Below are 50,609 nucleotides of genomic sequence, written 5' to 3'. Positions count from 1 at the left end.
TACTGATTGTAATAATCATTTTTCTATAATTTTATTTCAATATATTTATATATTATTTGCTGTAGGGGCAGACCTGCGTGTCTGCCCTAAATTCCTGCGTGTTCCACGATTTTAGGCAATTTCGGGCAGACACATAGGTCTGCCCCTACCACGATGTTCGCACCAACAATTCTTTTAATTATAAAAGCATTGATTCTAAAGAAATCTGTTTAAAATTTATCAGACGTACTGATTGTAATAATCATTTTTCTATAATTTTATTTCAATATCGAAATATTTATATATTATTTGCTGTAGGGGCAGACCTGCGTGTCTGCCCTGAATCCCTGCGTGTTCCACGTTTTTAGGCAATTTCGGGCAGACACATAGGTCTGCCCCTACCACGATGTCCGCACCTGCAATTTTTTAATTATATATGCATTGATTCTAAGAATCTGTTTAAAATTTATTAGACATACTGATTGTAATAATCATTTTTCTATAATTTTATTTCAATATCGAAATATTTATATATTATTTGCTGTAGGGGCAGACACATAGGTCTGCCCCTACCACGATGTTCGCACCAACAATTTTTTTAATTATAAAAACATTGATTCTAAAGAAATCTGTTTAAAATTTATTAAACGTACTGATTGTAATAATCATTTTTCTATAATTTTATTTCAATATATTTATATATTATTTGCTGTAGGGGCAGACCTGCGTGTCTGCCCTGAATTCCTGCGTATTCCGCGTTTTTAGGCAATTTCGGGCAGACACATAGGTCTGCCCCTACCACGATGTCCGCACCTGCAATTTTTTAATTATAAAAACATTGATTCTAAAGAAATCTGTTTAAAATTTATTAGACATACTGATTGTAATAATCATTTTTCTATAATTTTATTTCAATATATTTATATATTATTTGCTGTAGGGGCAGACCTGCGTGTCTGCCCTAAATTCCTGCGTGTCCCACGATTTCCGCACCTGCGATTTCTATTATGCAATTAAAATAATTTGGCATAATGATATTAGCATCATGGGATTATAAAAAATTTTAAAAATTCAAATTTAAGCATCTAAAAATAAGATAACTGTACATAGAAAGGTTGAATCTAAGAAACAGAATACACCTAATAAAGCCGCATATCGAAATGGTATCCCCGGCTGAATTTGAAAATCACAGGGCTTTTTCTTGACAGCCCTCATCCGGCATATCATTTTTTTTGAGCTGCTTTTGATAATAATCCACAATCATTATATCAATTTCCATACTCATAAGCAAAATAAATCCGTGAGTAAGATTGTCACAAGAAACTTCCTCGTTAAGAATCTCCTTAAGCTTGTCCATATCCTTAGTATTCATTTGAACTCATCCCCTTATTACTAATTTTACATTTATTTGTAATAATTAGTATTATATACTAATTATATGACGCAATATGTGCTCTGTCAATTTGCCAAGAAATAATTTCCCAATCTCTAAGTGCCAAAAGACATTGCAAATATGGGATGAGCTGTATGTAAAGCTTGAAATGTAAAAAGTCAATAATTAGCCAAATAAAATATTATTTTAAATATTTTTACCTGAAGCAGCGTTTTTAAGCCATTTTGCAAGCTCCTCCACGCCTTCTCCCGTACGGCAGGAAACCTCAAACAAGGGGGCTTTCTCATTAAGCGATCTCAGTCCCTTATAAAAGCTCTCACTGTCAAAATCAATATATGGTATGAGATCCGTCTTATTGAGTATAACAACATCCGCGCCCTCAAACATGGATATGTATTTATACGGCTTGTCATGCCCCTCAGGAACACTGGCGATCACCATGCGCATACCCTCTCCAAGGTCAAAGGACGATGGGCATACAAGATTTCCCACGTTTTCAATAAATATTATGGAGTCGTGACCCGGCCTTAAGTCATCAACAGCAGCCTTAATCATGTTTGCGTCAAGGTGGCAGCCCCCGCCTGTATTTATTTGCACCACAGGGATACCAAGGCCGTCTATCTTGTCGGCATCAATACTGGAGGCAATATCTCCTTCAATAACACTTATCCCGATATCGTTCCCCAAGGCTTCGATGATTTTTAGAATTATACTGGTTTTTCCCGCTCCAGGAGAAGCCATTACATTTATTGCCGTTATTTTTCTGTCCTTAAAAAAACTCCTGTTTTTCTCGGCCAGGCTGTTGTTTGCATCAAGTATATTTTTCATGACCTTTATTTCCATGGGCTACCTCCGTTATTTATATTTAATTATAAAGTGAAGTTTTCTATTCCGCCTCAATGCTTTCTATGTAAAACTCCTTACCCACGCCCGTGGGCACGCCATAGTGGCCGCATAACGGGCAGGTAAAGCCCTGCCGGGGTTTATTGAATCTATGCCCGCAGGCCTTGCAGCAAAGCTCGGCAGGAACTCTTTTAAAAATAAGTCTGGCTCCGTTGGCAATCGTTCCTTCGCTTATTATATCAAAATACATCTGCACAGACTCATCCACAATGGTAGATAAATCCCCTATAACAAGCTTTATGTCTGTAATTTTAGAGGCCCCCGCCTTGCGGGCCTCCTGAACCGCTATGCTTATGAGGCTTTTTGTAACGGCATATTCATGCATTTAATCATTCCTATCGACTAAGGTACGGGGACGCACCGTCTAAGGTACGGGGACACTCCTCTCCTGTGTCGAGGAATGTCCCCGGCTTTTGAGGAATGTCCCCGGGGTGTCCCGGGGTGTTACGCGCTTACCTTTCCGGGTTCCTCTTCAGCAGGCTTGGGCTGCTGAACAAATTTGTTCTTCCCCTTGCTGTATGCAGACGCACTGTACTGCTCATCCATAAACAGGCATTTCTTAGGGCATACCTCGGCGCATACACCGCATACCACACATTTAAAGGGATCTATCTCCCATGATTTGCTGTTTCTGTCCACTGCTATGGCATCCGAAGGACACTTTCTTGCACATATTCCGCAAAAAATACATGTGTCTATGTCAACTCCCTTAACACTGCCCCTGCTGTCCTTAAATGTCTCCCTCTTTTCAAAAGGGTATTTTCTGGTAGCGGGCTTTGAACTTAAGTTTTTAAATATATTGCTTATCATATCAAACATAATTCTACCTCCATTTGTATTACCTCTCGGTACAACTAATGCATGGATCAATTGTCAAAATCAGAACAGGCACATCCGCCAATTGGCTTCCCGGAAGCATTTGAAGCAATGCAGGAATATTGGCAAATGTCGGTGTTCTGACCCTCAGCCTATCCAGATTCTTTGTGCCGTTGCCTCTCATGTAATACAGCACCTCTCCCCTTGGCTGCTCAACTCTGGAAACAACCTCCCCTTTTGGAAAGCCCTTTACGGGAACGCTGATCTCGCCTTCCGGTATGATGGAGGCCGCCTGCTTTATAAGCTCTATCGACTGGTATACCTCCTTCAGCCTCACCATTGTCCTTGCATAGCAATCCCCGTCGGTTTCGACTATCGGCTCAAAATCAAGCTCGCCATAAGCAGCATATCCTGTCATCCTTAAATCCTGCCTTATTCCGCTGCCTCTTGCCATAGGCCCGGCAGCACCCAAAACATAAGCCTTTTCGCGCTCCAACACTCCCACACCCACAAGCCTGTGCTTTACGGTATAGTCATTAAAGAACACCGGCTCAACCCTTTTTAAGTCATCACGTATCTCATCCGCTACAGAAGATATTTTTACAAGCATTTCGGAGGATATATCCCTTCTTGTACCACCTATGGTGTTCCCCGATATAATAACCCTGCTTCCGCAGGTTTCCTCCATTATGTCCATTACCTTCTCCCTGTTCCTCCAGCACTGCATGAACAGGCTTTCAAATCCAAACGCATCCGCCAGCAGGCCCAGCCACAGCAAATGGCTGTGAATCCTGTGAAGCTCGGCCCATATAACCCTTAAAAACCTTGCTCTTGGAGGAACCTCTACCCCCATCAGGCTCTCTATTCCCTGACAATAAGTCAAGGCATGCATAAAGCTGCATATTCCGCATATTCTTTCTACTATATAAACATTTTGTGTAAATTCCTTGGTTTCAGTTAATTTCTCAAGCCCTCTATGAACATACCCTATTGCAGGGATAGCTTCTACAATGGTTTCATCCTGCATAACCAGCTTCAAATGAAGAGGCTCGGGCAAGACAGGATGCTGTGGTCCAAAGGGAATTATCGTTTTAGGCATATTATTTATCTCCCTTCCTCTCTATTGTTATCTGCTGTCTAAGCATGGGAGATTCCAGATCATCATCGGAAAGAAGCATATGCCCTCCGTAGTCAATGGCTATATTGGTTATATTTATTCCAAACAGCTCCTTCATTTCGTTTTCAACCAGCAAGGCACAAAAATAAATCTTCGATATGCTGGGTACCTCTGCTCCCTTTTGCACCCTTATCTTAAAATTTTTCATTTCAAGATCCTTGTCAAAGTGATATATAACATCCAGAGTTTCATCCCCATTGTCCACACAGGTGGCAGTAATAAATCTATAGTCGTCGAACAGCATATTGTGCGCTTCCGTCAGAAGCTGTTCCACAGAAATATCGGTTAAATTTTCTATCATGTAATCCCCCCATGCCGTTATACAGGCAAAAAGATTTTTTGTTTCTTAATCGAAGCTATGCGTTAAGCCTCATTTTGGCAGGCTTTAATGTCTGAATGAAGCTTTTTCATGTCCCGCGCCTTCTCCTCCAGCTTATCCATTGCAAGCACAATCCCGTCAATAATTGCCTCGGGCTTGGCACAGCAGCCTGCGACATATACATCTACGGGAAGCACCTTATCTACTCCCCCAAGCACATTATAGCACTCCTTGAATATTCCTCCCGTGCATGCACATGCCCCCACGGCTACAACTGCCTTAGGCTCAGGCATCTGATTATATATGTTTTTAAGCACCCTTACATTTCTCTTATTTACAGATCCGGTAACCACAAGTATATCGGCATGTTTTGGGTTTCCTACGTTAATAATTCCAAAGCGTTCAACGTCGTACATAGGCGTAAGACACGCCAAGGTTTCTATATCGCAGCCATTGCAGCTTGTACAGTCGTAATGCATTATCCAGGGCGATTTTTTTGTTGACTTACTTATAATACCCATTTGCAACACCCTCCTATACTTTCAGATAGAGCCATATTATGTTTGTAGCAGCGGCTCCTATACCTATCAGCCAGGTTGCCTTAAGCATCCATTTCCACGTCATTCTGGCGCTTATATTGTCTATGACCATTTCCAGAAAAAAGCTCCCAAGAGCTATTAATATTCCTACCCATATCGGATTTGCAAAAAACAATGCAATCATTCCCAGCAGAAGCACCAAATCATACCAGTGGGTCAATTCTATTATTGCCAGTTGAATCCCTGAAAATTCTGTAGTCAGCCCCTTTATAAGCTCCTGATGCCCATGGTGGGAGGTGGAGAAATCAAAAGGCGATTTTCTGAGCTTTATTGTAAGAACATACAGAAACGCCATAAACACGAGCGGCAGACTGTAAATCAAAGGAGTCCCGTGATCAAATATGCTCTGTATCATAAAGCTTTTTGTGGTAAGATATATGCCTACAACCATAAGCAGCAGCACCGGCTCATACGCCATCATCTGCAGTATTTCTCTCTGAGCACCTATTTTGCTGTATGGAGAGCGCACACTCATGGCTCCTATTATTAATGATATTCCCGAAAAGGCCAGTATAAATATAAGCATGAGAAGATCACTTTTTAAAACCAGCATTACAATACTGGCCACCGCAAAAAACAGATGTCCCAGTACATATACCATTTGCGTCTGATTAACCGTAATGCTTTCCTTTCCCAAGAGCTTAAAAAAATCATAAAACGGCTGCAGCAACGGAGGCCCATATCTGTTCTGCATTCTGGCACTGACTTTTCTGTCTATGCCCGTCAGAAGCCCTCCAATGACAGGCGCCGCTATTATGGCTATAACAGCCGTCAGTATACTTGCTAAGCTTATCATTTTATCACCACCCCAAACATTATGATTATAATGGCAGAGGCTACAAGATTAGTCCACAGCGTAAGATTTTTTTCTCCAAAAAAGCCTGCCATATAGTAGTTGTGCACAACAACCTCTTCCACCTTGTCTCCCGGACTGATAAACTCAAGCCCTCTTATGTCGTTATTCATGTTCTCACCGCACAGGTATGGAGGCTTAACGCTTTCAGCCTTTGTCTTCCTTAAGAAATAAGGTATTGTAACCATAAGCACAAATACTACGGCAAAAAACAATATAGAGGCAAATCCCCCTATAATGGAAGCGTCGGCTGAATGCATAATTACACCCAGTCCCCTTCCCTCAAGCTCCGGCCCGCCTGAAATACTTAATGTTGTAAGATACGGTTTTATAAGGCCGTTAAACATAGGCACTATCAGTATGCTTGCCGCCAGCACTGCCGAAATAAGGATCACCAGCGAGCCCCTTACCCATAAGGAAAGCCTCTCGACGATGTATTTGGGCTTATAGGACATTGTAAGTATAATTCCTATCCACTTAGACCAGAATACCACCGTAAATGCGCTGCCAAGTATAATCGCCAGCAAAACCAAAGGAGAATTTACAGAGGACTCAATAGCAAGCCATTTTGTTATCAAAACCCCAAACGGCGGAAGCAGCATGGATATCATCCCTATTACCGTTATTACCGTCGTAAAAGGCATTTTTTTCATCAGCCCCTGCATATCCTCTATATCCCTGCTTCCAATTCCATTTTCTATAGTACCGATGCAGAGGAACAGCAGTCCCTTTGAAACGGCATGGAATATCATAAGCATAACGGCGGCTCCTATGGCAGCGTACGACCCCATTCCGGCACAGCATATTATAAGTCCCAGATTGGCAATTGTGGAATACGCAAGCACCCTTTTACCGTTCCTCTGGCTTATTGCTATGGCTGATGCCGCAAGGAAGGTAAACCCTCCCACCATCGCTACAACGTTTGCCAGAACAGTTCCACTGTATGCGGGCGCCATCCTTACCACAAGATAAACACCTGCTTTAACCATGGTGCTTGAGTGAAGCAGTGCCGATACGGGGGTAGGAGCCACCATGGCCCCAAGCAGCCAGCTCTGAAACGGAAACTGAGCGGATTTTGTAAAGCCTGCAAAGCACAAAAGCCCTAAGCCTATAGGAAACATTCCTATAAAAGCCTCTCCCGCATTCCTTGATTGAGATATTTCTTCAATGGATAGCGTGCCCTTTGCTTTATATATGAGCACTATTGCACATATAAAGGCAAGCCCTCCCAGAGAATTTATCCACAAGGCTCTGGAAGCATTATTTACAGCCTGTTCATTACCGTCATGCGATATCAGAAGGAATGAGCAAAGCGTGGTTATCTCCCAGAATAGGTACATCCACGATAAATTGTCCGTCATAACCATGGCATTCATAGCAGCCAGAAAAATAAACAATACCAAGAAGAATCTGGGCTGTCTTGATGTCTTTAATGCTAGATGGTGCTCATGCTCCTTCATATAGCCTATTGCAAACAATGTAATTACGGGCCCTATTATACACACCAGAAGTATCATAACAAGGGACAAATAATCAATAACAAACGCAAAGTGTGGCTCCTTTACCGGGCCAAACACGTGAAACACCTCAAAAAGCAAAAAGGGTATGGCCTGCAGCGCAGAAAGCACCAATATAATGTGCTTTTTAAGTCTTATGCCCAGATACGCTATATAGCAAAGCAGAAGCATATCAATGCCCTTTATAGCCCAATTCAAGTCAATATGCATATCCTCAAGGCTTACAGCTATCCTTCCGCCACCTGCAATTAACAGCCTTGCAAGCTCTATTGCCACACCAAAAAGTATCACAGCGGAAATTGCAACTATAAATTTGCGCACTGTGTCCCTTCGCATAATGTAGCACAATACGGCACTTAAACCGGGCAGTAAAATAGCTATAGCCAACAATAAGCCTGTTTCCAAAATCATCTGCTCCTTTCAAAAATAATTATGTCTGAAATTAACTATATAGGACACGATAAAGATTTTACAAGCATAGAGGATATAATTGCTTACAGAAATTTTTAACTACAACGAAAAGACGCCTTGCGGGGAAATGTCTCACAAGTATGTCATCAGGCGCTTTTCTTAGATGTATTCCTTACGGGTCAAAAAAATTTCTTCCATCAAATTATATCCTCCATGTAAAATCTTTATCGCTACATATTATAGCGAGCTTATAAAACACAATCAAATCCCCTTTATAAAACTCAAATTACAGGCATTATCCCATATAAATTATAGTTAGCGCAATATTATAAGTCAATTTTATAAAATATATAAATTCAAGCTTAATAACTGTTTAAGCTGCTTTATCTCTTTTAATAGTATTTTATATAAGGTTTTCTCGCATTATTAAAATGACATGATGCGAAACATGCTTAAATAGGCCATTTCGGTGGATTTGCAATGAACTTTGTATACAATTTTAATCAAAAAAAAATCTTTTATTAACAATTTGTACGGGCCTTTCCGGTAACTACCCTGTTGATTCCCGAGAGATCTTTAATAATGCAAATGTCATAATAATTATTCTTCATCATTTTTTCAACCTCTTCAGCCTGTCCATACCCTACTTCAAATGCCAAAAGTCCGTCAGCCTTTAAAAAGCCGCAAGCTTCCGTAATTATTTTCCTGTAAAAATCCAGACCGTCAGCTCCTCCATAAAGAGCGGAAGCAGGCTCATAATCCCTTACCTCAGCTTGAAGCCCTTTCATTTCATGCAAGGATATATACGGTGGATTAGATACTATAATATCAAACAGCTCCTTATCTCCTGCCGGCGCACACAGACTGCCGAAAAGATCGCTGTGTATAAAGCTGATGCTGCTGTCCACTCCCGACAGCCTTGCGTTATGGGCCGCAATTTCCAGAGCCTCACAGGATATATCCACAGCTACCACAAAAGCATCTCTTATATAATACGCAAGGCTTACCGCAATGCACCCCGAGCCGGTTCCGATGTCGAGTATCCGTACTCCGGCCTTAAGACCCTTAGAATATCGGGTCACTTCTTCCACCAGTATTTCTGTGTCCTGTCTGGGTATCAAAACCTTGGGCCCCACCGTAAAGCCAAGAGACATAAATTCCTGACGGCCCGTTATATATTGAACCGGCATTCCTTTTGCCCTCAGCTCTATTTTGTCAAAATAGCGTTCGGCATCCTCCCTTGCGACAATGGCATCACCGTGAACATATAAAAAGCTTTTATCACATCCTATGACATCACAAAGTATAACCCCGGCTTCAACAGCCGGGGCCTCAATATGCGCAGCCTTCAAAATCTGAATTCCTTTTGTCAAAGCATCCTGTACATTCATAAAATCACCATTTATCCGCAGTTTTATCGGTAACCCTTACATTATTGAATGCTTCAATAGCCACTTCAATCTGAGAATCATCCGGTTCCCTTGTGGTAAATACCTGAAAAAACATCCCCGGGGCATTTATTATCTTCATTATCTTCCACTCACTGCGGCCGGCAAACTTGAGCACTTCATATGACAGCCCCGCAACAACAGGCACAAACGCAAGTCTTATCAATGCGTTAAACAGCACTCCGCCGACAGGCAGAAGAGAAAATATCAATATGCTTATAACCATGACAAGAAACATAAAGGATGTGCCGCACCGAGGATGCTTTGTAGTATACTTCCTGACGTTTTCAACAGTCAGCTCCTCCTCGTGCTCATAGCAGTGAATGGTTTTATGCTCCGCACCATGATATTGCCACACCCTTTGTATATCCTTCATAAGTGATGAAAGCGAAAGATATGCAAAAAACAGTATTATCCTTATCAGTCCTTCAAAAAGGTTATATGCCACTGAGTTTTTAGACACTACTACTAAAGTTGCGATCAAATTGGGAAGTAATATAAAAAGTCCTATGCTAAATGCAATAGACACTATAACCGCAAAGTAAATTACCGCATCCTTAAGCTTGTCTCCAAATACCCTCTCCAAAAATGCATCTATCTTTGAAGGCTTTACATCACCCTCTTCCTCTATATCAACAAATTCCGCCGAATACATCATTGCCTTCATAGTAAGCACAATTTGACGGAAAAATCCGAACACACCTCTAACTACCGGTATCTTTGTAAATATGTCCTTTTTGGGAAGCGGCCTTTTGTCAATTACAATTTCACCATCAGATTTTCTAATGGCTATAGCCGCATTTTCAGGACCTATCATCATTAATCCCTCAATTAAAGCACTACCCCCTATAGAAGTCTTTTTCATAACTATCTCCTTTTCTAAAATTTTGTAAAGAGATCTTATAATACAAAACACATAAAAAAACTAGAGGCCAAGATATCCCTTTAGCCTCTAGTTTAACATTTTTATCTTACCTTTTCAAACTTATTCTTTTAAATACTGTAGATTATTGGTTGTCAACAATCCCAAACTTCTTCTTAAACTTCTCAACACGGCCTCCGACATCAACAAGCTTCTGCTTGCCTGTATAGAAAGGGTGGCATTTTGAGCATACGTCCACACGCAGATTTTTCTTTGTTGAGCCGGTGGTAAATGATTCACCGCAGGCGCACTTTACTACCACTTCATCATATTGAGGATGAATTCCTTCTTTCATTCCTAACTCACCTTCTTTCAGTATGTAAAAACAGACATCCCATTTTTACTTGTATAATTATATAAATCAAAAATATTTTAACTATTTTTAAGACAAAGAATATTGTAGCACAAAAACACTTCCGCCGCAATAACTATTTTTCAACAAACGCAACATTTATAGTGTTGACAAAGTCGTCGTTTGTTTTTGTCTGTGTAAACCTGTTTATGAGCATCTCGGTGACCTCACCCGTGCCCATATTCCCCATAGCCTTTCTTATAGCCCAGACGCTCTCAATCTCCTTCTGGGATAACAAAAGCTCTTCTCTTCTCGTACCCGATTTATTTATGTCAATAGCGGGGAAAATACGCCTTTCCGACAGCTTCCTGTCAAGATGCAGCTCCATATTGCCTGTCCCCTTAAATTCCTCAAAAATCACATCATCCATTCTGCTCCCTGTTTCAATTAATGCAGTGGCCATAATTGTGAGGCTGCCTCCGAATTCAATATTTCTGGCTGCTCCAAAAAATCTCTTCGGCTTATGAAGCGCACCGGGGTCTAAGCCCCCCGACAATGTTCTTCCGGTAGGAGGAATGGTAAGGTTATAAGCTCTGGCAAGCCTTGTAATGCTGTCTAAGAGAATAACCACATCCCTTTTTTGCTCAACAAGCCTCTGCGCCCTCTCCAACACCATTTCAGCAACCTTTATATGGTGCTCCGGCACCTCGTCAAAGGTTGAATATATAACTTCACCCTTTATTGACCTCTGCATGTCGGTTACTTCCTCAGGCCTCTCATCTATGAGCAGGACTATAAGGTCAATATCAGGATAGTTTGCGGTTATACTGTTTGCGATTTTCTTTAAAAGAATAGTCTTTCCCGCCTTCGGAGGAGAAACAATCATTCCTCTCTGTCCCTTTCCGATTGGGGCAATTAAATCTATCAGCCTTGTAGACATCTCTCTTGGCGAGGTTTCAAGGGTTATTCTTTTATCAGGATATATAGGCGTAAGATTTTCAAAGGATATTCTTTTTGACGCTACATCCGGCAAATCTCCATTTACGGTCTGTACATATAAAAGAGCCTGAAATTTTTCGCCTTCCTTAGGTATTCTTCCCTTTCCTTTAACCTTGTCCCCTGTCCTTAAGCCAAACCGCCTTATTTGCGAGGGTGACACATAAACATCCTTCGGGCCGGACAAGTAATTGTCGCTTCTTAAAAATCCATATCCGTCGGGTAGAACTTCCAGTACGCCCTCTACGGGATCGTCGCTTTCAATTTTTTCAAAGCCGTTACTGCCGTTGCCGTTATAATTATCTCTTCTCTGCTCAAAACGCCTTTGTACGGGACGGATCTCCTGCTTTTCAATTTCTTCTTTGGGAGCTTCCGATACCTTAAGCTCAGGTGCGGGAGCGGGAATCGAAGTCTGTTCATAATTACGGACAATAGACGGCTGTACAGCAGCAATACTTCTATCAGGCACAGGAACCGGGGTAATCACCCTGTCCTTGTTTTGTGCATTGTCCTTGCCTTGTATAGTATCTTTGCCATATGCGCTGTCTTTGCTTTCTATATCTTTTTTTACTTCTTCTTGCTTTTTAATTTCTCTTTCAGCCACTATCCGCTTTCTGGGAAGGATTTTTTTCACTTCGGGCTTTATTTCGCGTTCAGGGCGGTTATGCTGTTTATCCTGTTCCATTGCCGGAGGCTCTATACTGTCATTTTGCTGTGCATCCTCAGAAATACTTCTCTGGGCCTCAGGCTGTGCTTCGGAAATACCGCTTTGTCCCTTTGACGATTTGGCAGGTCTTCCCCGCTTAGATTTTCTAAGAACAACCACTTCCTCCTCTGCACCTTGAGGCTTCTTCTCTGATTGCAGAGTCCTATTTAACATGTCTGTCATCTTTTTTTCATCGGAGGCTTCTCCCCTCCGTTTCTCTTCGTTTGCTGATTTTTTTATTTTTTTTGCCGTGCCCTCTTCATTTCCCTCAGTTATTATTTCAGCATCTCTGCTTCCATCTTCAGATGCTTTTTCTTTACCTGCCTCAATTATTTTTTTCATAAGTTCTTCTCTTTTACATCTGGATACTCCTTTAATGTTCATCATTTTAGCTATATAACGCAAGTCTTCCAGCGTTTTGCGTTCCAGATTTATTTCCTCCATACTCCACCACCTTATTAATACCTAATTATATTTATTGCCATTTTATTGGGAAATCATTCAAGTAGACACTTGCAACAAACTCCTAGGGAAGCCTATCCTATGCCTGATATGCTTTAAGCAGCTAATTTTTTCCAGCTAGCTTTTGCAAAGTGTAATTCCAAAACGGAAAACGCCAGATCTCAAACAGAACTAACAAATTTTCGGCAGCTAAAATCTGAGATTAAATATATTTTCCTATAAAACTACTTTCTATGCAAATATTTAGGAAGGACATTCGAATACTATTGGGAGAATTATAGCATTAAAGATGATATTTGTCAACCTGAAACAGCATAAATTTTTACCCAAAAAATAGTTTTATCAGCTTGTTAAGAGCATTTTGCCAATTTACAAAAACATTTTTGCGGTTACTTTCCGCATTTAAGAAGGGTTCTGATTGCCGCAATCCTTAAGCTTAGCCTTTAAAATGATCTTTTTTGCCGACAAAACATTTTTAAGATCCTCATTGGAAGAAGCCTGTATAGTTATAAAGCCTGAGCATTTTTTGCAGCTTAAGGATATTTTATCCGAAAGCAAGTTGAGCTCTATATCCTTATTTCCGCATTCACAGCCTAAGTTCCCCGATTCCGCTATGTCATGTATCAGGTTTAACGAATCGAGCATGACACGGGTATTTTCAAAATAGTCGTCATACCCCAGCTTATCTATTAAGCTGTCATATTCCCTTTCAACACTGTCAACCTTATTTCTTACAGATTCATCATTTCCTATAAAGCATATCTGTATGCCGGTATGCGGACAATAAAAAACATTTAATTTGTTTTTTAAAAGCTCTCTCCTTTTAAGCTCCAGAGCATGATCCATTCCGCATCCTATACAGCCCAGCTTTATTTTATAATTATTCTGTCCCAAATTCTCATGAGTGATTGTTATGCCTGATTTACCGCACCGACAGGCAGCATGGTAATGCCTGTCACCAAACAGCTTAAACAACGGCAGGTAAAAGAACTCAAAGCTGCCGCAGCTTGAACATCTATAAGCAATGGTTATACTTGTTTCAATCAACATATTACCCACCTCTAAAACATTATCTAACAATGTCTAAGAACTGTTAAAAAACACTGCATCCTATAATAATACAATTCGCCATGCGAGTAAAAAATCCTGCTTTAAAGCCCGGCATAAACGTTTTTTCTGTTAATCAATCTCGAAGGCTTATTTTTTCAAGCAGATAATACAATATCTTTTTTGTCCTTGTGATAACCTGCGCTTCGCAGGTCATACCCACTCTGATTTCAGCCATTTTACCCTTATAGCTGTACAGAGGTCTGTTTTCAATAGCCGCATCTACTATATAGTAGCTGACTCCGCCTGTCTGATCAATCTTTGCATCGGTGCCGATATTTTCTATAACCCCCGTCAGCTCCCCATACTCTCTGTACGGAAGTGCCGAAAGGTGGTACTTAATTTGCTGACCCTTTTGAATGTTTGCTATGTCGGAATCCTTCACATATATCTGCACCTTGTACTTTGAATCGGCCGGAGGTACAATGGCTGCCACCTCCGCTCCCGCCTGAAGTAAATCCCCTGTATTAATTTCGTCATATATATTTATTACTCCGTCTATGGGGGCTGTGATACTGCAATCTCTAATTCTCATCTCTATGCTTTCAATGCTGTCCTCCAGCTTTTCTATGCTCTTCTCAAGTAAGGCGGTATCGCTGTCTAGCTGCACCAGAGCATCTATCCTGTACTTTTGCAGATCTATTCCCCCCGTGCCGTGTTCCGTGCTTTTGATGCCTATCTCCAGCTTCTGCAGCAGCTTGGAATTTTCATCAATGTCAATGTCAATGCCCAGTAAAAACTCTCTCTTATACTTTTCCACATCCATCTCGGCACTTTTTAAAGCCTTTAAAGCATTATCAATTTCCATTCTGCTGGAAGCCCCCGATTCGTACAGAACCTCGACATTATCATAGTCTGCCCTTTTCTGTACTATAACATCCTCCAGCCTCTCGATATTCAGGAGATAGCTCTTATACTTTGTATAATATATACTATCCCTCTCGGCAAAAAGATCCCTGTTCTGCTTTACACACTCTCTAAGTGTATTGAGTCCGTTATTTTGGTCCAAAATGCCTTTTACGCTACTGCTGTCAATGTTGGCCTGCTTGGTCTGAACCTCCAGATCGGTTATGTATTTTAAATACCTGTTGTAGTAGGTCTTTTCTTCTTGCAAGTCAGGATTAAAATAGTTTTTTTCATCCACAATACTCTTCTTTAGCTTTATTGTATTCTTAAGCTCTTCCCTTGCCTTATCAAGCTCCTTTACGGCGGTATTCCTTTCCAGCTCTAAGCTCATATATTCGATTGTAAACAGGATATCCCCCTTTTTAACGCTTTTTCCCTCCTCAAGAAAATTTTTATCCACCTTTCCGTCTACCTTATTTTTTATACTGCTTATTTTTTCATTTGGCCTTATGACTCCATTTGCTTTGACATAATCGTCTATTTCTCCAAAATATGCCCATATCGCAGCCCCGACAATTATTGCTATGAAAATGTATATGAAGCCGTTCACAAAAGGATGCGGCCCAGACTCCATGAGCTCCCTGCTCTCCGTTATATCACTTATTTCCTGTATAACCGTTTTCATTGCCCATCCTCTCCCCCTTCCCTCGATGCGGCAGCCTCTCCCCTTGCAATGTCAGGAAGCTGCTCCTTCCACAGGTTGTAGTATATTCCCTTTTTATTCATAAGATAATCATGGCTTCCGCTCTCTGAAAATTCCCCCTTGTCCATAACATATATTTTATCGCAACGCATAATGGTGCTGAGCCTGTGAGCTATTATAAAGGTTGTAATTCCATCGGTAAACTCATTTATTGTCTTTTCTATGGCCTTTTCGGTAATAGAGTCCAAATTGCTGGTTGCCTCGTCCATTATGAGTATGTCAGGCTTCCTTAGTATTGCCCTGGTAATAGCCAGCCTTTGCTTCTGCCCTCCCGACAGGTTTGCACCGTTTTCTTCAAGCATTGTGTTATACCTTAGGGGAAGGTCATTTATAAAATCATGAGCCTTAGCCATTTTTGCCGCGTCTATTATCTCCTCCATAGAGACATTTTCAGTGCCCAGACAAAGGTTATCTCTTATTGTCCCGCTGAAAAGAAAGATGTCCTGAGATATGTATGCTATTCTGTCTCTTAAGCTTTCAATATTTATATCTTTAATATTATAGCCGTTTATTAATATATCTCCCTTTTCCCAGGGATAAAAATTCATTATCAGCTTGACAAGCGTGGTCTTGCCGGAGCCGCTTTCTCCCACAAGCGCGATCTTATCACCCTGCGCCACATTGAGGCTTATGTTCTTTAGGACAAGCTGCCTTGTGCCGTACCTGAAATCTACGTTTTTAAATTCGACAGCTCCCTTTAATGATGAGGGGTTGACCTTTCCGTCCTCATTCCCTGTTTTCTCAAGCTCAAGGTCAAGTATCTCCCCCAGCCTGTCGGATGCCACTATAGCAGTCTGCATCATAGGCTGAAGGTTTATAAGGTTTTGAAGAGGATCAAGAAAATAGGCCAGCAGGGCGTTAAATGTAAGGAGCTGCCCCACCGATATTTCCCCCTTCATAACATTATACGTCCCCGCCCATAGTATTATTATTCCTCCAACTGACGCAATAAAGCCGGTAAGTGAGGATTGAAAATTTCCTATCCATCCCCCCTTGAATACCGACCTCAACAGCTTGATAAATTTCTTTTCAGTGTTTATATTGACCTCACCCTCAGCATTAAACGCCTTTACCGTTTCAATTCCATTGAGGGATTCCACCAGATATGAGGTAAGCTGAGAATTATCTTCCATCTGCTCCCTGTTAATGTCTCTTATGGGCTTGTTGAAGGCAAATACGATAATGGCATACATAACCACCATAACCACGGTAATACCGAAAAGCACAGGGCTTTGCGCATATAGCATAACTCCTGCGGCAACCGCCATAAGCGTGTCTATCATGATAGTCAAGGTGGCTCCCGATATTGCTTCTCTTACTTTGGAGGCATCCATAAATCTGGAAATAATCTCTCCTACCTTTCTGGTTCCGAAAAAGCTCATGGGCAGCTCAAGCACGTGCCGGTAGTATCCAAGAATTAAGGATATGTCAAGCTTCTGGCTAAGGTACAAAAGAAGGTGCGCCCTGAAGGCATTGAGTATTATCTTAAACAGGTTTAAAGCCACTACCCCTATAGATATCACCAGCAGGCTTTTTCCCAAATTGTACGGAAGTATGTCGTCCATTAAAAACTTGAAGTAAAACGAGCCCAATATTCCAAGCACAGTATAAACCAAAGAAGCCAGAAAAATATTAAAAACCAGTTTTTTCTGGGGCCTCAGCAGCCCAAAGAATCTGGAAAATATACCCTTGGTTTCATCTCCCTTTTCAAATTGTGCGCCGGGAACCATCAAAATCAGTACTCCTGTCCACATTTTAAAGAATTCTTCAGGCGTATACCTTACCAAGCCCTTCCCCGGATCTGCAACAAGTATTTGCTTTTTATCAATCCTATGCAGCACAACATAGTGCAGAAGTGAGCCGTCAACCACCACATGTGCAATGGCAGGGAGGGGAAACTCACTGAAAAAGTTTTCCTGCGTTCCCTTTACTCCCTTGGCGGTAAAGCCCAGCTTTTGAGCGGCCTTTATCAAGCCATAGGCATTTGTGCCCATCTTATCAGTTCCCGCCACCTCGCGTATTTTGGTTATGGGAATTTTAAGCCCGTACTGCTTTGATATTGTAGCAAGGCACGCCGCCCCGCAATCGGTAATGTCATGCTGCCTGATGCAGATATATTTTTTAAATATGCCTTTAATCATTAGTACCCATCCTCCGGTGCTTTACGGAAAACTTTCAGATGAGAATTTTGCCATAAAGATAATTTTAAAAATCGCCACAATAACTGAATAAATTATCCAGCTTCATAATTTCCTACATTTTATTCTATATATTACCTGAATCATAGTCAATATAATTTTTAAGGTATAGGCTTTTTCATTGTTCTTCAAGCAGTCTGATATATTTAAGCTGCCAAAAACATTAAAACAAATGCCGCAGACCAAAAACATCTGCGGCATTTGTTTTAAATTATGCAGTTGTTGAGTTAAACATTAACACCTTGTTTGCAGGAAGCTACTCTTTGGTTACAGGCCGCTAGCCATGCTTTATGTAATAGACAAATCTTCCTATTGAGTCTCCTATTTTTAAAGCAATCAACAGCTCAATAGAAAACGCTATTACTATTAATGAAACCTTAAAAAACGGATACTCGTTTATAAATCCAATTATTGCATTCATATTATTTCGCAGCATTTCTTTTTGCCTCATTGTATCCTACTATAGCCCCTACGACAAGACCTCCGACAAATACTGCTCCTACAACTACTCCTGCAACAACCAAAGGCGCAACGCCTCCCTGCACATCTAATTGCTCGCCCTCAGTCAATTCTGAGAACCCTTTTACTTCTATTAAATTCATTGTAACAAAACCTCCTTTAAATTAAAAACTAAATGAGTAGAATAATAGATAGCTTTACTTGTGAGTAGCATAGTAAATAGCCTTACCTATGTACTCTCCACACTGGCAGCCCAGATAAAATACTCCTCCTACCGCTGCAACAGCCCCTGCCGCTGCAAGTATGGGAATTACCCCCCCGTTTACGTCGCACAGTTCTTCATCTCTAAGCTCTATAAAACCTGTCATTTTTACACCTCCTCTCTCTTTTAGATTTTTTGAAGGAAATCCTTACGCTTAATGCCTTACATAGTAAACCAATTCAGCTATAATACTGCCTATGCCTTTACCTGCCGAATAAATTAATGCAATGGAAAATATTATAATTATTACGTAAAATACCGGATACTCGTTTAAAAATTTAATAACTCCGTTCAAAAGCCTATGCACCTCTTTATATTACCTATAAATAACACCTCAAATTTCTGTATATAATTATATTTTTTGTATCGTTTTATGTTTATTATATATATTCCCCTAATTAATTTCAATGTTATTTGTTTTGTTTATATGTAAAATTATTGTAAGGCCTAGCTGTGAAAAGTACAAAAAAACGGCCTTCCTTTATATAGGTGAGGCCGTTTTTTATTTATCGTTTTATATTACATCAAGCCATCAGGTAGTTATAAATCATTACGGCTGCCTGTGCTCTTGTGAGGAGCCCCTTAGGCCCGAAATTTCCGTCGCTTCCTTTCGCTATCCCCATTCCTTCAGCTATGGCAATATACCCGATAAGATCTGCGCTTGCCTTATCAATGTCTTTAAAGCTGCTCTTGAATATTCCCTTAAGCTCTGCTACCCTGTCATATTTCATGGCCCTTATTATATACTTTACGCCATCCTCTTTGGAAACGGCAGACTTAGGAGCCTTTTCAGACTTCTTCAGCACTCCTTCCCTTATCAGGAAGCTGTACATGGCATCAATGTCGGCACTGCTGCTGTCACTGGTTACATTAGCTCCATGGTAATTCAACGTCTTGCAAAGCAGCGTCATAAAATCCAGCTGTGTAATGCTGCTGTCCGGCTTAAACTCAGGGCCCTGCAGCGACACTCCATATTCACTAAGCACCATGATTTCCTTTTTATTTGCGTGCGTATCTATATCTGTGTATTCCACAGGCTTGTTTTCCTTGAACTTTTTGCCGTCATAGTCCAGTATATCGCCGGTACGTGAATCCAGATACTGCGGCTTGCCCAGCTTAAGTGAATAAATCAGCTTAACCTCAGCGTTGGTATTCCTCGGCATGCTGCTCTTTAAATAATCTACTTCGGAGTATTGTGCCTTATACTGCAATTCAAGGCCTATATCAGCAAACAGCCTTTCATATGCCTTGTCAGTTGAAAGCACGTTGCTTACACCGGGGAAATCCGAATTTGCCCCGAACCAGCTCATATTAAATCTTGTAATTTCTCCGTTTACTGCATCATATCCCGCGCTTATGGAATTGTCCGGGATTTGAATTCCGTTTACCTTTCTTGTATAGCTAAAGCTAAATTCCTTAGCGTCATTGTCTGCTTCCTTGTACACAGGGTAATATATTTCGCTGTCCTCATTATACTCAGTCTGCTTAAATTTTTCAGGCGCAAGCTCTCCCAAAAATTTTTCCACAGCCTTCTTTGCATCATCCTTGCTGTATTTCGCTTTATCAGCTTCATTATAAGGCACATTCCTGTCAAAGCTTATTATTTCACCTGTTTTCGCATTTATCGAAGCCGACGCATAATAATACCTCTCATTGCCCTTTTCAGAATTTTTTGTAAATTTAAGGTACCATATGTATTGCTGCCTGTCTGGCCAGCTTTTAGAGAGGTTGGCATTTGTGAGCTTGTATTCGTCAGTCAGCTTTAAAGGCTTTATTCCCTTTGCCGTCTCAACCGCTTTTTCCTGACTTATAAGTCCCGACATGTCCTGCACCGCGTTAATTTCATCCGGGGTAAGCTGTACCTCCCCTGCAACCATTGCAGCTTCTTTGGTTGCTGTATCATATTCGCCTCCTCTTCCAAATGCTCCGTAATACATGTCGTTAAGCTGTATCTTCTCTCCTGTGAACGCGTCAATAGCAAAGATATCACTGTATTTAGGAGTGTATACCGAGTAAAACTTGAGCTTTTCACCCTCTGAGGTATACCTGTAGACAAGTTTTAGCCCCAGCTTATCAACGTAAGCCTTTTTAGCAGCATCCATATCTATCTTTTTGCCCGCACCGGGGAAAGCAAGCTCATCCGACCAATTGATATAATAGCTTCTTACCTCTCCCGTATCTGTATCCACACTTAAGTTTACATTATTTTGGTAAAATGGTATTCCCTTTACAGTCCTCACATAATTAAAATAATAAGAATACTCCTTAAAAGAGCTATAATTGTTTTCCTGAAGCTTAAGCTGCGAAAGTACCGAAGGGTTTACATTCTTTATAAACTCTTCCGCCTTTACCTCCGCCTCCTGCCTGCTTAGCTTGGGAAACCTCCTCTTTGAGTGATCCACAGGCACGTATTTGTCATAGCCTAAAATGGCACCATCCTCACTGACAGTTACGCTTATTCTTCCGTCTTCTCCTGTCTTGCTGCTCCAATTGAGGTTCCACACTTTTTTGCCGTTATCTATGTAGCTCTCGGGTGTAAAAATATAGTTTGCAGGAATACTGAATTTTTCTCTCGCGGCAGTAATAGCCTTCTCAAGTCCTTTATCCTCTGCTGCAAAAGCCTGTAGCGGTATCATGGCCGCAAACAGCATAATAACCGTCAATAGCAAAGCAATTTTTTTCTTCAACGTATTACACCTCTTTCTTAGTTTAATTTGGTTTGTAATTAATTAGACTTATGTTTATGCTTAAAGTTCCTCAAAAATTAACACAGTGTGAAATTTTTTCATTATTTACGCAAAAAAGCACTGTCCCTGTGTATTTCGCGGACAGTGCTTACGCTTGCGATTGTATTTTACTTTTCTGCCTAAAGGCCTCCCCGGCCTATATTCTTATATATTTCGATTCTCTGATTAATCTTGGGATATTTTTCTATCGTCTGAGCGGAAAACATACCGTTTTCCAGTGCTTCGGCAGCCGCTCTTTCATGCCCTATCAAAGCCCAGGTGGAATCTATAAGATTTTTAAATTCCTCATTTCTTAACGCACTGCATACGAACGACTGTCTGGGAGAATTAATATCCTCTCCGCTTATCTCAAAAAAGCCGAATTCTCCGCACAATTTTTTCAGCCTTTTAAGCTGAACTATGGTGTTCCTTGAAGGCATATACGTCACCGCATGGAATCCAAGCTCCTTTATAACCTTAAAAAGCAGCTCCAGGTACTCATCCTCAAACCTCTGGCTCTTTTTATCCCCCGTTACCGAATCCCCCACATCGCCAAGATATGCATATGCCGCAATTGCCCCTATTCTGTTGCACAGTGCGATTACTTCTTCCACAGGAGGGCATTCCAAAGCAGCGTCTATATAAAAGTGTGACACAAGCTCTCCCTTAAGCAGCCCCAGCAAATCATAATCATAATAAGGATTATTTCCGTCAGTCAAAAGCCCCAATATCTTAGAGCTTATTTCCAGCTTCAATTTATCCTTTAAAAAGGCCGTCAGTCTCTCACCCTTCCCAAACAGCTCTATAAGCTTTTTAGAAAGACCGAAGAGAATATGTCTTTCAGTTATGCTTCCCCCTTCGCTGCTTTTGGACAGGGGTATTATATCCTCTTCAAAGCTTAATTTAATGTCAAAGTCCCGCAGATAAGAATTAATCCTTTCAAGCATCAAAGCATTACGCTTGTTTCTCTCCCTTGCAAAGGGGGCAAAGAAATCCTTTACCACACCAATCTGTGTGTGCGGAATGCCATGAATGGCCATATATGCTATCGAGGTCTGGTCGGGGTTGTTAATCCTTCTGCCCTTTAAGGGAGTGCCGGAGAAGTCAACCCTGCACTCTGCTCCTATGGTAGTTGCCATTCCTGCAATACTTCCGGCCTCTATAAATTCCTCCGCACCGCTTATTGAATCATGATCCATAATTCCCACCGTTGTAAGCCCTGCGTTAAATGCCATCCATATTGCCTTTGAGGGAGAATATGGGGAAAAGGAATAAATTGTGTGTATATGATTATTTACATCATTTCCTTTTACAGGCCGAGGCAGTTCTCCCATATTAACGGCATCTATAAGATTTTTGAGGCTCGACAGCCTTACATTGACATTGTTATCATTCAAAAGCTCAATATCCCGCAAATATCTATCACTCATAGCGTCCTCCAAAGAATATTCCGTATGCTATCTCATTTCCTGCCCGCCTGTTACGTTAATGGCCTGCCCTGTCATATAGGAGGCCTGATCCGATGCCAGAAACACCATTGCATTGGAAATGTCCTCATACTCACAGCTTCTTCCTAACGGAACCTGACTTAAATACTTTTGCCTTACCTGTTCCTCTGTTATTCCCTGATTGGCCGCATATTGCTTGAAAAGACTGTTGGGTCCGGAATTCCAGAGAGGTGAATTTAAGAGATTTCCCGGGCAAATTGCGTTGACTCTTATTCCGTATTCCGCAAGCTCAAGCGCCAAACTCTGTGTGAGGCCTATGCCCCCGAATTTTGCCGCGGCGTATGCAGAATTTTTATACGAGCCCTTTTTGCCCGATTTGCTGTTTATCTGTATAATATTGCCCTTCTTATTGGGAATCATTGCATTGGCTGCCGCCTTTGCACAAAGGAAATATCCCACAAGGTTTACATCCATCATTTTGCGCCACTGCTCATGTGGAAACTCAACTGCCGGCTTTGCGATAAGTATTGCCGCATTTGACACAAGCAAATCAAGCCTGCCGTATTTTTGAACCGCAGCATCTGTCATTGCCTGCACCTGATCCTCGTCGCATACATCCACCCTCACGGCTGTTGCATCGCAAAGCCCGTCCGCAACTTTTTGCGCCGCATCCAGATTTATGTCAGCCACAACAACCTTGCAGCCTTCGGCATCAAGCCTCTGAGCCAGAGCCTCCCCAAGCCCCTGAGCTCCGCCTGTGACAATTGCGACCTGCCCTTTTAGCCTACCACCAGTCTGACACATATAATACCTCCTAAATATCTTGATATCTTGATATATTGATATCTTGGTAATTTGCTTTTTATTAACTGCATAAACTGCTCTGAATATTTAAACAATTTCTATCCTGAATTTCTTTGTCTCCTCCTCCAATTCAGCCGAAAGAGGCTTATCACACACCCACATGTTCAGATCCTCAAGCCCGGCATACGTAAAGGGCAGATCCTTATTAATCTTACTGCTGTCCATCAGCATTATAACCTTTTTTGCCCGCCTTACCACTTTCCTTTTGAGCTCGCATTCATAGATATTTGAAATTGTAAAGCCGCTGTCTATTGAAAAGCCCGATGCAGACATAAACGCAAGGTCGATATTTATTGTGCCCAGCAAATCCATAGCATTAGGCCCTGAAACCGACAGCGTATTCCTGTTTACCAGCCCACCAAGCGTAACCACAGAGATCCTGCTCTTTTTCACAAGCTCAAGTGAGATGTTTATACCGCTGGTCAATATGGAAAAATTGTCATCCTTAATCATTTGGGCCAGACACATAAGCGTGCTGCCAGAATCAAAATAGACAGATCTCCCCTTTTCAACCATTCCGCAGGCCTTTTCGGCAATCCTCATTTTGGCCTCCATGTTTTCAGCAGCCCTTCTTGAGTAAGCATCCTCCTCACCGCTTATTCCCGACAGCTTTTTCTTGCTGACAGCTCCCCCGTGTGTTCGAATAAGGTACCCGTCACCCTCAAGGCTTATTAAATCTCTCCTTAAGGTCATCATTGATATAGCCGGAAAGATGATCTTCAACTGCTGAAGCTGGATTTCTCCTTTGTTTTCAAGTATCTGCAATATCTGCTGCTGCCGCTCATTAACCACGCAATCACACTCCATAATATTAACCGTCTATGCCATGGGTTTATGCCGGAATAAAGGCTTTAAGGCAAGATTAAGGTCAATATAATCTAATTTATTCCATATAATATGTTAACATTACTTAACCCGAATCTCAACCTTAATATTCAAAATACGCCCGATAAGCCAAAGCAAGGCAAAAACATTTTTGGTGCGGAGTCTGTTTAAAGCATTAAGCTATATCCCTGCTTTGCTTATTCTCATCTGCTCATTTACAGTAAAATTATTTTTTGCAGTATGTCCCTTTAAAGGTACAATTTTTTCATGTATCGCGTCAATTATCCACTCTGGCTGCGGAAAGAAATGCTCCTCAAGCTCATGAGCAGGAGTAATCCAGTTTTTTGCCCCCACTACAACCGGAGGTGCGTCTAAGTGATCAAATGCCATCTCACTTATGTTTTGCGCTATGTCCTTCAAATGCGAGCCTCTTTCACACGCATCGCTGGACAGCACAATTCTTCCCGTTTTTTTCACCGACTCAATAACCTTTTCATAGTTAAAGGGCACTATTGATCTTGCGTCTATAACCTCGGCGGACATGCCGTACTTTTCCTCAAGTATCTTGGCGGCGTTCATGGCAGTGTAAAGGGTAGCGCCTATTGTAAGTATGGTAATGTCGCTGCCCTGCTTTTTAATATCAGGCTCTCCAATAGGTATCTCGTAATAGCCCTCGGGCACCCCTTCTGAGTGGAACATCTCTCCTATGTCGTAAAGCCTCTGGCTTTCAAAGAATATTACAGGGTCCGTCCCCATAAGCGCGCTGTTCATAAGCCCCTTTGCATCATACGGAGTGACGGGGAATACAACCTTCAGCCCCGGTATATGCGCGCACAGCGATGTCCAGTCCTGTGAATGCTGGGCCCCGTATTTGGAGCCTACCGAAACCCTTACGACGGCAGGCATTTTCAGCACGCCAGCGCTCATCGACTGCCATTTGGAAAGCTGGTTGAATATCTCATCTCCCGCTCTTCCCAAAAAGTCGCAGTACATCAGCTCGACAACCACTCTCCCTCCACACAGAGCATACCCTACAGCCGATCCTACAATAGCCGCCTCTGAAATGGGAGAATTAAAAAGCCTGTGATAGGGAAGCGCTTCGGTGAGCCCCCTGTATACCGCAAAGGCTCCTCCCCAGTCCCTGTTCTCCTCTCCATATGCTATCAGCGTGGGGTCTGTGTAGAACTTGTCAAGCATTGCTTCAAAAACAGCATCTCTGAACTGGTAAACCCTGTTCTTGGAAACAGGCTTTCCGTTTTCAATGCCCACCCTGATTTTTTTCTTTATCTGCTGTACCCTTGGGTTTTCTTCCTTGGAGATCAACACATCACATTCCCTGTCCTCCATTTTTTCAACACGCTGGTTTGAAAACATCAGCCCCGAAATGCTGTCCGGCCTTTTCATGAGATCCATTCTTGGAGAAACACTGTCATCCACCGCAAGCTTGCATACTTTAGTCATAAGCTCTCTTACATTTTCCCCAATGGCGTCAAATTCCTCTTTGGCCGCAACCCCTGCTTTAATGAGCTTATTCATATACTCTTCCAGAGAATCGTTCCCGGCCCACAGCTCGATTTCCTCCTTGCTCCTGTAGCTTGACGCATCCGAAGGGGAATGTCCTGTGGTTCTATAGGTGAGGGTATCCAGCATTACCGGCCCATTCTTTTCTTCCAGTATCTTTTTCTTTCTCTTTATTGCATCTATAACAGCCAGAGGGTTGTACCCGTCTATTCTTTCAGAATGCATCTGTTCCGGGTTTACTCCCGCTCCCACTCTTGCAAGCATGTTGTAGCCCATAGTCTCTCCTGTCGTCTGCCCGCCCATGCCATACTGGTTATTGAAGAAGTTCAGTATAAATGGAAGTCCTCCTTTATGCTCACCCTCCCAAAGCAGCTTATACTGGTCCATCGCAGCCATGCAAAGAGCTTCCCACACCGGCCCGCAGCCCATTGAGGCATCGCCTATGTTAGCAATTACTATTCCCTTTTTGCGGTTTACCTTCTTGTACAGCGCGGCTCCCACAGATATGTCGGCCGAGCCGCCTACTATGGCGTTGTTGGGATAAATTCCGAAGGGGGTGAAGAAGGCGTGCATAGATCCCCCCAGACCTTTATGAAAGCCCGTTTCACGTGCAAAAATTTCAGCCAGGGTACCGTATACAAGGAAATCTATCGCAAGCTCCTTTACGCTGCCCTTGTTCTTTTGTTTTCCTTCAACAACTCTTAATATTGCCCCGTCGAAAAAGCTTTCCATTATTTCAAGCAATTCTTTGTCGCTAAGCTTTTCAATGGCCGAAAGCCCCTTTGCAAGAATTTCTCCGTGGCTTCTGTGCGATCCGAATATATAATCGTCCTTGTCAAGCAAATATGCCTGTCCTACCGAAGAGGCCTCCTGCCCTGTTGATAAGTGTGCAGGCCCGGGATGGTTGTATTGAATGCCATTATATTCGTTTGTAGTTTTTATGGCGTTCAGCATGGTCTCAAATTCCCTGATAACAGCCATATCCCTGTAAATTCTTAAAAAATCCTCAGTAGAAAAATTCTCCTTTTCCTGATCTATGGTTTTTTCATACTGGTTTACGGGGATATCCTTAAATATAATCTTTCCGCTTTTCCTCACTTCACTGGGGTCAATAAACTGCGACTTTGGCATAATGAAAACCTCACTTTAATAATTATATAGTTAAAGCTCAAATATTCCTTCTCTTATAACCTCACAGACAGTCGGGTGAGGGAATACCACTTCCTTTATATCCTTCACCATCATCTCTGTTTCTATCATAATACCTGCTCCGTAAATAATTTCGGAGGCATAGCTCCCTATCATATGGACACCAATAAGCTTTTTATGCTTTTTGTCCACTATAATCTTGCATATTCCGTCTCCGCCGTCATTTTCAGCGACATACCTTCCGCTGTACATCATTGAGATTTTAGCGGCCTCGTACTCAATTCCCTTTTGCTTTGCAGTCTCCTCCGTCTCACCCACGCAGCCCACCTCGGGGTTTGTGTATATGACCGATGGAATGGCATTATATCTCATGATATCCTTTTTGCCCAGGATATTGTTTATACAAACCTCTGCCTCACGGTATGCGGTATGCGCCAGCATAGAGCGTCCGTTTACGTCCCCTGCCGCATAGACCTCGGGAATATTGGTTTTGCCCCTTTCATCGGTTTTTATGCCTCCCATTTCAAGCTCTACACCTATTGTCTCAAGCCCAAGGCCCTCGGTTACAGGCCTTCTTCCTATACTCATAAGCACCCGTTCGGCAGGGGAAGACAGCCTTTCGCCGTTGCACTCGTATACCACCGAGCCGTCCTTTACCTCAACCACCCTGCAGCCCAGCTTGAATTCAATTCCCTTCTTCTCGTAATTCTTCATGAGAATTTCGGAAATCTCCCTGTCTGTATAGCCTCCTATGCGGTCAAGCATTTCAATTATTGTTACTCGGCTTCCCGCCGAGTTGAAATAAGAGGCCATTTCCAGCCCTATTACTCCCCCTCCTACAATTACGAGAGATGATGGCACCTCGTTGATGTCCAGTATTTCTCTGTTGGTCATAACGGTGCCCTTTTCCATACCCTCCCTTACCCCCGGAATGGAAGGTATTACAGGCATGGAGCCTGTTGCAACAAGAAGCCTTTTCCCTGTGTATAATTGGTCATTCACCTTTAGCTGGTAGCCCTCGGGGCTCTTGCCGCAAATACTTCCATTTCCCTCAACAACGGTAACCTTATTCTTTTTAAGCTTGCTCTTAATTCCCGATACAAGAGTTTTTACAACCTTGTTCTTCCTTGCAATAACAGCTTCATGGTTAAAAACTACGTTTTGAGCCGTAACACCATATTTCTCGCCGTGCCTGGCATAATCCAGCACCTTCGCGGAATACAAGAGGGCCTTTGAAGGTATGCAGCCCTCGTTAAGGCACACCCCCCCCACAAATCTTTTTTCAACCAGAAGGGTATTGAGCCCCGCATGTCCGGCTCTTTCAGCCGCCAGATATCCTGCGGGGCCGCCGCCTATCACAATCAAGTCATATACCATAATATTCTCCCCTTATTTTGCAAGCAAAATGCTGAAATTTTCAAGGCCCGCCTTCAAATCCTGAAGGAACCTTGCTGCCGGTGCTCCGTCAAGCGCCCTGTGGTCAAAGGTCAGGGATAATCCCATTGCGGGATAGTATACATACTCTCCCTTTACCTCTCTCGCCCTCTGTATAATGGTGTTGATGCCTAAAATACCTGTCTGAGGTGCATTGAGCACAGGAGTGAACGACTCTATATCCATGGTTCCCAGATTCGTTATGGTAAAGCTGCCTCCCTTAAGAAGGTCGGGGTTTACAGTGCCCTTCTGGCACTCCTCGGCTATTCTTTTGACCTCTGAAGATATTTCATTCAACGATTTTAAGTTTGCATTAAACACTGTCGGAACCATAAGACCTCTCTCGGTATCAACAGCCACTCCCAAATTAACATTATTGAAATAGAGCATCCTGTCATCTAAGAAATGTGCATTCAAATCCCTGTGCCTTAAGATTGTCCTCGATACGGTATAGAGTATTATGTCATTTAAGGTTATATTTTCAAGCTTAAGCCTATCCCTGCCTTCCTTAAGCTTTTTTCTGTATGCAAGTATTTCGGTTGCGTCAAAGGAAGTATTCAAGGTTAACTGGCAGGTCGAGCTTATAGAATGGTGCATTGCCTTTGCAATCACTTTTCTTATATTAGTCAACTTTACTTCCTCATAATCAGGCCTTGCCTCACTGCTCCGCACAGGCGCTCCCGCCGCGGCATGTGCCGGAGCGCTTAAGTCTGCCGTAGTAATCCTTCCCCCCAGCCCCGTACCTGACGGAAGCTGCACTCCCTCCGTATTCATGTACTCATTTCTGGCAGCAGAGGTTAAAACAGGGCCATTTTCTCTTAGGTAAACAATATCCCTCTCAATAATCCTTCCCTGAGGGCCCGTCCCGCCGGCAAGCCTGTAGTCAACCCCCGCCCTTTGGGCCATATTTCTGGCTCTGGGAGAAATTTTCAGCTCCCTGTCCCCATTAGGTACAGCCCCAGTATTTAGGTCAGGCACTTCCTCACCCTCATACTCTTTTTTTACCTCCGCACTATCCTTCTTGTCTTCCTCCTGTCCCGGCTGTCCGGCATTTGGATTAAACTCATCAACGCTTTCTCCTTCATTTCCTATTACACATACATTAACAAGGCACGGAACATCATCGCCCTCTTCAAAAAAGAGCTCCAGCAGAGTCCCTCCTATCTTGGCCTCTTCGTCAAAGGTGGCCTTGTCTGTCTCATACGTGAACAGAATGTCTCCCGGCTGCACCTTATCACCCTTTTTTTTGTACCACTTAGCTATAATACAGCTTTCTACCGATTGCCCCTGTCTTGGCATAATTACTGGTGTTGCCATATTTACCCCCTTCTTGCGGCTGCATATTTCAATTGTTATTTTTAACAAACAACCATTTAAATATGTAGATTAGCTCTTTAAAAATGTCATAATATAAATACAGACGTTAGTTTCGTGATAAAATGTAACATTTTATAGTTAAATATTATCATTGTGTGTCTGTTATGTCAACATTAAATTAATGCCGTGCATGTAATAAGCATCATATGGCTTTTGCATTGCTCAAAAGATACTTTTCCGCTTCGGCACACCATAGCCCATTATTTCCGGCTACTATTTCATTCAAGCCCGCAAGCAGGGGGTCGCTCTTTCCTTTTTCCGCAAAATCCGCTATAGCGGTTAACGGCATATCTATGTTGGTATATATGAGCTTTTTGCCTCCGGGTATTTTAGGGAGGTTTAGCGTTGTCTCAACCACAGAATTAAGGCCCCCGATATGAGTAATCATTGACGACGGGTTAATGCTTCCCCCTGCCATCATGTCCAGCGATTCTATCATATCCTGAGTGTTTCCCCCGCTGGTACCTACAACATGGGTGGAATTGTAGTGTACATTGTAAAAATTGAACTCTGCCGAAAATGCCGTATTGCTTGGGCCTGCAAAGAAATTCAGACACCCGTCATGACCAAGTATTTTATCCCCCATTTCCACAACAGGCTTCACCGGGGCAAATACCATAACATCATCGTATCCCTTCCCTCCCGTAAGCGAAAGCAAGTACTCTTCAGGGTTATTAGAAGATACGGTATTTACATATATAAGCTCTACCCCATTCTTTTTTGCATCCTCCACGGTGTATATGGAGCCCGCCCTTTCCAGCCTGGCAGCATCAATGTCGGTTACCACAAGCAGCCCGGGCTTCCTGTCGCAGTGCAGGGCATAGTCTATTGCCCCCAGCCCCATAGGCCCCACACCCGCAAGTATGGCCATATTTCCGCCTTCCTTTATACCCATGTTATGAACATAGCTCCCCCCCGTGGTGTGGTAATTGGCATGGAAAGTACCCACTATGCATGACATAGGCTCTGATAAAGAGCCGTAAAAGTATGCATCCCCCTTATAGTTCAGCAGACATCCCAGCTCCATTACTTCATTGGGTATAACGATATAGGTAGCACTCCCTCCTATATATTTAAAAGAATATCCCGGTGCTGCGTATGGGTCATCCTTTTTATTCATGGCAGGCTGTATTGAAAACTTGTCGCCCGCCTTAAACTGTTCCTTCCACTTTGCCCCCACCTCCACAATCTCTCCGCAAAACTCATGTCCTATAATAATGGGATTGCGGTCAATATCGTTCGGAACCCTCTTGTGATCGCTTCCCTGTATAGAGGCCTTATAAGAGGACATACAAATGCTGTCGGAAATAATGTGCGCCAGTATCTCATCTTCCTTTATCGGAGGAAGCTCAAATTCCTCCAGCCTTAAATCATTTTTTCCGTATAATCTTACCGCTTTTGTTTTCATTTTTATAACTCCTCCCAAATAAACTGCCTACATTATAATGCTGATTTTATAAGTGTAGTATACTTAATAAAGATGATGTGAAAAACGTTGTGTCATATGTTCTATTATAACATATTCGCGATAGCTTTTGTCATTATTTTTATAAAATAACACAACAGATAGAGCAGAAAAAATATGGGTGAATTTTCATTGACAATTAAAAGAATACATGTAAAATTAATATAACGGGCAGAATGTGAATATACATACTAAAGGAGGCTTGAAATAAATGAAATATTTAAAGATGTCGGCCTTTATACTGCTTTATCTGGGAGTCTACTTTATACTTCAAAGCTATCTTGGAGGTATGGCAGGCTTGTTCTACAGCATAAAGGCAATTATCCAGAATCCGTTAAATATTAATCCTAACGAAATACTTGAGCCTGTACTAAAGAATACGGTATTTATACTTATCTTAGCTTCCGCGGCTTCTTTCTTTATATACTGGGGTGCATTCAAGCTCAGAAAGGAGAACTTTTTCGCATTTTGCGGCTTTTCTGGCATAAGTAAGAAAAATATATTCTATAGCTTACTGCTGGGATTGTCTCTGGTTCTTCCGGTAAATTTTTTTGTATCCTTGTTGTCTATAGATAAGCTCTCTCCTGACGTACAGAATATGTTCAAAATAATTTTTGAGGACAACTCTGCATTTATGCTTTTACTTGGAATAGGAATCGCTGGTCCTGTTATTGAGGAAATAATTTTCAGAGGACTTATCCTTAAGGAATTGTCCAAAAACATGTCCGCTGTCCCTGCTGTCATAATTCAAGCGTTGCTTTTCGGGATATACCACCTAAACCTCACTCAGGCAATATATGCGTCGGTTCTTGGAATAATACTGGGGGTGGTATGCTTATGGACCCGTTCAATATGGAGCGCGATACTTATACATGTATTCTACAACAGCTCAAGCGTTATACTGAGCAAAGTACCCGGTCTTGAAGCCTACTCGTTAGGTCATGCACTTCCCATAGTGGCAAGCTCTGTCATTGCACTGGCAGCACTTTCCACCGTATTTATAAACAGAAGAAACCCTATCACTCCTAACTCTTAATTTTTTGTTAACTATGTGTCAAGCCTTCTATATCGCCTTGACACGCAATATATATTTTGATAACATTACTGTACTGTCAAGGCACGGGAGGCCTGTCAGACTGCATGGTCTGCCAGAACAATACTTTTGTTTGATAAAGGAATTAATTTAGCTATGGGTGAATTAAAATTTTTTTTCAAGAAACATTTAAAGCTGATTTTAATGATTGTTTGCGGAGCCGTAGGAATTTTAATATTATATAAGCTGCTGCCCTATTTTGCCCCGTTTATTGCGGCACTGATTTTTTCCTTTCTCATGGAGCCGTTAATATCATTATTAATGAAGAGGCTGCGCCTAAAGAGAAAGGTGGCGGCATCCTTAAGCCTCTTGGTGATGATCGTAGGTATCGCATTCATAGTTTATGGAATTATAATAAATCTCATCAAAGAAGTAAAGGGTCTGCTCAACAGCTTGCCTGGATTGGCAAATGACCTTACAAACAATATTAATCCCCTGATAGACAGTCTTAATGAAATTCTTCTGTGGATACCTAAAGAGCTTTCTACAAACCTCTATGACATACTTAAGCAACTCACAAGCTCAATATCAGTCATGCTCGAAGCTATTGTGAAGGGCGTGTACTCCACTGCGGCATCTCTTCCGCAGATACTGATTTTTGTTATAATTACAATTCTGGCCACCTTCTTTTTTGCCAGCGATAAGGATAAAATTTCCTCGTTTATACGTTCTTTTTTACCGGGAGATTGGATAAACAAATTCATCACATTTAAAAATGATATGCTAGCCTCTGTCTTTAAGCTTTTGCAGGCTTATATAATAATTCTTCTCATTACAATGACGGAGCTGTGGATCGGCCTGTCAATCATAGGGATTAATTATTCGCTTCTGCTTGCAGTTGCAATCGGAATTATAGACATTCTCCCCGTGCTTGGCACAGGCACGGTGCTTATACCTTGGAGTATTTACTCTTTCGTGTCTGGGGATGTTCGGACGGGAGCCTCACTCATTATTCTTTACTTTATAATACTTATTGTACGCCAGATACTGGAACCCAAAATAATAGGTCAGCAAATAGGAGTACACCCTCTGGTCACTCTTATGTTTATGTATGTAGGGCTGCAGCTGGCGGGCGTTGCAGGGCTTCTTTTAGGTCCTATTGTGCTTCTCATGATTAAAATCATACTGCCCGGCATATTCACCGGCCAGAGTCTCCGGCAGGCTTTCTCTTCAAAAATAAAGCCTAAAGATGCGGAAGATTGACATACAATTCATTAATTTACTTAAGATATTCAAAGGCGGGAGAACCCAATGGGAGGAATTCTTTTTATTTCGTCATATAATACCGGCTATGGACACATAAGCATTACGGAGTCTGTTCGGGAGCAGCTCACGCTCCTCAGCCCATCTACAGAAGTACACGAGGCGGATGCTTTTATGCTCGGAGGAAGGGTTTCATACACAATGAGCAGGCTATATAACAAGGTGGCCGTCAATGCCCCGTTATTATGGAAAATATTCTATGGCTTAGGCAATATATTTCCTTCATTAGTAAAATATTTTTCCGCACAGAGCATAAAAAAGAAATTTACAGAGCTTATTAACAAAACCTCCCCCAGGCTAATAGTGGTAGTACACCCCGCATACGTCGGGTCTGTTATGGATCTTGTGGAGGATATGGGCATAAAAGCACCGGTTGTGTCCATGGTGGCGGATTTGGATAACATCTCACACCTGTGGGCCGATCGCAGGTGCTCGTACACCCTATGCCCTACAGAAGCTTCCAGAAGCACCTTGCTCAAGCTTTCAATCGCGGATGAAAAAATTAAGGTTTTTGGATTCCCTGTAAGAGACAGGTTTAACCATTTTGACCCTTCTGGCAGCTCCGAAGCTTTAAGAGGCATTTCGCACAAGGAAGGACTGACGTTTCTTATCATGAACGGAAGTCAGGGCTTAAAAAGTGTAGAGAAAATATCCAGAATTCTTCTGCGGTTCTTTACCTGCAGGGTTATTATTCTTTCGGGCAACAATGCAAAGGTCAAAAACTCTCTGGAAAAATCCCTGCTGCCTGAGTTTGGCGGCAGAATAACAATTCATGGCTTTGTTAAAAATGTAGAATACTATATGTCAATTTCGGATATTCTTATCATACGTGCAAGCCCCAATGTCCTTATGGAAGCTGTAAATTTGTGTAAGCCCGTCATCGTCACCGGTTCATTAACAGGCCAGGAGGAAAAGAACCCTGATTTTGTGGAAGACAACAACCTTGGAGTAGTATGCCGCGATATCAATACACTTCCCGACATCGTAAACGGGCTGCTTTGCAACAACGGAAGCAGGCTGAACGAAATTTACAGACACCAGATAAGCTTCAGGAAGACATGCGCCGCCAAGGATATTGCCCAATTCCTTCTAAGTATAGCTGAATAAAGCAACTCAATAGCAACCGAATGCCTTACCTCTCATTCACGGCGCAAAATTGAGTTACATTATCCATATGCTTTATAATTTGCAGTATTCGGGGTCTGTTGTACCTCTGAATTATGATATACGGCAAATTTAACACAACGGCAACCAACAGCATCGTAAAAAATGTATTAAAGTCATTAAATACCCAGAACAGAAAAGTGGAAAAAATGATTGTCCAGTGTGCCAGCTCCGACTTGCAGCATTCCGCCAGGTACCTTGACAAATATTCCTTTGAATATTCAGGTATATGCTTTTTAGGGAAAACAGACTTTATAAAGTCATTCAACTCAATCAAATATTTTTTCCAGCTCTTTACCTTCAGCAGCCGCTGATAGATCAGGCCTTTTTTTTCCCATTTTCTTTCACGCAAAAGCCAGTTCTTACAGCTATACATCTCTTTTGGGATTTTTTCGCATATATATGTTATAACAATAGACATAAGAAAAAAAATAACAATATTAGCAAAAAAATTTTTTAAATATACCCACTTAAAAATTTTCATATTTTGACTCCTATAATTTATGCTATATATTATGTATAGATACACTATATTATGAGGTATATATTTAGGACAGGTATTTTATAAGACAGCGCACGCACGTCTGTTTTTCACGCCCTTAAGTAATTTTTTTGCTTTGAAAATCTATTTCCTTTTTAATGTCATTGTACGGATCTGTCCAGCCCGCGGGTTTAATTGTCTTTCCCTGCTCATTATAGTGAGGCTTACCGTCAGGCCACAGCTTTCTCATGTTTGCACTGTGAACAATATCAAACACATTTTCAGGCTTAACTCCCATTTCAACCATCGTGCCTACCGCAAAATAAATCAAGTCAATCATTGCATCAGCCTGATCATAAATATTATCCGATTCCTTAAACTCATTTATTTCCTCAAGCATCCAGTCATATCTCTTTCCCACCCGATCCTCATTCAGCAGAACAGGCTTCTCAGAGACAGGATGTCCAAATTTCTCGTGAAACTCTCTCACCTTTATCCAAGTGTCATCCAAGCTCATTTTTCGACTCCCTATTAAATAATTTTTCATTTTTCAGCTACCTACAATGTAATCCTTAACATAGATTATATATAAAAACCGGCACTATGTCATTATTTTATTTATTGATTATTTGCTCCCGTCTTATATTTATCCGCCTGAAGGTTGAACAGATAAGCATAATGCCCCATTGTCATAAGCTCTGTAAAATTTTTGCTTGATAGAGGCTTTGGTAGTATTGCTTGTGGCCTGATATAAAAACAAAGCACCAAGAGCTTTTATTCTTGATGCTTCCAAGGCTTAAATTTAGATGTGATTTTTATGATTAACATGCCTGAAGTACAGCCTGCCTTATGCAAAATTCAACCTTCCTTTGGGGTCTGGAATTTGCCTGCCTAAAAGCTTTGCAGTTTCTATCCATTCTTCTATGACTGTTTCTATATTTCTTAAAGCTTCAAAATAGGTCCTGCCGTCGGAAGCACAGCCTGCCAATTCAGGTGCTTCAGCAATATATGCTTCATCATCTTCGCTCCAATAAATAATAATTTCATATTTATGCATCTATGGCTCCTCCCATCTTATATTTTAAAATTATATGTCGTACTTGTTTAACCTGATATGGCTTAGCCCTCGAGCCATCCGGCTGAATATTAATTATTTCAGCTATCCCGTCTTTATAAAAAATATGGTGGCTTCCCTTAGTTCTTACTTTAAACTCAAAGCTTTTCAAAACCTTGCAAAGATCATTAAAATCTATATAATTATCCTTCGTCCCACATAATATTTTTATTAATATCTTTTCAAATTGACCCATTTTGTTGAGCCTCCCACAATTATTATATCATCTATTGATAAAGTATAAAATATGATTTTGACTCTTTGCAGTAAAATTTTTATACCTATTCTCCCGAAAGCAAAAAGCCCCTCAAAACTTTTATTTTGAAGGGCTTTGGAGCTGGTGGACGGAATCGAACCCCCGACCTATTGATTACAAGTCAATTGCTCTACCTGCTGAGCTACACCAGCACAAATTCAAACTGTTAAATTATAATAAAAATTGCCTTTTTTAATAACATAAAAGCAGTTCTGCTTCCGACACTATGATAGTATAACAGGTGCCATGGGCTGTGTCAATATTTAAATTTAAGAATTGCTGCCTGATTTTATTAATTTTTTTGAGCCCTCACAGTGCATTCAAATCCAATAACAAAAATAAAGAACCCAAGGCTATATTCCTTGAGTTCTCTTGTCTATGGTGGGCACTATAGGGCTCGAACCTATGACCCCCTGCTTGTAAGGCAGGTGCTCCCCCAGCTGAGCTAAGCGCCCCCAACACAAATTTTATGTCTGGGTTATATTATAATACTTATTTCATGTACAAGTCAACTGTTTTTTTAATCAAAAATTTAACTTTGATAAAAACATATATTTTGAGAAAAATATTTTTGAAGTAAAAAATTATTATGAGGAGGTTACGTAAATGAGGTTCAAAAATATGGGTTCCAGCATCTTTACAATAGGTACGGTGATGATGGCATTGGCACTAACCGGTTGCAATATGACAGGTACAACACCTGCAAACCCCAATTCGGCAAATAGGATGGGACAGATAGCCGGTACAGACCAGCGCCCCTATAATGGCACAGGTGCTAATGGCATAGGTACTAATGGCATAGGTGCCAATAATACAGGTACTATTGGAGGCATAGGTGCCAATAGGAGGATTACTCAAACACCAGGAAACAACGCATTCATTGACACCAATCCGGGTTCAGGCATAGGCACAAGGACAGGTCTGAGAAACAACACCAACAATACGGGCCTTGGCGCAGGAATGCTCAACGGTAATACAGGCACAGGAAGAAATATGAACAATACACAAACAACCTCCTTTGATCAGGCAAAGGCTACCGGCATATGCAACCAATTGGAAAAAATGAATGGAATAAGGGATGCAAATGCAGTAGTAAATGGAGATACCGCAATTGTAAGCTGCAAGGCCAGTAATCCCTATACTGATATAAATGCCATGAGAGACACCATTGTAAATAGGGTAAAGCAATTTGACAGCAGTATAAGAAATGTAGTATTGACTGACGAAACAGACGCTGGTACAAAAATTCAGCAGCTTGCAAATGATATAACAAACAATAGGCCTGTCAACGATCTAAGGGCTAGATTCAACCAGATGATGCAGGAAATGGGCAGGGCAACAAGGTAAATCAAAAAGAGGCCGTGAGCCTTCAAGCAGGGCTGCAGGCCTCTTTTCTAATACTGTACTTCCGGTCTTTGGTTCTGTTTAAGCTCATCTTTGTTAAAAACTGTTGAAAACCCGACGCATTTGTGGTAGAATCACAGAAACAAGTATCTAAATACAATGAACGGGAATAGTAAAAGGAGTTAGGAGTTTTACAGAAAGCCGGAAATGATGAAAGCCGGTAATTCCATACCTTTGAACTCGCCCGGGAGTAGCTGCCCGACATATTTGAAAGGGTGAGCCGGATTTCCCCGTTAAAGGAATGTGCGGCATTTGTGCCGTCAGAGGTGGATTCCTTTATATAAGGGATCAAGCAGAGTGGTACCGCGGATTATCCCGTCTCTTTATCAAGAGGCGGGTTTTTAATATGCCGCAGTATTTTTTTAGATATATATTTAGCAATAAAGATTTTACATGGAGGATATAATTTGATGTAAGAAATTTTTTTGACCCGTAAGGAATACATCTAAGAAAAGCGCCTGATGGCAGACCCTAGAGACATTTCCCCGCAAGGCGTCTTGAAGACTCTTAGAGTCTTACGTTGTAGTTAAAAATTTCTGTAAGCAATTATATCCTCTATGTTTGTAAAATCTTTATTGCACCCTATATAGCAATATGTAAATCGGAAATAATTGTTTATAAATTAAAAAAGGAGTGATTATATGCCATACTCAACAGATATTGATAAAAAATGGCAGGAAAAATGGGAACAGACGGGATTATATAAATTTAACAGGGAAAATGCAGATAAAAAATTGTATTGCCTTGAAATGTTCTCCTATCCCTCGGGTGCCAACCTGCATGTAGGGCACTGGTATAATTATGGGCCGAGTGATTCCTGGGCACGGATGAAAAGGATGCAGGGCTACGAGGTATTTCAGCCTATGGGCTTTGATGCCTTCGGTCTCCCCGCCGAAAACTATGCCATAAAGACAGGAATTCATCCTCAGGACTCCACTCTGAAAAACATAGAAACCATGGAAAGACAGCTAAGTGAAATGGGCGCAACCTTTGACTGGGATTATGAGCTGAAAACCTGCACTCCCGATTATTATAAGTGGACTCAGTGGCTGTTTCTCAAGCTCTATGAATCAGGGCTTGCCTACAGAAAAAATGCTCCTGTAAACTGGTGCCCCAAATGCAAAACCGTTCTGGCAAATGAGCAGGTTGTAGAGGGCTCCTGCGAAAGATGCTCCACCGAGGTCACAAAGAGAGATTTGACACAGTGGTTCTTTAAAATAACGGCGTATGCCGAGGAATTGATAGAGAAGCTTAACGGTCTGGATTGGCCTGAAAAAACCAAAAAGATACAGATTAACTGGATTGGGAAATCAGAAGGTGCCGAGATCGAGTTTAAGCTTGCCGATTGTGATATATCCTTTAAAGTATTCACTACAAGAGCAGATACTCTTTATGGGGTAACCTATGTGGTGCTGGCACCTGAAAACCCCATTGTAGACGTGATTACCACTCCCGAGTGCAAGAAGGCCGTTGAGGAATATAAGGAAATGGCAAAAAAGCAGACCGAGATTGAAAGGATGTCTACCGTAAGGGAGAAGACAGGAGTATTTACAGGCTGCTATGCGGTACACCCCATAACGGGAGATAAGGTTCCCGTATGGGTAGCGGACTACGTTCTGGCAGGGTATGGAACGGGCTGTGTAATGGCTGTTCCCGCCCATGACGAAAGAGATTTTGAATTTGCACAGAAATATCAGCTCCCCATAAAGCGGGTTATAAAGGCGCAGAAAGGTGCCGATGGCCAGCTCCCCTTTATTGAATACGGTGTTTTGGTAGACAGTGCCGAATTTTCCGGCAGTCTTTCTCAGGATGCAAAAATCGGCATAGTAAGGAAGCTGGAAGAGAATCAAAAAGGGTCTTTAAAAATAAACTACAGGCTGAGGGATTGGCTGGTGTCAAGGCAAAGATACTGGGGTGCTCCCATTCCCGTCATACACTGCGAGCACTGCGGCATAGTTCCCGTACCTGAGAGCGATTTGCCTGTTATGCTTCCATACAACGTTGAATTTACTCCCGACGGAGAATCTCCTTTGAAAAAAAGCTCCGAGTTTATGGATGTTGTATGCCCAAAATGCGGCAAACCTTCCCATAGGGACCCTGATACCCTTGACACCTTTGTTTGCTCCTCATGGTACTATCTCAGGTATCCCGATAATAAAAACAGCGAAAAGGCATTTGACACCGACTGGATAAATAAAATGCTCCCTGTAGACAAGTATATAGGAGGGCCTGAGCATGCTGCCATGCATCTTTTATACGCCAGATTCATAACAAAAGCGCTTCGTGACTTGGGTTATCTGAAATTTGACGAGCCATTCACCTCTCTTGTACATCAGGGTATAATTTTAGGGCCTGACGGAAACAGAATGAGCAAATCCAGAGGAAACATAATTTCTCCCGACAGCTATGTCAGAAAGCACGGCTCGGATATATTCCGTCTCTATCTTATGTTCGGGTTTGCATATACCGATGGAGGCCCGTGGAATGATGACGGGATAAAAGCCATTTCAAGGTTTGCCTCAAGAATTGAAAGGCTTGTAGAAGGCCTTAGTGAGGTTAAAAAAGGGAGGAGCACAAATGAAACGGGCAAGGATGAAAAGGAGCTTAATTATGCCAGGCACTTTGCCATCAGGGGTGTAAGCGAGGACGCTGAAAAATTCCAGTTTAACACCTCTATATCCAGACTTATGGAGCTGGTTAATACCTTGTATAAATACGAAGCAGAGACCGAGGTAAAAAACATAGAACTGTATGAGGAAACCATAGCTGATCTTCTCAGACTGCTTGCACCGTTTGCCCCGCACTTTTCAGAGGAAATGTGGGAAATGCTGGGCTATGAGTATTCCATATTCAATCAGGCATGGCCCAAGTGGGATAAAAACGCACTGGTAAAAGACACCGTTGAAATAGCGGTTCAAATAAACGGGGTTGTGAGAAGCAGACTTAGCATACCGTCAGGTGCGGATGATGCTGAAGTTACAGAAATAGCCTTTTGTGACAGCATAGTGAAGTCATATACCGAAGGCAAGGATATAAAAAAGGTTATTGTTGTAAAGAACAGGCTTGTTAACATAGTTGCAAAGTAAAATAATAAAAAAGCTGCGCACAAATTACTTTAGTGCCGCAGCTTTTTTTATTATTTTTACTGCTCCATTTGCTTTCCAAGAAAGCCTGCCGCTGTTTGAGCAAGCTTAGTCTCAACCTCACCCATTCTTGCATTGGGATCTGTTGACAAGAACATAACAGCACCTATAGGATCTCCTTCAGATATTATAGGAGATACAACCTGTGATGAATATTTTCTGTCTCCGTTTTCATCGGCTATTATGGATATCACTTTTTCATCAGGAGATTTAACTACCAGCGTGGTTTTTTCTTCTATTATTTTCTCAAGATCCTGACTTAAGTGCTTTTCAAGAAACTCCTTTTTTGTAGTTCCCGATACGGCTATTATTGTATCCCTGTCGGCAATGCATATAATATGTCCGCTGTTTTTATGCAAGGAATCGGCATACTGCGAAGCAAAATCGCCTAGCTCTCCGATAGGTGAGTATTTCTTTAAAATCACTTCACCTTCTTTATCAGTAAATATTTCGAGAGGATCTCCTTCCCTGATTCTGAGCGTCCTCCTAATCTCCTTGGGGATTACTACTCTCCCTAAATCGTCTATTCTCCTAACTATTCCGGTCGCCTTCAATTACTGTTACCTCCTTAATAATAAATTGTTATGCTGTGAACTGTACAGTCCCAAGCCAGTGATTTAAGAACCCGTCTGTCCCCTAAATAGAATGTTTCCTAAATCTTTATTTATTGGCTTTAAGTTCTTTAACCTTAGTATTAATTTTTTGCCTGAGTTTTATACATAATGTGTTATAAACTAGTACCCTGTAACAGAATTCATATCTGGCGATCGGGTCACTTTCTTGCGGTAAACAGCATAAGTCCTTAGCTTTTATTTTTGAAGGCATTTTTATTATTTATTGTCAGAGCCTTTTTTAATATGCTCATGATCCCTTAAATGAACCATGCAGTATTCATAATCTCCCTCGCAATCCATGCAATACCTGAATTCCATATCCTTGTCATCCTTTTCGGTTATCCCGCATATCACGCATTTATGAAAATATTTCTTTTCAGCACTTGCAACCTTTGCAGAAAAGGAGCTCCTGTGCAAATACGCCCTTCCGTTATTTTTAAGACCCAAAACTATATCCTTTCCAAAAAACAGTATAAAATTAAGCACTGCCGCAGCTATCGCCAGCTTTGTGCCAAGACCTCCCGCTACAAAGGACAGCCCCAAAAACAGGGCGTTAAACCAGGCAAGATACTTTACTTTTATAGGAAGTATAAAAAACAGAAGGATCTGATAATTGGGGTATATATACGCAAAGGCAAGGAATAATGACAAATTCAGATAAAATGCAGAAGTCCCTCCCCCTGATATAAACGCAGACAATATAGTCCCCAATACTCCTATGAGATAATATATGTTGAATTTGAAGCTTCCCCATGCCTGCTCCAGACCCGTACCCACAAGGTAGTAAAAGTACAACGTAAACAGTATCCATAAAACAGACGTCTGTGGAGGCACAAAAATAAACGTTAAAAGCCTCCACACCTCCCCCCTCAAAACCATCCCGGGATAAAGCATCAGCTTACCCGTAAGAGTTCCCGTTGGGTCGACATACATTAGCAGGTATACAGCAAGATTCAGTGATACGATATACAGCATCAAGCCCTTGATTGCAAATTTACCGAACTTTCTTTCCATTTTGTCTAAAAGTTTCATAGCTTTATATCCTTTCAAAATATAGCTTAACAATATTGCAAAACTATTTTTTTTTGATTATATCACAAATATCAATAATTAAGTTACAGCTTTTTGCAGCGGCACAGAAGTACAGACTGTAATGCACAACATAGGCCAAGTATACCAAATGGCATTATATATGTGAATAAGAAATGCACATTTGATAAAATAGAAATAGCGGCTCTCGATATATTTTTACAAGCTGTGAAAAATTTTAACCATTACAATCGTATTATATATGAAAGGAGTTGAATTGATGTATTTATTAGGTACCGATGAATACATAAAGCGTGTTGTAAAGCAATACAGCCAGCTTTTGCTGCGTATTGCGTTTTTAAGACTAAGATCCACCGCTGATGCCGAAGACGCGGTTCAGGAAGTATTTCTGCGGCTAATGACCAAACGCCCTCGGTTTCGCAATGATGATCATGAAAAAGCATGGCTGATTCGCACAGTTATCAATTTATCTTGTGATATGCTAAAGTCGTCAGCCAGAAAAAATGTCCCTCTGGACGAAGGTCTTACATTGCCTCAGGATGAATACTGTCAGCTTCTTTCAGCTGTGCAGTCATTACCGGAAAAGTATGTTACCGTGGTCCATTTATACTATTATGAGGATTATTCCATAAAGGAAATTGCAAAAATTCTTGAACTGCCTGCGGCAACGGTCGGCACCCGCCTGTCACGTGCCAGAGTGCTGTTAAAGCCAATTCTGGAGAGAGAGGAGTTACTATATGAATAAAGACAAATACAAAGCCGCTGTCGATTCGGTAAAATTCAGGGAAAGCTTCGAACAGGATACTATTGAGCTTATGCGTCGTGCCGCAGAATACAAAACACAAAAAAAGGAGAATGATAAAATGAAAACTCGTAAAATAATAAAAGTATCTGTTATTACCGCTGCGCTTATTGCAGCGCTTACAGGGACAGCATTTGCGCTGTCGGCATTATTATCGCCCCCGGAGGTGGCTTTGAAAGCTGGAAACAATGCACTGGCAAGTGCCTTCGAATCTAAAGATTCAATAACAATTAACCAGTCCAGAAAGGCCGGGGACTATACTATTACGCTGAATGGCATAGTCAGCGGCAAGGGACTCACAGAATATGACAAAGAGGCGGAAGCAGACAAAAGCTATATTGTTGCATCAATTGCCCATACTGACGAGAGTAAAATAAACGAGGCAGGAGAAACAGGCATTTCGTTCTCTCCTCTGATATCAGGCTACAAGCCGTGGCAGGTGAATGCATGGACTCTAGGCGGAGGTTATTCGTCATTTATACATGACGGCGTAAACTATTACATTTTTGAATGCAAGAATCTTGAAATATTCGCTGACCGTACAGTTTACCTTGCAGCCTACGAGGGCACGGCTCCCAGCGCAGATATTTTCACTATAAGCCAAAACGGCGATATCTCTTTTGCAGAGGGCTTCACCAAGCCACACGCAATGTTCACTCTTCCGCTCGACCCCCAAAAGGCAGATCCCGGTGCGGCAAGCAAGCTGCTTGAGTCCACCGGCATTATAACAGACTAAACAGCACCTGGGAAAAATGCCCTGACTTAAAGCTATATAGGACGCGATAAAGATTTTACAAACATAGAGGATATAATTGCTTACAGGCCAAAAAAATTTCTTCCATCAAGTTATATCCTCCATGTAAAATCTTTATCGCTACATATATAAATAATAGTATAAAAAGGACTTAATCTGTTATGGTTAGTCCTTTTTATACGTAACCGTCATCTTTCTTCCGGCAAATTTACCGATTATATAGAAAAGCTGCCCAAAAAGCTTTTTGTATAGGGGAACATGGACAGAGCTGTCATATACACTGTTTTTTCTGTGGTCCTCCGCCCAATGAACGCCATCCTGAGTTTCAAATTCCGACCCTTTTGCATATGAAATGGACATGCCCCTGAAAAGATTATAAGGGATAAGAAGCAAGCAGGAAGGGCTGTGCAGCTTCCCTGACAAAACATCCTTGCAAAACCTGCCGGTAACATTGCTCAGCCTTAATCCGGTTTTTTCGTTTATTTTATAATCATTCCAGCTATAAGAGGCGGTACTGAACAAATAACACCGATTAAAGCCTATTGATTTCAAAAATGACGAAATCCCTTTAGCAGCCTGTCCTCCCCCCACACCCCCTGTAGTGGTAATAATAAGCGCCTTGCTCTTAAAAAAATGGGGACGGTGCGTCATAAAGCATAGATGATCAAATAAATTTTTCAATACTGACGTCTCCCGCATGAAATAAGTAGTGGAAGCAATAATTATTCCATCCGCACGCTCCATGGACGTTATTATTTCTATTATTTTTACGCTGTGCGGACATTTTTCATGCCCCAGGCGAAAACAGGCGCTGCACCCACAGCAAAACGGCAGGCCTTCTTTGATTAAATGAATTTCATCGAATGTTGCCGAGCTATCCACTCTCCGTATATTGTCCTTGGCAGCCACAACCAGCTTCCAGGTATTCCCCTTACGAGGACTGCCATTAATAATCAAGTACTTCATTTGCCGCAGACCTTTCTTTTATTATATTTTAAGTAAAGCATCTTTTGCTCATCGGTCCCGTTAATACCTGTTGTCAAACACGCGCGTTGACTTCTTTTCACTGCGAGGCAGCTCTCCCATACCGACAGCCTTTGCCTTGGGAATAATCCCGATCCTGTCCTTAAACTCATGCTCGACGGTCTTTACAAGCTTTTCGGATGCATCGCCTATTTCAAGAGACGTTTCAAAAAACAATGTCAGAATGTCCTTGCCGTTTAAGTGGTCAATCATTATTTGATACTCACTGCTGACACCGTCTATTGTCGCAAGAAGCTCATCCACTCTGCTTGGGTAAATAATAGCTCCTCTAACCTTTACCATATCATCGGAACGCCCAATCAGAGTATCAATCCTTGGATAGTCAAGCCCACACTGGCATGTGCCGGGAATAAATCTTGTCAGGTCATGCGTACGGTATCGGATAAGCGGTGCGCCTTCCTTGCACAGTGTTGTAATTACAAGCTCACCAATTTCGCCGTCGGGCAAAATCTCACCTGTCTTTGGGTTAATAATCTCAAAATAAAGATAGTCGGTCCATATGTGCATACCGCACTCATATTTACAGCTCATGCCTATACCTGGACCATAGATTTCAGTCAGTCCGTAAATGTCATAAAGCTCAACTCCAAGCTCCCCTGCAATGCGCCGGCGCATTTTTTCTCCCCAGCGCTCCGAGCCTATCACACCCTTTTTCAGATGAATTTTATCGCCAACTCCGCGCTTTGCAATTTCTTCAGCAAGAAGAAGTGCATATGAGGAGGTTGCGCAAAGCACGGTGGACTTCATATCCATCATCATCTGAATTTGCTTGTCGGTATTACCCGGTCCCATAGGAATGCACATTGCCCCCAGCAGCTCCGCACCTGTTTGAAATCCTATTCCTGCCGTCCATAATCCATAGCCCGGCGTGATGTGTATGCGATCTAAATTTGTGATTTGAGCGGTTTCATAACAGCGCTTAAACATAATCGCCCAGTCGTCAACATCCTTTTTTGTATAGGGAATGATTACAGGAGTACCTGTAGTGCCTGATGAAGAGTGAATACGGACAATCTTATCATCGGGAACAGCCTGAAGCCCAAGAGGGTAAGCACGCCGTAAATCCTCCTTGTCTGTGAATGGAAGCTTTTTGAAATCCTCCTCAGAATTGATATCGTTTATATCTATTCCTGAAAAATGATCTCTGTAGAACTCACTCTTGACTGCGTTTTTCATAGACTGCTTAATCTTTTCCAATATTTCACACTTCATTATACATTCTCCTTCCAATTTCAAATGAAGCAATATTCATTTCCCAAAAATGCTGCGGCAGCATTTCCTTTATGGCGCGTTTCAGCTCCTCCGCGCCAAACGGCAGTATTCCGCTCTGCACTGCCGTCCCCAAAAGTGCTACATTCAACGCTTTTGCATTACCGCATTGCGCTAAAAGCTTCTCCCCGCTTACAGGTACAAGCCTTGCCGCATAAGTCTTAAGGTAATCCAACATAACAGACGCCTGATAGGTGTCACCGATAAGCGAGCTTGTAACAGGCTTAACCGCAGTATCACATACTATAAGCACCCCATCGTCGGCAAGATACGGCAATATCCGCACTGCCTCAGCAGGCTCAAATGCTATTGCCGCGTGAACTCCTTTAAGCGGTATCAATGGTGAATAAATGCTTCTGCCGATGCGTATATGACTTACCACACAGCCCCCGCGCTGCGCCATACCGATTGTCTCTGTTGTGCGGACATTAAGACCCTTATTCATTGCCGCAGCCGCAATAAGCTTTGAGGCAAGTACCGTTCCCTGTCCGCCAACACCCGCTATCATACAATTAATCATAACCCTTCACCTCGCATGGCCCCTATCCCACATACATTTGCACATACACCGCAGCCGGTGCAAAGGATCGGGTTGATTTTTGCCTTTCCCATGTCAATTTCTATTGCCGGACATCCGAGCTTATTGATGCAAACCTTGCAGCCGCTGCATTTCAAATTGTCAACAGAATACCTGCCCTTACCCTTAGAAACAGCAATGCAGGGTGCTTCAAATATAATAACGCGCACGCCCTTTTCTTTTATAACAGAAGCTACCGCCTCTTTTGCTTGTTTTAAGTCAAATGGGTTTACACGGATAATTTTTGAAACGTTAAGTGCTGCTACAACGTTATAAATGCTGATTTTATCGGAAATGCTGCCCATCATAGTCCTTCCCAAACCCGGATGCGGCTGGTTGCCTGTCATGGCCGTTGTAGAGTTGTCAAGCACGGCTACTATTATGTCTGATTGATTGTAAACAGCATTTATAATGCCCGGTATTCCCGTGTGAAAAAACGTTGAATCTCCCACAAAGGCAAAATTTATTCTGTCCGGCTCCACCCTGTTAAGCCCTTGCGCGACGGTAATACCTCCGCCCATGCACAAGCAGGTATCGACCATATCAAGCGGCATCGCGTTACCCAGCGTATAGCAGCCGATATCGCCGGAAAAAACAGCGTTTAAGCCCTTTGTCGCCTCCTTTACCGCAAAGAAGGAGGCTCTGTGCGGACAGCCGGCGCAAAGCACCGGCGGGCGTACGGGAAGCGGGGGCAGCTCCGGGGCAGGCATGTCCTGAACATCCTCGCCGAGGAAGGCCCTGATTGCCGAAGATACGCTGTCAACGGTATTCTCCCCGGCATTTTTAATATGTCCTGTACGCTTACCCTTTATCTCAACTTTTATGTTGTTTAGCCCGCAAAGAGCTATCAGCTCATCCTCAATTACAGGGTCCAGCTCCTCGACAACAAGCACCTCGTCAAGCCCGTGGAGAAATTCCAACGCCAGCTTTTGCGGAAAAGGCATTGCGGAAACCTTTAAAAGCTTGCAGCCGGCGGGAGAATCCCCAATCGCCTCGCAGGTGTATGCATAGCTGACGCCTCCTGTTGCTATGCCTCTGCTGCCGCTGCCGATGAGGATGTTGTTTTGGTACTGCGAAAAATCATCACTCATGGCCTTGAGATTATCCTCAATTTTAATATGGTTGGCATAGGCAAGCCTTGGGAAAATCACCCACCTGCTGTCCTTGACAAACCCTTCAGGTGTTTTTCTGGGGATGCCTTCAAGCATCTCAACATCGGCACAGCTATGACAGACACGCGTAGTAGGGCGGAACAACACAGGTGCGCCATACTTCTCCGAATAGTCAAACGCGTCGGCAATCATTGTATATGCCTCTTCGGGGGTAGACGGGTCAAACACCGCGAGCTTTGCAAACTTGCCAAAGTGACGTGTGTCCTGCTCTGTTTGAGATGAAATCGGCCCGGGATCATCGGCTACAACAATAACCATGCCTCCCTTTACCCCCACATAATTAAGGCTCATAAGAGGATCAGACGCTACATTAAGGCCCACCTGCTTCATAGTAACCATGACTCGAGCACCGGCGTATGCACCTCCCGCCGCCACTTCAAGAGCAACCTTCTCATTGACCGACCACTCCACATAAATACTGCCGTCATTATGCTTCGCCACAGTTTCCAGCACTTCTGTAGACGGCGTCCCGGGGTAGCCTGTTACAATACTTACGCCCGCCCGCATTGCACCTAAAGCAATGGCTTCATTCCCCATTAGTAGTTTTTTAGACATGCCAGCATCTCCTATTGTTTTTTATTTGACCGCATAAGCAGGATAACCAATATCGCTCCAACCACAGCGAAAGAAGCTAAGATGATAAATTTTGCCGTAACGTCCCCTACATGATTTAAAATCATAGGGAATACAAGCGCAGATATTGCAAAGCCCACCATTACCGCCCCATAATTTGAACCGACGTTTTTAATACCGAAATAGTCCGCTGTGATAACGGGATAAATGCCGGAATATCCTCCGTAACAAAATGCAATAACTACAATTGTCGCAATAAATATAAACCCTTGTACAAAGCACAAAAGCAGAGCGCAAAGCCCGGTGGCAACAATAATGGAAAGAGCGGCCTTTTCACGTCCTATTTTATCCGATAAAAATGGCACTCCCAAACGCCCCAGAGCATTTGCGACACCTGTCAGCATAACAACCACCGTCCCCATTGCCGGGTCAAGTCCCCTTTCAATGGCAAACGTCTTAAATGATGGGTTAAGAATAAAAAATGCGGCAGTTGCCAGCATAAGCGAAAGGGTTATAAAGTAAAACTCCTTTGTTTTTAATATTTCTGTCACCGTATATTGCCTTTTTGAAAGCAGCGCCGTGGAAGCCGCATTGCCGGTTACGCTCTCATCGGGCATTTTAATAAAGCTAAACAGTGCTAATACGACGATAAAGAATCCGACAGAAAGTATTAAAAACGTATTTTGCAGACCGTATTGCTTAATAAGCGTTTCAATCAGAGGAGCAAATACTACCGTTGAAAACCCAAATGCGCATACGCTGATACCTGTTGCAAAGCCCCGGTTTTTCGGAAACCATTTTTGAGCTGCCGATATGACGGTGATATACCCAACACCTACCCCAAAGCCCCCGATAATGCCATACGTAACGTAAACCAACCATGCGTAAGCCTGAGGTATGAATGCTGTGGCAAACATGCCCGCCGAAAGCAGCAGCCCGCCTAAAAGAACAGACCTTGTAGAGCCTATTTTTACTTGCAGATTCCCTCCAATCAATATTCCCACCACAAAAAAGCTCAGCATGTAGGAAGTCGTCAGCTTAACACTGGAGACATCCCATCCATAAAACTGGCTTACCGGCATTACAAAAACGCTCCATACATATACAATACCTAAAAACAACTGCAGCACCGATCCGGCAATTAACACCTTTAGCCCCTGTTTATTTTGCGCAATTCCGGGCATCAAAAACTCCTCCTCTTTACAAATAATAATTTTTACAAATAAAAACACCCGCCCAATAGACACTAATGCCAAGGACGAGTGTAATAGACCCGTTATACCACCTGTGAGCGCATAGCGCATTTTTATCTCCACGTCAACGGTTTAATTAGACAATATTTATTTCGCTAATACTATAACATATTATTGAAATAAAGTAAATGTATTTTTTTTCAAATTAGGCCGAAACCGCTTTTATTTTGCATATTGACAAAACAGGTTTATTGCTATAAACTTATACCAAGGTCTATTCCCGTCTTTAGACTTTAACACCATAATTTTTTAGGAGAAACCAGCATACAAAACTCAGGAAATCGGCGCAAATACGCGCTTTTTTTATTCCAAAAACACTTGAAAAAATAATATTTTTAGTGTATAA

The 50,609-nt window shown here is 42.1% G+C and carries 46 protein-coding genes, 2 tRNA genes and 1 other annotated feature; of the genes, 7 read left to right on the top strand and 41 right to left on the bottom strand.

Annotation, left to right across the window (positions count from 1 at the left end; genetic code table 11):
- Positions 1-1,165: 1,165 nt before the first annotated feature.
- The 28 genes from DFR58_RS16610 to DFR58_RS16485 all read right to left on the bottom strand — a co-directional run bounded on the left by DFR58_RS16610 (position 1,166) and on the right by DFR58_RS16485 (position 31,180).
- Positions 1,166-1,351 (bottom strand): Spo0E family sporulation regulatory protein-aspartic acid phosphatase, encoded by a 186-nt coding sequence (locus tag DFR58_RS16610; protein ID WP_114298978.1) that lies wholly within the window; start codon positions 1,349-1,351, stop codon positions 1,166-1,168.
- A 207-nt stretch (positions 1,352-1,558) separates the two neighbouring features.
- On the bottom strand, positions 1,559-2,215 hold the full coding sequence (hypB, locus tag DFR58_RS16605; protein ID WP_114298977.1) for a hydrogenase nickel incorporation protein HypB: 657 nt from the start codon (positions 2,213-2,215) through the stop codon (positions 1,559-1,561).
- 43 nt (positions 2,216-2,258) lie between these two features.
- Positions 2,259-2,600: a hydrogenase maturation nickel metallochaperone HypA gene (gene hypA, locus DFR58_RS16600; protein WP_114298976.1), complete on the bottom strand. Its 342-nt coding sequence runs from the start codon at positions 2,598-2,600 to the stop codon at positions 2,259-2,261.
- Between the two features lie 119 nt (positions 2,601-2,719).
- Entirely contained in the window at positions 2,720-3,094 is a 375-nt protein-coding gene (locus DFR58_RS16595; protein ID WP_114298975.1) for a 4Fe-4S binding protein, read from the bottom strand.
- A 19-nt stretch (positions 3,095-3,113) separates the two neighbouring features.
- Positions 3,114-4,190, bottom strand: a complete 1,077-nt coding sequence (locus tag DFR58_RS16590) for a hydrogenase large subunit (RefSeq protein ID WP_114298974.1) — start codon at positions 4,188-4,190, stop codon at positions 3,114-3,116.
- A 1-nt stretch (position 4,191) separates the two neighbouring features.
- On the bottom strand, positions 4,192-4,569 hold the full coding sequence (locus DFR58_RS16585; protein WP_114298973.1) for an NADH-quinone oxidoreductase subunit C: 378 nt from the start codon (positions 4,567-4,569) through the stop codon (positions 4,192-4,194).
- 62 nt (positions 4,570-4,631) lie between these two features.
- Entirely contained in the window at positions 4,632-5,108 is a 477-nt protein-coding gene (locus tag DFR58_RS16580) for an NADH-quinone oxidoreductase subunit B family protein (RefSeq protein ID WP_114298972.1), read from the bottom strand.
- Positions 5,109-5,121: 13 nt separating this feature from the next.
- Complete coding sequence (locus DFR58_RS16575) at positions 5,122-5,979, bottom strand: respiratory chain complex I subunit 1 family protein (protein ID WP_114299009.1); 858 nt, start codon at positions 5,977-5,979, stop codon at positions 5,122-5,124.
- Positions 5,979-7,961: an NADH-quinone oxidoreductase subunit 5 family protein gene (locus tag DFR58_RS16570; RefSeq protein WP_114298971.1), complete on the bottom strand. Its 1,983-nt coding sequence runs from the start codon at positions 7,959-7,961 to the stop codon at positions 5,979-5,981. The genes DFR58_RS16575 and DFR58_RS16570 overlap by 1 nt, the downstream gene beginning before the upstream one ends.
- 527 nt (positions 7,962-8,488) lie before the next feature.
- Positions 8,489-9,358: a peptide chain release factor N(5)-glutamine methyltransferase gene (gene prmC / locus DFR58_RS16565; RefSeq protein ID WP_114298970.1), complete on the bottom strand. Its 870-nt coding sequence runs from the start codon at positions 9,356-9,358 to the stop codon at positions 8,489-8,491.
- Positions 9,359-9,362: 4 nt separating this feature from the next.
- Positions 9,363-10,280 carry a DUF1385 domain-containing protein gene (locus tag DFR58_RS16560; RefSeq protein WP_114298969.1) on the bottom strand — a complete coding sequence of 306 codons (918 nt, stop codon included), beginning with the start codon at positions 10,278-10,280 and terminating at the stop codon, positions 9,363-9,365.
- Between the two features lie 142 nt (positions 10,281-10,422).
- On the bottom strand, positions 10,423-10,632 hold the full coding sequence (gene rpmE, locus DFR58_RS16555) for a 50S ribosomal protein L31 (RefSeq protein WP_114298968.1): 210 nt from the start codon (positions 10,630-10,632) through the stop codon (positions 10,423-10,425).
- Positions 10,633-10,765: 133 nt separating this feature from the next.
- Positions 10,766-12,775 carry a transcription termination factor Rho gene (rho, locus tag DFR58_RS16550; RefSeq protein WP_114298967.1) on the bottom strand — a complete coding sequence of 670 codons (2,010 nt, stop codon included), beginning with the start codon at positions 12,773-12,775 and terminating at the stop codon, positions 10,766-10,768.
- A gap of 420 nt (positions 12,776-13,195) precedes the next feature.
- The gene (locus DFR58_RS16545) at positions 13,196-13,843 is read right to left on the bottom strand and encodes a hypothetical protein (RefSeq protein ID WP_114298966.1); all 648 of its coding nucleotides are present in this window, start codon (positions 13,841-13,843) and stop codon (positions 13,196-13,198) included.
- 133 nt (positions 13,844-13,976) lie between these two features.
- The gene (locus tag DFR58_RS16540; RefSeq protein ID WP_114298965.1) at positions 13,977-15,431 is read right to left on the bottom strand and encodes a beta-barrel domain-containing protein; all 1,455 of its coding nucleotides are present in this window, start codon (positions 15,429-15,431) and stop codon (positions 13,977-13,979) included.
- A complete protein-coding gene (locus DFR58_RS16535; RefSeq protein WP_242987687.1) occupies positions 15,428-17,650 on the bottom strand; it encodes a peptidase domain-containing ABC transporter in 2,223 nt (740 codons plus the stop codon). The genes DFR58_RS16540 and DFR58_RS16535 overlap by 4 nt, the downstream gene beginning before the upstream one ends.
- A gap of 334 nt (positions 17,651-17,984) precedes the next feature.
- A complete protein-coding gene (locus tag DFR58_RS21930) occupies positions 17,985-18,128 on the bottom strand; it encodes a hypothetical protein (RefSeq protein ID WP_207659260.1) in 144 nt (47 codons plus the stop codon).
- 1 nt (position 18,129) lies between these two features.
- Positions 18,130-18,309, bottom strand: a complete 180-nt coding sequence (locus DFR58_RS16530) for a class IIb bacteriocin, lactobin A/cerein 7B family (RefSeq protein ID WP_114298964.1) — start codon at positions 18,307-18,309, stop codon at positions 18,130-18,132.
- Between the two features lie 54 nt (positions 18,310-18,363).
- Positions 18,364-18,534, bottom strand: a complete 171-nt coding sequence (locus tag DFR58_RS16525; RefSeq protein WP_114298963.1) for a class IIb bacteriocin, lactobin A/cerein 7B family — start codon at positions 18,532-18,534, stop codon at positions 18,364-18,366.
- Positions 18,535-18,582: 48 nt separating this feature from the next.
- Positions 18,583-18,723 (bottom strand): hypothetical protein, encoded by a 141-nt coding sequence (locus DFR58_RS21925; protein ID WP_170138195.1) that lies wholly within the window; start codon positions 18,721-18,723, stop codon positions 18,583-18,585.
- Positions 18,724-18,952: 229 nt separating this feature from the next.
- Complete coding sequence (locus tag DFR58_RS16520; protein WP_114298962.1) at positions 18,953-21,115, bottom strand: YcdB/YcdC domain-containing protein; 2,163 nt, start codon at positions 21,113-21,115, stop codon at positions 18,953-18,955.
- A 179-nt stretch (positions 21,116-21,294) separates the two neighbouring features.
- Positions 21,295-22,584 (bottom strand): PHP domain-containing protein, encoded by a 1,290-nt coding sequence (locus DFR58_RS16515; protein ID WP_242987686.1) that lies wholly within the window; start codon positions 22,582-22,584, stop codon positions 21,295-21,297.
- A 27-nt stretch (positions 22,585-22,611) separates the two neighbouring features.
- Positions 22,612-23,406: a sorbitol-6-phosphate dehydrogenase gene (srlD, locus tag DFR58_RS16510; protein ID WP_114298961.1), complete on the bottom strand. Its 795-nt coding sequence runs from the start codon at positions 23,404-23,406 to the stop codon at positions 22,612-22,614.
- An 87-nt stretch (positions 23,407-23,493) separates the two neighbouring features.
- The gene (locus DFR58_RS16505) at positions 23,494-24,273 is read right to left on the bottom strand and encodes a DeoR/GlpR family DNA-binding transcription regulator (RefSeq protein WP_114298960.1); all 780 of its coding nucleotides are present in this window, start codon (positions 24,271-24,273) and stop codon (positions 23,494-23,496) included.
- A 198-nt stretch (positions 24,274-24,471) separates the two neighbouring features.
- Entirely contained in the window at positions 24,472-26,943 is a 2,472-nt protein-coding gene (locus DFR58_RS16500) for an alpha-ketoacid dehydrogenase subunit alpha/beta (protein ID WP_114298959.1), read from the bottom strand.
- Positions 26,944-26,973: 30 nt separating this feature from the next.
- Positions 26,974-28,338 carry a dihydrolipoyl dehydrogenase gene (lpdA, locus tag DFR58_RS16495; protein WP_114298958.1) on the bottom strand — a complete coding sequence of 455 codons (1,365 nt, stop codon included), beginning with the start codon at positions 28,336-28,338 and terminating at the stop codon, positions 26,974-26,976.
- 12 nt (positions 28,339-28,350) lie between these two features.
- Entirely contained in the window at positions 28,351-29,712 is a 1,362-nt protein-coding gene (locus DFR58_RS16490; RefSeq protein WP_114298957.1) for a dihydrolipoamide acetyltransferase family protein, read from the bottom strand.
- 202 nt (positions 29,713-29,914) lie between these two features.
- Positions 29,915-31,180 carry a zinc-binding dehydrogenase gene (locus tag DFR58_RS16485; protein WP_114298956.1) on the bottom strand — a complete coding sequence of 422 codons (1,266 nt, stop codon included), beginning with the start codon at positions 31,178-31,180 and terminating at the stop codon, positions 29,915-29,917.
- A 268-nt stretch (positions 31,181-31,448) separates the two neighbouring features.
- Between DFR58_RS16485 and DFR58_RS16480 the strand changes: the two genes are divergently transcribed.
- From DFR58_RS16480 to DFR58_RS16470, 3 genes are all read left to right on the top strand, one after another.
- Entirely contained in the window at positions 31,449-32,273 is an 825-nt protein-coding gene (locus tag DFR58_RS16480) for a CPBP family intramembrane glutamic endopeptidase (protein WP_114298955.1), read from the top strand.
- Between the two features lie 126 nt (positions 32,274-32,399).
- Positions 32,400-33,533: a sporulation integral membrane protein YtvI gene (ytvI, locus tag DFR58_RS16475; protein ID WP_207659259.1), complete on the top strand. Its 1,134-nt coding sequence runs from the start codon at positions 32,400-32,402 to the stop codon at positions 33,531-33,533.
- Between the two features lie 48 nt (positions 33,534-33,581).
- A complete protein-coding gene (locus DFR58_RS16470) occupies positions 33,582-34,700 on the top strand; it encodes an MGDG synthase family glycosyltransferase (RefSeq protein WP_114298953.1) in 1,119 nt (372 codons plus the stop codon).
- Between the two features lie 25 nt (positions 34,701-34,725).
- Here DFR58_RS16470 and DFR58_RS16465 read toward each other — a convergent pair whose 3' ends face one another.
- From DFR58_RS16465 to DFR58_RS16440, 6 genes are all read right to left on the bottom strand, one after another.
- Positions 34,726-35,241 carry a glycosyl-4,4'-diaponeurosporenoate acyltransferase CrtO family protein gene (locus DFR58_RS16465; protein WP_114298952.1) on the bottom strand — a complete coding sequence of 172 codons (516 nt, stop codon included), beginning with the start codon at positions 35,239-35,241 and terminating at the stop codon, positions 34,726-34,728.
- Between the two features lie 115 nt (positions 35,242-35,356).
- Positions 35,357-35,755 carry a pyrophosphohydrolase domain-containing protein gene (locus DFR58_RS16460; protein ID WP_114298951.1) on the bottom strand — a complete coding sequence of 133 codons (399 nt, stop codon included), beginning with the start codon at positions 35,753-35,755 and terminating at the stop codon, positions 35,357-35,359.
- Between the two features lie 330 nt (positions 35,756-36,085).
- On the bottom strand, positions 36,086-36,295 hold the full coding sequence (locus DFR58_RS16455) for a type II toxin-antitoxin system HicB family antitoxin (protein ID WP_114298950.1): 210 nt from the start codon (positions 36,293-36,295) through the stop codon (positions 36,086-36,088).
- Positions 36,288-36,548: a type II toxin-antitoxin system HicA family toxin gene (locus tag DFR58_RS16450; RefSeq protein WP_114298949.1), complete on the bottom strand. Its 261-nt coding sequence runs from the start codon at positions 36,546-36,548 to the stop codon at positions 36,288-36,290. Before DFR58_RS16450 ends, DFR58_RS16455 begins: the two co-directional genes overlap by 8 nt.
- Before the next feature lie 136 nt (positions 36,549-36,684).
- Positions 36,685-36,760, bottom strand: a tRNA-Thr gene (locus tag DFR58_RS16445).
- Between the two features lie 227 nt (positions 36,761-36,987).
- Positions 36,988-37,063, bottom strand: a tRNA-Val gene (locus DFR58_RS16440).
- Positions 37,064-37,214: 151 nt separating this feature from the next.
- On the opposite strand from DFR58_RS16440, the gene DFR58_RS16435 reads away from it, so the two are divergent.
- Together DFR58_RS16435 and leuS are read left to right on the top strand one after the other, a co-directional pair.
- The gene (locus DFR58_RS16435; RefSeq protein WP_114298948.1) at positions 37,215-37,955 is read left to right on the top strand and encodes a YhcN/YlaJ family sporulation lipoprotein; all 741 of its coding nucleotides are present in this window, start codon (positions 37,215-37,217) and stop codon (positions 37,953-37,955) included.
- Between the two features lie 147 nt (positions 37,956-38,102).
- Positions 38,103-38,338 (top strand) — a binding site (T-box leader).
- 315 nt (positions 38,339-38,653) lie between these two features.
- Entirely contained in the window at positions 38,654-41,098 is a 2,445-nt protein-coding gene (leuS, locus tag DFR58_RS16430; RefSeq protein WP_114298947.1) for a leucine--tRNA ligase, read from the top strand.
- A gap of 56 nt (positions 41,099-41,154) precedes the next feature.
- On the opposite strand, the gene spoVT is transcribed toward leuS, so the two are convergent.
- Both spoVT and DFR58_RS16420 read right to left on the bottom strand, forming a co-directional pair.
- A complete protein-coding gene (gene spoVT, locus DFR58_RS16425) occupies positions 41,155-41,709 on the bottom strand; it encodes a stage V sporulation protein T (protein WP_114298946.1) in 555 nt (184 codons plus the stop codon).
- A gap of 276 nt (positions 41,710-41,985) precedes the next feature.
- Positions 41,986-42,801 carry a rhomboid family intramembrane serine protease gene (locus tag DFR58_RS16420; RefSeq protein ID WP_114298945.1) on the bottom strand — a complete coding sequence of 272 codons (816 nt, stop codon included), beginning with the start codon at positions 42,799-42,801 and terminating at the stop codon, positions 41,986-41,988.
- Between the two features lie 277 nt (positions 42,802-43,078).
- On the opposite strand from DFR58_RS16420, the gene DFR58_RS16415 reads away from it, so the two are divergent.
- Positions 43,079-43,564, top strand: a complete 486-nt coding sequence (locus tag DFR58_RS16415; protein WP_114298944.1) for an RNA polymerase sigma factor — start codon at positions 43,079-43,081, stop codon at positions 43,562-43,564.
- A complete protein-coding gene (locus tag DFR58_RS16410; RefSeq protein ID WP_114298943.1) occupies positions 43,557-44,357 on the top strand; it encodes a DUF4179 domain-containing protein in 801 nt (266 codons plus the stop codon). Before DFR58_RS16415 ends, DFR58_RS16410 begins: the two co-directional genes overlap by 8 nt.
- A gap of 183 nt (positions 44,358-44,540) precedes the next feature.
- Here DFR58_RS16410 and DFR58_RS16405 read toward each other — a convergent pair whose 3' ends face one another.
- Genes DFR58_RS16405 through DFR58_RS16385 form a run of 5 tightly spaced genes read right to left on the bottom strand, consistent with a single transcriptional unit; the run spans position 44,541 to position 50,194 of the window.
- Entirely contained in the window at positions 44,541-45,341 is an 801-nt protein-coding gene (locus DFR58_RS16405; RefSeq protein ID WP_114298942.1) for a flavodoxin family protein, read from the bottom strand.
- A gap of 60 nt (positions 45,342-45,401) precedes the next feature.
- The gene (locus DFR58_RS16400) at positions 45,402-46,631 is read right to left on the bottom strand and encodes a phenylacetate--CoA ligase family protein (protein WP_114298941.1); all 1,230 of its coding nucleotides are present in this window, start codon (positions 46,629-46,631) and stop codon (positions 45,402-45,404) included.
- The gene (locus DFR58_RS16395) at positions 46,621-47,208 is read right to left on the bottom strand and encodes an indolepyruvate oxidoreductase subunit beta (RefSeq protein ID WP_207659258.1); all 588 of its coding nucleotides are present in this window, start codon (positions 47,206-47,208) and stop codon (positions 46,621-46,623) included. Before DFR58_RS16395 ends, DFR58_RS16400 begins: the two co-directional genes overlap by 11 nt.
- Positions 47,205-48,992: an indolepyruvate ferredoxin oxidoreductase subunit alpha gene (gene iorA, locus DFR58_RS16390; RefSeq protein ID WP_114298940.1), complete on the bottom strand. Its 1,788-nt coding sequence runs from the start codon at positions 48,990-48,992 to the stop codon at positions 47,205-47,207. The genes DFR58_RS16395 and iorA overlap by 4 nt, the downstream gene beginning before the upstream one ends.
- Before the next feature lie 11 nt (positions 48,993-49,003).
- On the bottom strand, positions 49,004-50,194 hold the full coding sequence (locus tag DFR58_RS16385; RefSeq protein ID WP_170138194.1) for an MFS transporter: 1,191 nt from the start codon (positions 50,192-50,194) through the stop codon (positions 49,004-49,006).
- Positions 50,195-50,609 lie beyond the last annotated feature (415 nt).

The sequence above is a fragment of the Anaerobacterium chartisolvens genome (genome assembly GCF_003337415.1).
GTDB classification, from domain to species: Bacteria; Bacillota; Clostridia; order Acetivibrionales; family DSM-27016; genus Anaerobacterium; species Anaerobacterium chartisolvens.
Note: the sequence above shows the minus strand (reverse complement) of the source record. Positions and strands in the feature narration are given on the sequence as shown.

Coding starts and splice junctions, on each gene's coding strand:
- DFR58_RS16610 (WP_114298978.1), bottom strand. CDS start 1,351: ATGAATACTAAGGATATGGACAAGCTTAAGGAGATTCTTAACGAGGAA.
- hypB (WP_114298977.1), bottom strand. CDS start 2,215: ATGGAAATAAAGGTCATGAAAAATATACTTGATGCAAACAACAGCCTG.
- hypA (WP_114298976.1), bottom strand. CDS start 2,600: ATGCATGAATATGCCGTTACAAAAAGCCTCATAAGCATAGCGGTTCAG.
- DFR58_RS16595 (WP_114298975.1), bottom strand. CDS start 3,094: ATGTTTGATATGATAAGCAATATATTTAAAAACTTAAGTTCAAAGCCC.
- DFR58_RS16590 (WP_114298974.1), bottom strand. CDS start 4,190: ATGCCTAAAACGATAATTCCCTTTGGACCACAGCATCCTGTCTTGCCC.
- DFR58_RS16585 (WP_114298973.1), bottom strand. CDS start 4,569: ATGATAGAAAATTTAACCGATATTTCTGTGGAACAGCTTCTGACGGAA.
- DFR58_RS16580 (WP_114298972.1), bottom strand. CDS start 5,108: ATGGGTATTATAAGTAAGTCAACAAAAAAATCGCCCTGGATAATGCAT.
- prmC (WP_114298970.1), bottom strand. CDS start 9,358: ATGAATGTACAGGATGCTTTGACAAAAGGAATTCAGATTTTGAAGGCT.
- DFR58_RS16560 (WP_114298969.1), bottom strand. CDS start 10,280: ATGAAAAAGACTTCTATAGGGGGTAGTGCTTTAATTGAGGGATTAATG.
- rpmE (WP_114298968.1), bottom strand. CDS start 10,632: ATGAAAGAAGGAATTCATCCTCAATATGATGAAGTGGTAGTAAAGTGC.
- rho (WP_114298967.1), bottom strand. CDS start 12,775: ATGGAGGAAATAAATCTGGAACGCAAAACGCTGGAAGACTTGCGTTAT.
- DFR58_RS16545 (WP_114298966.1), bottom strand. CDS start 13,843: ATGTTGATTGAAACAAGTATAACCATTGCTTATAGATGTTCAAGCTGC.
- DFR58_RS16540 (WP_114298965.1), bottom strand. CDS start 15,431: ATGAAAACGGTTATACAGGAAATAAGTGATATAACGGAGAGCAGGGAG.
- DFR58_RS16535 (WP_242987687.1), bottom strand. CDS start 17,650: ATGATTAAAGGCATATTTAAAAAATATATCTGCATCAGGCAGCATGAC.
- DFR58_RS21930 (WP_207659260.1), bottom strand. CDS start 18,128: ATGAATGCAATAATTGGATTTATAAACGAGTATCCGTTTTTTAAGGTT.
- DFR58_RS16530 (WP_114298964.1), bottom strand. CDS start 18,309: ATGAATTTAATAGAAGTAAAAGGGTTCTCAGAATTGACTGAGGGCGAG.
- DFR58_RS16525 (WP_114298963.1), bottom strand. CDS start 18,534: ATGACAGGTTTTATAGAGCTTAGAGATGAAGAACTGTGCGACGTAAAC.
- DFR58_RS16515 (WP_242987686.1), bottom strand. CDS start 22,584: ATGAGTGATAGATATTTGCGGGATATTGAGCTTTTGAATGATAACAAT.
- srlD (WP_114298961.1), bottom strand. CDS start 23,406: ATGTGTCAGACTGGTGGTAGGCTAAAAGGGCAGGTCGCAATTGTCACA.
- DFR58_RS16505 (WP_114298960.1), bottom strand. CDS start 24,273: ATGGAGTGTGATTGCGTGGTTAATGAGCGGCAGCAGCAGATATTGCAG.
- DFR58_RS16500 (WP_114298959.1), bottom strand. CDS start 26,943: ATGCCAAAGTCGCAGTTTATTGACCCCAGTGAAGTGAGGAAAAGCGGA.
- lpdA (WP_114298958.1), bottom strand. CDS start 28,338: ATGGTATATGACTTGATTGTGATAGGCGGCGGCCCCGCAGGATATCTG.
- DFR58_RS16490 (WP_114298957.1), bottom strand. CDS start 29,712: ATGGCAACACCAGTAATTATGCCAAGACAGGGGCAATCGGTAGAAAGC.
- DFR58_RS16485 (WP_114298956.1), bottom strand. CDS start 31,180: ATGAAAACAAAAGCGGTAAGATTATACGGAAAAAATGATTTAAGGCTG.
- DFR58_RS16480 (WP_114298955.1), top strand. CDS start 31,449: ATGAAATATTTAAAGATGTCGGCCTTTATACTGCTTTATCTGGGAGTC.
- DFR58_RS16470 (WP_114298953.1), top strand. CDS start 33,582: ATGGGAGGAATTCTTTTTATTTCGTCATATAATACCGGCTATGGACAC.
- DFR58_RS16465 (WP_114298952.1), bottom strand. CDS start 35,241: ATGAAAATTTTTAAGTGGGTATATTTAAAAAATTTTTTTGCTAATATT.
- DFR58_RS16460 (WP_114298951.1), bottom strand. CDS start 35,755: ATGAGCTTGGATGACACTTGGATAAAGGTGAGAGAGTTTCACGAGAAA.
- DFR58_RS16455 (WP_114298950.1), bottom strand. CDS start 36,295: ATGCATAAATATGAAATTATTATTTATTGGAGCGAAGATGATGAAGCA.
- DFR58_RS16450 (WP_114298949.1), bottom strand. CDS start 36,548: ATGGGTCAATTTGAAAAGATATTAATAAAAATATTATGTGGGACGAAG.
- DFR58_RS16435 (WP_114298948.1), top strand. CDS start 37,215: ATGAGGTTCAAAAATATGGGTTCCAGCATCTTTACAATAGGTACGGTG.
- leuS (WP_114298947.1), top strand. CDS start 38,654: ATGCCATACTCAACAGATATTGATAAAAAATGGCAGGAAAAATGGGAA.
- DFR58_RS16420 (WP_114298945.1), bottom strand. CDS start 42,801: ATGAAACTTTTAGACAAAATGGAAAGAAAGTTCGGTAAATTTGCAATC.
- DFR58_RS16415 (WP_114298944.1), top strand. CDS start 43,079: ATGTATTTATTAGGTACCGATGAATACATAAAGCGTGTTGTAAAGCAA.
- DFR58_RS16410 (WP_114298943.1), top strand. CDS start 43,557: ATGAATAAAGACAAATACAAAGCCGCTGTCGATTCGGTAAAATTCAGG.
- DFR58_RS16405 (WP_114298942.1), bottom strand. CDS start 45,341: ATGAAGTACTTGATTATTAATGGCAGTCCTCGTAAGGGGAATACCTGG.
- DFR58_RS16400 (WP_114298941.1), bottom strand. CDS start 46,631: ATGAAGTGTGAAATATTGGAAAAGATTAAGCAGTCTATGAAAAACGCA.
- DFR58_RS16395 (WP_207659258.1), bottom strand. CDS start 47,208: ATGATTAATTGTATGATAGCGGGTGTTGGCGGACAGGGAACGGTACTT.
- iorA (WP_114298940.1), bottom strand. CDS start 48,992: ATGTCTAAAAAACTACTAATGGGGAATGAAGCCATTGCTTTAGGTGCA.
- DFR58_RS16385 (WP_170138194.1), bottom strand. CDS start 50,194: ATGCCCGGAATTGCGCAAAATAAACAGGGGCTAAAGGTGTTAATTGCC.